Below are 55,116 nucleotides of genomic sequence, written 5' to 3' on the forward strand. Positions count from 1 at the left end.
GGGAGACACTCCCTTCAAGGCGGGTGGCATTTTCGGGAATAATGATACCCTGCGCTATGACACGGTCGATGACGTGGGGAGCACGATGAACCGGGGGAAAATGGTTCGCGATGAGCTGATTGCTGCGCTGGGCGATTCGACGGCCTCACGGGAAATCGCTGGACGCACGCTGGTCGACATCCTGGTGGATGCGGTGGAAGCGGGAAGTGTCGAGTGGACCTCCGACGGACGGCTGCGTCTTCCGGCACGGGTTGAGCACGAGGGATCGGCGGAAATCAACAGCCGAGGCACCGAGAATCCAAGACGCCACTATTATCCGTGTTCATTCCTGAACTTGTTCCTTTTCAGGGAGGTTTATCGACAATCGCTCGTTCCCTTTGGTTGCCGAAATTGTTACAAAGTGAAGGTCGAGGCCAGTTGCGTGGCCGAGTTGGCGGTTATCCGCGAGATCGCTCCGACCATGCCGTGCCCATCCAAATGTGCCTGTACCTTGAAATATCCCTACAGCGTCGGGGTCTGGAGCGCGTTGTTCTATGTTGACGGCCTGGAGATGGCTTTCGATGTTCATCGGCAGCTAAAGGTAGCCATTGCGGCTCACCCGCGGCTCACCAATGCCGCGCTGGACGTTAGCATAAAACGGGGATGCAGCCTGTACGAGGCGCGGCTCGGCCCCTCGGACCAATGGGTGGTCGATGAAACCCTCGAACTGCTGGAGCAGCGGCTCTACTCACTGTTCGATCCGCCGCAGGCGCGCGAGGGGGACAAACTGACAGCCTTCATGGGGTGGATTGTATCCGCCCACTCGATTGGCGACGACAGTTATCTGGAGCTGACCCACGGCAAGCCCATACGGCCGCCGACGCTCGACTATCTGAAAGTGGAACCTCGATTAGAGCGACTGTCGACCAACCCGGGTTGAGGCACCGAAGCGGCGCTCTTGCTGCTCCGCTTGTTGCCTACAGGGGATGCCGCAGGCCGGTGAATGGAAGGGCAATGCCACTCGGCAGGGCGGCGGCATTGACGGGCGGGAGAAGAATATGCCGAATCGGGATAGACTGCGGGGCAGTGATAGACCGTAGAGGGAAGGGAATATCGGTGGCGATTGAAATGTCCAGCATCGTGCGTCAAAGCGGGGGGCAGGTGTCCGCGGAGATCGACGACGAGGTGGTGATGATGAATGTCGAACAGGGTAACTACTACGCACTAGACGAGGTGGGGAGCCGAATCTGGGCCCTGATCGAGCAGCCCATGGAGGTGTCGGCCCTGTGCGATCGGCTAATCGAGGAGTACGAGGTGGAGCGGGCCGCTTGCGAGATCGACGTGTTGAAGTTTCTGGACGAACTCTTGGAACAAGGGGGTGTCGAGGTCGAAGGGCAGGCTGGCTAAGTTCCGCGTGCCGAACTGGATGGCGGGTTTGAGGCGATGGTGCGGTGTCTCCAGACATGCCGGACCAACGCCGGATCGCCTTCACAATCGTATAAGGATGTATGAGGACATCGCCTCGCCAGCCTCGAGGCGTTGGGCCGAACCGTCAAAGACGAGATCGCCAGGGTCGAAAACGGGATCGTCAGGTTCTTGGAACCCATTGTGGAGGCTGCCAGCCCTTCAGTGGCCACGGCCTATGAAAAGCGGTCTTAGGACCTGGAGCGCCGAAAAGCCATGCTCACCGAGCAGGGAGCAAGCCGCCTTCGCCCGAAATACACCTATGAGGAGGCATTGATCCTCCCCCACTGAACTGGTCTACTGGTATGTTTGGGAAACCGGAAGACCGAGGATGGCGAAGAAGCGCTACAAACCCAAGGAGATCGTGTCCATGCCGAGGTCGATCGAGCGTGCACTTGTCACTGCCTCAACGCCTTCGTAATCACTTTCAACATCAATTTGTGCCGTGGCGGTGACACCCGAAAGCCGGTCCGATTTCCACCAGTTCGGGCTTCCGACTCATCCAACGCTCCGGTCGCAGCGATCCATGGGTGCCTCACATCTGACCGATCGTGAGAAACGACAAGTCCGTCCGACCCCAGTTTGGAGCGGTCCCTAAACCGCATCAAAATGACATTCCACAGAACATTTGTTGCTGCTAGAGCTCCAACTTCGAGAGCGGTTAAGGGGCTCTGCTTGCTTGCCGCGTATGCTATGCGAGTAGCGCAGGGCTCGGTTTTGAGGAACCAGTGCTTCGCCTGCTGTTTCTGCAAGAATGTCGGAGAACGGCGTTGGCCCAAACAGTTCTGGTTACTGGCGGCGCCGGATATGTCGGCTCCCATGTGTGCTTAGCCTTGGCAAGGGCGGGGTATGCCCCGATTACCATCGATGACCTTTCAGATGGGCACCGAAAAGCGGTTCAATTTGGCCCGCTTGAGGAACTGGATATTCGGCATCGAGAGATTGCCACAGTAATCGCTCGATACCGGCCTTCAGCCGTCATTCATGCGGCGGCAAAGTCGGAAGTTGTCGCATCATTTCGCGACCCTACCCTGTATTATCAAGTAAATGTGTTGGGAACTTTGAACTTGATCCGAGCCTGCCGTGTAGCTGAGGTGCCTCACTTCGTGATGATCAGTTCAGCCGCAGTCTACGGTCAAGTTAGTCAGCCGTTTATCGCAGAGGCGAACCCCACGCAGCCGATTAATCCCTATGGCATGACAAAACTGTCGGGGGAAATGATCTTAGCGGACCCTTCCGAATATCGCGGCTCTTGGGCTGCCCTGCGACTGTTCAACGTCGCGGGCGCTGCAGCGGCAGCTGGACTTGGGGAGGATCATAAGAATGAGTCCCATCTCATACCGCTAACCCTGCGGGCCGCTTACAGAAATGTGGGCCCCCTATCAATTTTTGGAACCACGCATCCGACTTTCGATGGCTCCGCGGTGCGAGACTACGTGCATGTAATGGACGTCGCCGACGCCGTCCTCCTCACGTTAAGCTATCTCCGAGAGGGTGGAACGAGCCGAGCCTTTAACATCGGATCAGGTGTCGGCATCTCTGTTCTCCAAGTCGTGGAAGCCGTTGAGCGCGCTACCGGATACAAAGTCCCGATTCGGGTCGTGAACCCGCGCGAGGGGGACGCTGCGGCTTTGGTCGCCGACATCAGTCAGGCGCAGCAGTCATTGGGGTTCAGACCTGCTTCATCTTTTCTGGATACAATAGTTGCTGACGCGAAAGCCTGGGAATTGCGCCAGTCAGAGATTGTTGTCGCGCAAGGCGAGCAGACTCAGCCGTTGGCTACTGCATGATAACCGCAGGTCCGTCGTCAGGATAAATGGGACAGACAAGGTCATCTGTGCATTCCGACGCAAACCGGCGGGGTATTCAGAGATGAAGTCGGCCGGTATTCCGATTTGAAGCCGGCCACCTGGCTGACTGTCCCGGCGCGTCTTCCGGGTCAGCGCCTCGGGCATCACGCTTGTCTCGTCCAGTGACGAGGAGGCAGCGGGATGTCAGCGAAGACAGAGCTGAACCATGCGACAGATGCTACAGCTGGCCCGCGACGATGTGAACGCCCGTGAGATCGGGCGGACACTCGGAGCGGCCCGCAGCACGATCCAAGACAACCTGAACCGAACAAAGGCGGCGGGTCTGAGCTGGCTTTTGCCGGGCGTGACCTGAGCCCCGAGTTTCCTCCAGCTATTGGTAGAGCCCGGGCATCGATTGGAGTGCTCCCGAAGCTGCCCCCAGCCGTGGCTAGAGTTTTGGGGCCTTGGTCAGCATCACGGGCTGGCTGCGTGTGCTGATTTCATGAGCGCTGCCGGGACCTTGTTCCCGATCGCGCTGTGTGGCCGCTGTTCGTTGTAGTCTCTACGCCAAGCCTCCAACTTTTCCGCTTCATCGGCAAGGCTCAGGAACCAGTGGGTGTTCAGGCATTCGGCCCGTAGCCGACCGTTGAACGCCTCGATGAACGCGTTGTCGGTGGGCTTTCCAGGACGGGAGAAGTCGAGTGTGACACCTCGCCGGTAGGCCCACAGGTCCATGTCGCGGGAGATGAACTCGGAGCCCTGTGTTGATACCGGAGTGAATCTCCCCAGAACCGCCGTTTGAAAATTCCCCAGTTGGCGTGTCGCCGGTCATCCGGGGCGCGCCCCGGATGACCGGCGGCGGCGAGTTGCCGATGCTCCTCTCGGTCGGCGAGAGGAGTTCGGCGGTGATCAAACTGGGAGAGATGCTCATGATCTTGGAACTGCATCGGCAGGGGCTGTCTATATCGGCGATCGCACGGGAGAGCGGGTTCGACCGCAAGACCGTTCGTCGCTACATCGAGCGCGGCCTGGAGCCACCGAGCTATGGCCCACGCAGGCCACGGTCACGTCTGCTGGATCCGTACACCCCCTATCTGCGCGAACGCGTGATGACGTGGCCTGGCCTGACCGGCGCCCGGCTGCTGCGAGAATTGCGGGACCTCGGCTATAGCGGCGGCTATACGGCGGTGACGGATTATCTGCGTGATATCCGTCCCGCGCCGACACCGGGTTATGAGATCCGCTTCGAGACACCTCCCGGTCAGCAAGGACAGGTCGACTTTGCTCAGTTCCAGGTGGTGTTCACCGATGAGCCGGAACAGCCGCGGATCGTGTGGCTGTTCTCGCTGGTCCTGGGGCATAGCCGCCTGATCTGGGCACGGTTCGTCGCCCATCAGGACCTAGCGACAGTGCTGCGCTGCCACGTCGCCGCCTTCGACGCGATCGGCGGCGTGCCACGCGAGCTTCTCTACGACCGCATGAAGACGGCGGTGATCGGCGAAGCTGCTGACGGGGAGCCGCGCGGCATCGTCTACAACAGGGCCCTTGTGGATCTGGCCCGCCACTATGGCTTCCACCCGCGCGCGTGCCAGCCCTACCGGGCCAAGACCAAGGGCAAGGTCGAGCGGCCGTTCCGATACATCCGCGAGGACTTCTTCTTGGCCCGTTCGTTCCGCAACCTGGACGATCTGAACGAGCAGCTGCGGCGCTGGCTGGACAGTGTCGCCAATCCCAGGGTGCATGCCACAACCCGGCGGGTCGTGAACGAGGCGTTCGCCGAGGAGAAGCCGCACCTGCTGGTTCTGCCTCTGGCGCCGTTCCGCTCCGTACTACGTCTGGAGCGACGGATCTCCCGGGAAGGGATGGTAAGCGTCGGTGGCAACTTCTACAGCGTTCCGGATGCCACCCGGCGGCGCACGGTCGAGGTGCACACGCTCGCCCAGGAGATCAGGATCTTCGAGGACGGCACGTTGATCGCGACCCATCCGGTCCTGGAAGGCCGCCACCAGCGCCGGGTGGCTCCTGGACACCGAAAAGGAGGGGGCTCCACAGGACGAAGACGTGGAGCCGACGGAGATGTGGTCGTCAGCCGAACCGGCGACGTGGTCGCTCAGCGCTCCCTGGAGTTCTACGACGCTGTCGCTCGCCGTCTTGCCCGGGAGTGCCGGTCATGAGCGCTCCAGGTGATCTGACCCCGTCGACCCTGGAGCGGATCCGCCACGATCTGGTCGGTCTGAAAATGCCACGCGCCCTGGAAGCCCTCGATCAGGTCGTGCGCCGCCTCGAGCACGGGGAGATCGGTGCTCTGGAGGCCATCGACATGCTGCTCGCCGAGGAACTGACCCTGCGCGAGAACAGCCGCATCAAGACGGCCCTGCGCATGGGCCGACTGGCGACCATCAAGACGCTCTCAGGGTTCGACTTCTCCTTCCAGCCGTCGCTCGACCGCGATCGTATCCTCACCCTCGCACAACTCGGCTTTATCGGTCGCTGCGAGGTCGTCCACTTCCTCGGCCCGCCCGGCACCGGCAAGAGCCATCTGGCCATCGCCCTCGGCGTCGAGGCGGTGAAGGCAGGGCGCAGTGTCTACTTTTGCACACTCGCCGACCTGCTCGGGCAACTCGCCCGCGCCGAGCGCGAGGGACGGCTGACGGAACGCATACGCTTCTTCTGTCGACCGGCTCTGCTGATCGTTGACGAGATCGGCTACCTGCCCGTCGTTCCTGGGGGTGGCAACCTGTTCTTCCAGCTGGTCAACGCCCGATACGAGCGTGGTGCGATGGTCCTGACCTCCAACCGCGGCTTTGCCGAATGGGGCGAGGTGTTCGGAGACCCGGTCGTCGCCACCGCACTCCTCGACCGCCTGCTGCATCATGCTCTGGTCATCCAGATCGAAGGCTCCAGCTACCGGTTGCGCCAGCACGCCGACCTCATGCCCGAGCACGTCCGCTCCAAGGCTACCATCACACCGCCGACCCCAGCACCGCTACGACGGCCAAGGGGACGGCCGCCCAAAAACGACCACATCACCGCGACAACCTGACCGGCGAAACTGGGGAAATTTACTTCGGCGCTTCTGGGGAAATTACGGGCGGCATTGACAGCCCTGGTCGACCCGGATCGTCTTCGGATAGCCGATCTGACCGCAGACCTGTTCCAGCGTCGCCACCACGTCTTCGCCCCGGTAGCTGAACCGCGGATCGAGCACCGGGACATAGCGCGAGTAGGTATCGACCACCGTCAGCACGGGGAGTTTGCGACCCGTCGCCAACTGGTCGTGCACGAAGTCCATCGCCCACACGTCCCTTGGCCCAACGGTCTCCGCGCGATCGTCACGCAGCTTGGCCTTCACCCGCCGCTTCGGCGTCTTGTTGCGCAGCTGCATGCCCAACTCCCTGTAAACGCGGTAGGTCTTCTTCATATTGATCGTCCAGCCTTCCCGCTTGAGAAGGACATGGACCCGTCGGTAGCCGAAGCGCACCCGGGTCTGACAGATCTCCTTGATCCGCTGTTCCAAAGCGGCTTGGTCGGATCGACGCGAGGTGTATCGGTAGGTCTTGGGATCGAGCAGGATCGCCGCGCAGGCGCGGCGGATCGAGACCGCCCAGTCCGATCGCATCGCATCGCATCGACCAGCGTTCTCTTCCGACCAGGCCTCAGAACTTTCGCTTGATGTCCTGCAACATCTCCTTGTCGAGCGCCAGATCGGCGACGATCTTCTTCAGGCGAGCATTCTCATGCGCGAGCTCTAGCTCGCGCATCCGCCGCATCTCCGACGGCATCATGCCCGCGTACTTCTTCTTCCAATTGAAGTAGGTCGCCTGGCTGATCACTGCCTGACGGCAAAGCTCCGCCACCGGTGTTCCTTCCTCGCCCTCCTTGATGATGAACGCCTTCTGCGCGTCCGTGAACTTGGATGCCTTCATCGTCTTCCGCTCCTCTCCCAGCCAAGGAATCAGACCCGGAAAACTCTAACCAAATTCGAGGGCGTTTCGCGGAGGCACTTCACCGAAAGGCACGCTGGCAGCATAAGAGCACGAGCTCCCAGGTTTCAGGTCCCGCCCCCAGAGAAACAGATAAGGAGTAGTATGCTTCTCCTTCCGCTACCGTGATAGACACTCCGCTGAAGAGCAGTTCTAGGTCATCGCGATGTCTCCACCGCCACCTAATGCCGAGACCGTCAACGATCGCGCCAAGCTGCTGTACCACCGCATCGTCGCCCGCCAGATTGCCACTGACCCCGATCTCATCGACCGCGCACGTCGGGTCATCTCCCAATGGCGCTCTATGGGCCACCAGTACGACGTCTTCGACGAATGGGACCGTCTGCTCAATCTCGATCCCGCCCAGCTTCGGCGCCTGATAACCGAGCGGTCAGAGAACATGACGCGCTTGCGGATTAGCTCACCGCTGGGGATCGCGAGTGGCCTCTTCGTCAACGATGAAGCCTTGCGTCGCCGTATCCGCCGGAAGGCGAAGAATGGGTTGCTGCTCGTCGCCAAACGCCGGGCCGACGCGGTTGTCTGACCGGCTTCCTCAGTCGATCCTGGTCCTCAACAACTTCCGAAACTCCTCGCTCAACCCGGCCCCCAAGCCCCATTCGGCAGCTTGCTGGTCCGACCCAGCCAACCACTTTGGGAGCCAGCCCTGGTCGATTGCCTCCGGCTCAATCGGCTCCAGCCGAACCCGTTCCCGAAGAACCGTCAGAACCGTCTGAAGCCTCTCCTCCGCTTCCGGCTCCGGCGACATCGTCAGCGCTATCTCAGTCAAATATCCAAGTCGTCGGCGCCCGGCTCCGCTGAGGCTATCCGGATCCGGAATGGCCCCGGTCACCAGGAATGCCACCAGGCGATTCAAAGCCCGTCCGTCACCGCCGTTCCAGGCAAGCCTATCGTCCAGAAATGGAGAGAACTGAGTGCCCGTGGCAGACCGGCCGTCGAGGAACTGGTGAAGGGCCTCGTACGAGGCGTCCTCAAGTCCTCGTCCAGCCATCCGGTTGTAGGATGGCCCGCCGTCCACGGCGATGTTGCCGCAGCTGCACTCGACATAATCGTGGGTGTGTTTGCTTTCGATGATGTCGCCACATCGCAGGCATCGAGCAGCGTTCCGCGCAAGCTCCGCCACAGCAGTCTCCTCGGCCTCGAACCCCAACAAGCGACCAGACGACCGGGTCAGATCTCCCGATCCGAGTTCAAACTCTAGTTGACCGAGAGCTTGAGTATCTCCTCCGGCAGGCCACGCTCGTCCATACCCTGGCCGAGCCGGTAGTATCGAGACATGGTGCGAACCCACCCGTGATCCGGCGCCACCACCCACAAGTCCGACGTCCGCCCGGGGCCATTGCCGATGCGAGGATGCCCAAGGATCAAACCAGTCAAGCAGGGAACCGGCACGTAGGTCTTGCTGTAATGGTCGATCAGTGGCGCTGCCGCGAGATCTGCCTCGGTTGGACCTTCACCTGCTCGAATAGCCTTCAGGTCGGCCAACAGGCGCTCGCACCGATCGATGTACAGTTCAATGTGAGGCGACAAACCTCGGGCCGTCAGAAAGATCATCAGATCCTCCGTGATTGGTGTTTGCAGCTGATTTCAGGCTTCTTCACTTCCGGTCTGCGGGAACCCCCAACCGGTAATATCCTGAGCGCGTTCTCGCCCACCCAAGCTTTGGTGCATGCAACATAAGAAGATGCGCACCGGTGCTTTCCGAAGAATCAACCGGCTTTCCGTCAACCTGACCGGCCAGGCTGGGCAACGAGAGAGTGGAAACTTCATAGAGATCCAGGATCGGCGCCGCAGCCAATTCGGTCTCTGTCGGTCCGCCACCTGCCGCGATCGCCTTCAGATCGCCAAGCAGGCGCTCGAACACCTCGATCTCATAGCGGTACCTGTTCTTCTGGCTCGGTTTCACGGTCCGCTGATCCCGTTGCCCGTACTCTCGTACAGGGGGCTGTGTGAACTTCGGACATTCAGGTGCGGCCGGTTCCCGGACGTGAGTTCGATGCACTCGTTGCTGGAATCAAGAAACTCACGGAAAGTTCCTAGATTCATTTGCTTTTTGTTGAACAACGTTAGGCCTGTCACCAACATCAATCCCAGTGCGTGAACTTCGAGCTTTCTAATACCGCTGAGGGTTTCGCTGGATGGAACGATGGCGTCCGCCAATGCGTCATCGAGTGTCAGCGGTGCACGGTCTGGGTACTGGACTTGCCACAGGTCCACATGTTGGGCTCGTAGCAATCCGTACTGCAGTGGCGCTGAAGACCAGGTCAGATCGTCCGTCGATAGACCCCCGGCCCGAAAGCGCGATTGCAGGAACGGAACATCGAACTCCGTGCCTCTCCACGTGATCAGCAATGGCTGATTTGCATTCTGCAGAAACTCGTGCAGCGCCCGCAGCAGGGATTTCTCGTCCTCATGCATCGTGGAGTGCTCTTCGCCGGTACAGAATCCTTTGGTCATGTGCGCAGTGACGTGATCGATCTTGAGACCGACCCCAGTCGATCCGAAGGAAATGCGACCTCCAGCCAGCGCAAACGCACCTAAGTGCAGGCCGTTGGCGCCGCTCTGCCCAGGGACAAGGAATTCGGCGCTCCCGCTTTCCTTCGCGGACTGATCTCGGGCGCCGAGTACCAATGCCAGGGTCGTCCGGGTGCGCCCAGCTTCCGGTGAATCCATCGCACCACCTCACGTCGTTGAAATCACGAGCATTGGGTAGCTCGCCGATCAGGTGTCTGCCCGATTCGTTCAGACCGCCTCATCGTTGGCAGAGACCGTATCACCACGAGTCCCCCAATGAAACCCATAAAAGTTATCTTTGATCACTTTTATGCATCATAGATAACTTCCTATAATATCCCATCGACGCTCTGGACCCAGACGACCGGAACCCAGAGCATGTCGAATGCTTCCGAGTGTGCACATGCTACGGATCGCTCGCCTTACGTTACGGTGGAGCCAAAGACACCTAGCCGAGCGCGCAGGTGTCGCCCAGCCCGTGGTGGCTCGAATGGAAAAACTCAAAAGCAATCCGACTGCCAAAACGATGGCAACGCTCGCCAAAGCCCTGGAAGAAGGTGGTATCGATTTCCTTCCCGCTTCCGATCGGCATTGGGAGACCATTGCGCTCCGCAAGGATTTCCCACGCGAAACGTTAGAGGGTCCGCCCACGTCATCTGCTGGGAAGCCAGAGTCGAAGGAGTAAGTCCCATCGACCGTATGGATTTGAACTTAGTCCACATGTGTTCCATGCGTCGGTGAGATGGACTTACGACTGACGACACTCACTCCGGAATACCCAAGATCGCCACTCCGGGAATCGATTTGATCAACCCAGCCGACTACAAATCCTTAGCCGACGCATTGGAGCGCAGCCCTGACTACCGCGTCCTGCGCCGGGTGGTCAGCCACGATCAGTTCGCAGCACCGATCGGCGAGACCAAGGTCGGTATCATCCTGGACACGGAAACGACCGGCCTGGATCCGCGCACCGATCAGATCATCGAGTTGGCGATGCTCGCGTTCGAATACGACGAGCGCGACCAGGTTTGCCAAGTCCTAGAGCGGTACCAGTCGTTCAACGATCCCGGCCGACCAATCCCTCCCGAAGTGACGCAGCTAACCGGCATCAGCGACGACATGGTTGCCGGTCACTCCATCGACTTGGCTACGGTCGAGCGATTGGCTGAAACGGCCGTCATCGTGATCGCCCACAACGCAGCCTTCGACAGGCGGTTTGCAGAGCGGCTTCATCCGATCTTCGGCAAACGCGGATGGGGTTGCTCGCTATCCGAAGTCCCATGGAGCGACGCCGGGATCCGAAGTGCCAAGCTTGAGTATCTCGGCATGTGCTTCGGCTTGTTCCATGACGGGCACCGGGCGATCGCGGATTGCGAGATGCTGCTCGAGATCCTGGCCATGCCCTTCCCGAAAACCGAGACGCCGACGCTTGAACTGCTTCTTGAAGCCGCCCGGAAGCCGACGTTTCGGATCTGGGCGCTCGATAGTCCGTTCGAACTCAAGGACCTGCTTAAGGCACGGGGGTATCGCTGGAACGACGGAAGCGACGGCAATTCCAAGGCTTGGTATCGGGATGTTCCCGGAACCGACCTAGAAGCCGAGAGGACGTACCTACGGACAGAGATCTACTCAGGGCCGTTTCAACCCTACGTCGTTCGTATGACTGCCATGACCCGGTTCTCGAATAGGATCGGGGAAATCGACCATGCAGACGCAGCCGCCGCATGAGCAGTGCCAGTTGGTTCCTGGCAACCGATATCCGACCACTATGGTCTGGCCTCGATAAACGGCGCTTTCCCGGACCTGACACCCCGAAAGGTGCTTCATGTTTATCGACTGCTCGGCGCTCGAGCAGTCTGTCGGCGTCGAAGAACGCAGAGTGCATTCGCCAGTCCAACCCTGGCGCATCAGGTCATTGCTGGTGTGACCCAAGCCCTGGGCAACAGGCTCATCAGGCGGAAACGGGAGAGACATGCAGATCGTTGACGCGCAGATACATCTCTGGGGAACCGGCCTGCCAAGCAACATGGCTCACTGGCAGGTGACGTCGTTCTGTCCGGCAGAAGCCATTGCATTGATGGACCAAGCCGGTGTCGATGCTGCGGTGATCCACCCACCATCATGGGATTCCGGCTCAACCGACCTCGCGATCGAGGCGGTCAAAGACTACCCCGGCCGTTTCGCCATCATCGGTGCCGTGGACCTGGGGCAACCGGACACCAGCCGAGCCTTAATGGAACGTTGGCGCGAACAACCAGGCATGCTTGGTTTGCGCTGCATGTTCCTTGAGGGCGAGGATCGCCAAAGACTGCACGATGGCGAACTGGGTTGGTTCTGGGACGCCGCCGAGCGTTTCGATATTCCTGTGACCACCTTGGCGACCGGCTCGCTTGAACTCTTGGGAGAAATCGCTGCTGCATACCCTGGTCTGCGTCTGAGCATCGATCATCTCGGCGGCAGGGGAGGCAACACGACGCTCAAAGACGATGCCGCGATGACGCACATGCCCGACCTTCTGAAGCTTGCCAGACTGCCGAATGTCGCCGTCAAGGCAACCGGTGTACCGGGCTACTCCGGCGAGAGCTACCCCTTCCCGGTCATGAGCTCCTATGTCCGACAGGTCTTCGATGCCTTCGGTCCCGACCGGGTGTTCTGGGGGACCGATATTTCCAAGATGCCATGCACCTGGCGCCAGTGCGTGACCATGTTCACCGAGGAGATGCCTTGGCTCACTGGCGATGACTTGTCCCGGGTCATGGGAAGCGCCGTACGCGACTGGTGGGGGTGGCCGTGAAAGCCCGGTTGGGCAGACGAACGCGTGCTGCCTAAGGTTAACTGGCAGAGTAGCCTATCGCCGAGGTACCGCATCTCATCGACTGCGATCTGAGTGCCTCGACATCGTCGATCATGGGGATGTCGGCATCGATAGTCGCACTCGGCACAACTCGAGCAGGTCGGTCGTCAACCCGTGTACATCGGACAGCGACATGAGCCTGCGACCCAAAGCGGTTGCCGCAACCTGGGTGTTCGGGGTCGCGTCCGTCCGCGTGAACGAGAACGTCACTGACTAATCACTGGAAACGCGGTGGATTACCTTGACCTGTAGCCCGTTCGAAACCGCTCTATCAAAGACGATTTCATCACATTGGAGTGCTTCAGAACGCGCACCCCAGAGAAGGCCAAGGCCTCGGGTCATGTTCGGAGTTCTTTGGATCGTATCGACATCTAACGGTAGGGCTTCTCGACGCTCAACCATCTACAGCGGATCGCGGACGGCGAAATCCTCACGCCCGTCCAATTTGGTATTCATCACCACAGACTCGTCACGACACTGTGGATCTCCGATCGCCGCCATAATGCCTGCTCCCCCCGTTACTCAGGAAACTGGTAACCGGATCTGGAAGTTGTGTAACACATTATGGGAATTCGAAAATACGACTCTTTTATTACATTACGGCACTTGCGTAACACATTTCGGCATTTTGGAATCACTTCACGCCATTTGGCATTACGCGTCGGAATTCCTTTCAAAGACACTCCTGGATAGCTTTTGTCACCTAGCTCAAATTCGCAATTTGCGCTGCTGCATCGGGTGACTTCCCAAGACTACGTTCTAACCTCTCCCGCCAGCGCGGGCCGCGGGCGATTGCGTCCTCGTAGGCTTCCAGCAGGTCGGTGGGACGGTCTTGCGAAAGGACCCCGATCATCAGTTCCGCCTGGAGTCGATCCTTACGCGCCTTCAGGCTTTCAGGCCCGTCCCGTCGGCGGTCGGCGACGATGAGTTTGTGGATGGCGAACCGCTCGGGTCGGGGAAGTTGCACGAGAATGCCGTCTCTGTAGACAGCAGCGGCGTGGATCGGTTCGGCGATGAGGAAATTCAGATAGTGGAGCGTCTGGGCGCTGACGCCGAGCGCCGCCAGGTCCCGGAGCCCCTCCTCCGAGTCAAAGCTAGGCGCCAGGAACTCGACCAACGTCTGGCTCCGCGTTTGCCGCCATCGCCAGATCCGGCCGGCCTCTAAAGCCGGTACCGGTTCAAACTTGAAATCGTGAAGCACATCACCGATCGACGGCAGGACGCGTTCACCCAGAGCGAGGGACAATTTTTCAAAACTGGCGATGTCGATGTCGTTGGTCATCGCCGCCTGGTCCAATGTCAAGTTCAGTCCGAGCTCGCCTTCGTAGATCCGAAAGCCGGTGGTCCCAACCAGGACTCCGCCCAGTCGGAACACCCCTGCCCGCTCGAACGCAGCGAGCAGACTACCCGTGGCGCTGTCGATTCCCAGGAAGCGCTCGCTTCGAAGCAGCCGAACAAGCCGTGCGCGTTCCCGACGGCGTTCCTCACGATCGGCCTTCAGCGTCTCATGTTGTTCGATCCGCCGGAGCAGCTCTTCCGATTCTTCGCCGAGATAACGCTCCTTCATCTCGACGCCGACCCGATAGCGATCGTACCAATACGTTCGGGAGCCGCGTACTCTCGGCGTCGGGATCCCTCGGATCTGAGAGACCGCCTCGTCGAGCAGCAACGAAACGAGATCGTGATAAGCCGCAAGCGCGGTGGCCGAGTGACGGCGAAGAACTGGCAAGGGCTTGGCCATTTAATACCACGCAGGAAATGTCCTGCGTGGCAAGATACCCCAAACAAGCGTACCACGCAAAAATTATTTCGCGTGGTACGCCGGCAAACCATTCCGGCGCATAGGCCCTGGAAAAGTCAGAGACAGGCGTTCGCTCAAGTATCTCGGCAGATTAAATCGTTATTATACAATAACTTACGGCGTTCTCTCCAGAGAACCTATTTTACCCACCCCGTAAAATCTCTTCGATGCGTCCCGCCTGATCCGTCGACAGAGGCTGATCCAGCTTGATTGTCCAGGATGACTCAGTCCGCGTCACGACAGCCCGGCGCGCGCCTCCCGCATCGACGATCTCGACCTTTTCCCGCATCGACTTCGGCGCGCCCTGCCCTGCCCCGGCCTTCAGGATGGCCGCAATCTGCTTGCCTGTGTCACCGAGGCTGGCCACCCGATCGAGAATGCCCTCAATCGCCTTGCGGCTGGGTCGGTCGGCCCAGGCATCGACGATCTGCAGAGCAGCCGCCTTGGAAACCTTCCGGGGATCCGCAAGGACCTCTCGAATCTCAACTGGAAACCCAACACCGATCTTCTGAAGCTCGCTGACATACCCTTTTGAAAACCCCGTGACCTTCAGCAAGTCGGTATTTGCCAGCCCGAACCTTTCCTTTACGGCGATCATCCAGACCCCGAGCTCCAGCGGCGTTGGATTGAGCCTGAGGTTGTTCTCACTCCACATCGCCGCGAGAGCGTCGTGATCATCCAAGTCCTGAACGCGTGCGAGAATCGTCCGGCCAAGCTCTCGACATGCCCGCAATCGGCGACGGCCAGCGATGAGCTCATAGCCCTCCCCTCCCCGTCTCGGCCGGACTGTAACCGGCTGATCTTGTCCACGGCTCGCGATAGAGGCTTTGAGGTCCTCAAACTCCTGATCATCACCTCGGACTTCGAGGCGATCCGAAACCAAGCCATCTTCGATGGTCGACGGGTCGAGCTCGAGCAGCATTGAGCCGGAATGCACAGCCTTGTCTCGTTCCGCACGCAGCGCTTCGTTCTCGGCAGCGATCGATTTGACCGACGACGTAAACATCCCAGCAATCGGGGCCTGTGGACCGATATTTCGGGGTTGAGGTGGGTTCCCATCACCCTCCGGTCGACCAAAGGTCCTCGGACGCGACTTCTTCTGATCGGCCATCACACGGCCTCCCGCTTCTCATCCCAGCGGCGGCGCCAAAGAACTGTCCAGATGTCTTTCTCGATTTGCTTCATAGCCCTGGTGATACCTGCCATACCTGTTTTCATCGTCTTCCGCGCGACAGTATCTGGCAAGCTTGCATGCGGAAGCGTCTGGTCCGCAAAGGACGCCGTGATCAATTCTGTCTTCGGTACGACCTCACCATAGACCAGGTCGCGCCCAAACGTGTCGTAGACACTGGCCATGATTGCCTTTTCAGCCGGCGAGTTACCGTCGCATTTGCCCATCAACAGCCGCAGCATTGGGAAATTGAACGCTTCCATGCCAACCGCTTCCTGGATCTGACGGCCGGTCGACGCCACAACAGACAGGAACTGGATTGTCGACCTAAGGTCCAGCATCGTCGGGGTGAAGGGCACAATCAGCCCTCCATCGCTCGCGGCATAAAGCGCCGAAATCGGTAGCAATCCGAGATCCGGCTTACAGTCGATCAACACCACATCATAGTCGGCCGACACGTCACCGATAAAAGCGTCGATCAACGTATAGAACTGGAACGCCGAATCCTCACGGATCCGCGCGATCATCGAGAATTCGAGATCCTGCAGTTCGAATGTGGCCGGCAAGATGTCCACACCGCTCATGTAGGTCTGCCGAATAAGACTCGATGCCTCCGCCCCATGATAGAAGCCTGCCAGACTATGGCCGGGTTCGATGACCTGCTCTGCGGGGAAAACCCGCAACGTATTTGTCGCCGAGCCCTGAGGGTCCGCATCGATGATCAGCACCCGCAGCCCGCCATGCAGAGCCAGATGCGAGGCCGCGAGCAAGGTCGTCGTGGACTTGCCTGATCCGCCCTTATAGTTGGCGACGGCGATAACCGCGCATTCTTCGCCGATTATCGGTTGTCGAGCGGGTAGATACGAGATGTTTCCGGACGCCGCGAAAATGAGCCGCCGCATTTCCGCAATCTCGGCAGGCGAATAGACCATCGCTGGACCGCGCCGCCGACCGGCCGGAAAGTCAGGCAGATTCTCCGCGTAACGGGCAAGCGCCGGGCGTGAGACGTTCAGAAAGCCGGCAACTTCCTGGAAGGTATAGAGCCGAGGCCGCGAATGAGATTCCGGTTGCCCTTCGCTCTCCGCAAGCAAACTCTGCGATCGGGACCAGGCGATATCCAGTGCCTGCTGACCTTGATCAACGAGATGTTCAACGTCCCCGAGCCTATCTGCCATCTTGGCCTCGCATCGAAAATGTTGTGGATACCCGGCAGCTTCCAACACACCTCGTTGTAGCTAGGCACCACGCCCTTTGCATTTTCGACTTGATCTTTCTTCCACGATCCTGTCAACCTTGTTGCACAAAGCGCTGTTTTGGCAGTGTTTTTGTGCAACCTAGTGAGACTGGAACGGAGGGAAACTGCCGAGTCGATGACCGAAAAAGCGAAAGCCCCCGGCGGCGGCAACCGACGAGGGCTCTCCGGCTCTGAACGACGAATCGCTCACAAGCTCAACAGAACTTCAGTGTAGCGAATCGGAAAGCAGGGTCAACGCCAAACCAAGTTTGGCGATGGCTTCGTTCGGCGTTTTTTACGCAAAATGCACAATTCAGCAGCACTGGCGCCTCCGCCCGCGCGATCGCGGCCGAACGCCGACGACCAGATTCGCATCTGGGTCGATCACCCGGATCTCGGTTCCGACGAACTTGCGGTTCTCATCGGACTGAGCAGGTTCGCCCATTTCCACACCGGGGTTGCCTGGCCATCGAGCGAGCGGTTGCGCCAGAGCCTCGGGAAGAATGGACAAGCGTGGTCAAAGAAGCGCTTGCAGGCAGCCATCGACTATCTGGTCGCCCACGGCCACCTGCAGGTCACAACGAGACGTTCTGCGACCGGGCGAAATGGCGGCCGGATCTTCCGTATTGTCGCCGAGCGCTATGATGACGAGGAACTGCCAGAGTTCCGGACCGGAACCCTGGATGCTACCCAGGGTTCCGCTACAGCCCTACCCAGAGTTCCGGATCGGAACCCAGAACTAGACTCAAGAAAACAAACTCTCTCTCAACAGGTGCAAAACTGTGAAGAGGAGAAGACCGGCTCGGTTGTCACGCTGATAACGACCGACTGGAAACCATCTGACGAATCTGTCGACCTCGTGACCGCCTGCCGTCCTGATCTGGACCAAACCGCCTTTCTGGCTCGGTTTCGTCTCAAGAATGTGGGCAAAGGGCTTGTGGACCCGGATAGAACCTATCGGGCTTGGGCCGCTGCCGAGAGACATTGCAAATCCATCTCGAGGGCGAAATCGACTAAGGATCTATGCCAGGCGGCTGCGTTGGTTCCATCACGTCGATCGCTGACAATGCACTCCGATCCTCTGGTCAGAGAGATTGCCGGTCGGCCAGCAACCGATTGGTTGGCTGAAGCGAAGCGTATTGTGGCTGAGATGCAATTGGACATCCGCGCCTTCGACCTCGCGAACGACCCAGTGAGGCTGGCCGGCGAGCTGCGGAAGGCTGGACTGCGATGAAGCAGGCGCTCGGTCATGCCTATTCAATGATTTTAAGAGGTTATCTCGTTCTCTGCGGAGAACTGACCAGGTCCGACCAGGAGCTGAGATCGCTAAGTCAGCGAGGAAGTATTTACCCGATAAGTCGAGTGACCTCAGCAACCCGACCTTTCTCCCTTACACCTTTCCATCGACAACTCCCTTTGCCAACTAGGCGGTCCAGGAACCTGAGGGCGGGTGGGCGGGTCACGCCAGAATCTAGCGCAAGCTGACCAGCCGTTGTGACGGGTCTTGCGCAGAGACAGTCGATCATGGCTGTCCGGGAGCGGTCCCGTGTACCGCCGGCGTCGAACTCGAGTTGATCGAGGGCATGTGCGATCCGGATTACTTCCATGCGTGTAAGCTCGGCGGCGCGAGCGCAGACCCTAGCGATCCAGGCAAGCCCAGCGTCGACCTTATCGCCTTGAGGGTAGGGCAGTATCCGCAGGGCGGCAGCTGTGCAGAGAGCTCGATCGGCGGTCCATCCCAATCTCCATGCAGCCCATGACAGAGCCACTGCGGCGAACATCCGGCGTGGGTCAGTATCATTCAATGCGTCGACCTGACGTAACCACGCCGGATCGTCGCCGGCGAGAGAGTACGTCCGATCGGCAGCCGTGCCGGTAAGGTCGGACCGGGGAAGGGCGGCATCGATGACGCAATGCCATATCTCGTAGAAGCGAATCAGGACGGGGCCGTCGGCGCGGACGATGGCTTCAAGTTCGGTGACCAGCCGACGAATCGCCTGGACACGGGGATCGGTGTCTCGGTTGGCGGGCCATTCGGTGATGTCGCGATCGAGGTGGAGGAGGGCGGTTTCCAGCGACGGTGTGTTTGGGTCGTCGAGGGCCCGCAAGGCTCTCAAGGCACGAAGACCGGTCCCGGTAGGGCCGACGATTCGCGAATGGGTACGTTCTAGGTCGGCCAGGAGCAAGGTGTCCGCGTGAACCAGTTCGCCATGCAGTCGAGTGAGGTTGACCGCTTCGTGGATCCGCAACAGGGAACGCCGTCGCTCGGCCGGGACCCGATGCGATGCGCGCTCCAGTTCGAGCATGGCCCGGGTTGTTCCGTCCGTGGTGGCCACGACCAAGCGGGTTTCGGCAAGTGCATCAAGCCGGGTTTGGAGAGGACCGCGCTCGCTCTCCATTCCGGCGGATAATGCATCTAAGGACGCTATGATCTCAGAGGTATCCATATCAACACGAAAGATAACATGTCTTAACTATACATCTAGGGGATGATGCTAGTGATTAGCGATAACTTTCCTTATCGATAGTTAAGGAAAAGACGGTAGAATCCGGCTCAGACGGCCCGCACGGCCGCAAAACCGGGAGCGCTGACGATGAGTGACGCTGAGGGTGACACTGAGAGAGATGCTGGGCCGACGACGCTTCCCGCCCCGACCGCACCAGGCGTGGTCGAGCTCGACCCGTCACTCGATCGGGCGTTGATCGCGAACCTCGGCGATGCCGGCCGCAACAACGACGCCGCGCTCAGCGAAAACACCCGGCGCGCCTATGAAACCGGCTGGCGGCAGTACTGTGCCTGGTGCCGGGCGCGCTACCTGACCCCGCTCACCGAACACCCGGAGCAGATCGCGACCTACCTGGCGTCGCTGGTGCCGTCGGGGGATGCGGCGGCGCGCAAGAAACTGTCGACGGTCAAACTGCGGCTGGCTGCCCTGAAGCACATGTTCCGGGAGCAGGGGCAGGTGCTCGACTGGAAACACCCGGCGATCCGCAACCAGCTAAAGGGCCTGGCCCGCAACAACCCGGTCCTTGTGCGTCAGGAGGCCGTGCAGGCGCTGGGCATCGAGGATCTGACGACGATCGTGGCGGCCATCGATACGACCTGGCTGCGCGGCCTGCGCGACCGGGCGCTGATCCTGGTCGGCTACGCCGGCGCCCTGCGGCGCAGCGAGCTGGTGGGCATCGAGGTCGACCACCTGCAGGCCGTGGAAGGCGGCTATGAAATATGGCTCGGCACGACGAAGACGGACGAGGGCGATCGCGACAATGTCTGTGTGATCGCCGAGACAGGCACAAACCTGTGTCCGGTGCGGGCGCTGAACGACTGGATGGAGCGGAGCGGCGTGTCCGAAGGCCCGATCTTTAGGGCGTTCGATCCACGCGGAGCAATCAAGCACACGGCACTGACGGCGCAGAGCGTGCGACTGATCCTGAAGGCGCGGGCAGGGGAGGCGGGTTTGGATGTGCGGAGCACCTATCGCGGCGGCAAGACCATCACAGCACCGATCCGCTGGGGCGGCCACAGCCTGCGCCGGGGCATGGCGACGGCCGTGGCGGAGGCGACCGACGGGGATGTCACTGCCGTGCAGCGCGCCGGGCGCTGGAAGACGCCGGTGACGGCTCTGCGGTATGTGGAAGAGACCCGGCGGGTCGATCGAAGTGCCTCGGCGCTGGTGATGGGCGGTAAGCGAAAGACTTCCGACTAGCCGTTTGTAGAGGCGGCGTCGGGATGTGTCCGATAATCCTCTATTATCGCGCACTTGGCAGAACGGCGACACAGCCGCCGAAATACGCCGAAACCAGCTCTGAAACGCCAACCGGTAGGAGGATGGGGCAGGGGAGGGGGCCTAACCGGCCCGACATGGGTTAAGCTCTATTGGGGGGCACCTCAAAGTTTGTTCGCTAAACCTCGCTAACTCGGACAAATCTTGAACGCGAATCATGCCGCGGGCCGTAGCCGTGCACCGGGGTTGTTCAGCGCCCGACAATTGCTCCAGGCGGCAGGCCACGTCCCCTGCCAGGCTCGGAACCGTTCAATTCGATGTCCCCCTTGATAATATCGAGGCTCACCCATATGATCTCGATAAGAGGTTCATATGACCCATATTGAATGCAGCGGAGATCCGCCGTGAAAGTTGCCATCAGCACTCGCGAACCCGCCGATCTCGTCGAAGTGGCGCTCAAGGCCTATGCCCGGATCGCAGATTCTTGGAACCTCAGCCTGAAGGAAGCAGCAGGTCTAGCCGACATGTCTGAAAGCACCTGGAAACGAGCCAGGAGGCCCGGATTTGCTGGTGACCTGACCAAGGATCAATTCCTTCGTCTCAGCGCCGTTATCGGTATCTACAAATCGCTGGAGCTCTACTTCTCTGAACCTCTTGCACAAACGTGGTTCACCCGGCCGAACTCTGGTCCTTTATTTCGTGGTCGTCGTCCAGTCGAAACGGCGATCGAGAATGGCTTGCCCCACATACTCGCCATTCGAACCTATCTCGATTCACTGCGTGGTGGAGCATGAAGCAGTCCGAGATTTCGGATCGCGGTCTCGTTCGTCTCTTGCCCGCCACCTACCACAAACCACCCGCACTTCGTGGCATTGTCGATACCGACGATGAGCTTGAGATCCTGGCCGAGATTGAGGGCCTAACCAGTGGCCGCCTTCTTGCTGAGCGAGGCGAAAACCCACACCTGGATCCCCGGGAACTAGCTTGGCAGCGCAGACGCCACGATCTGCGCATGTATGGTGACAGTCATGTCAACGCGGCCTTCACCTACACCCGGGTTGGCGGAAACCGCTTCAACTCAGAGAGCCGCGGTGCTTGGTACTGTGCATGGGACACCATGATCTCCATCAGCGAAGTGGCCTGGCACCGGACCCGGGAGCTGCAGTTCACCGGCTGTTTGGTCGATAATGCCCGCTACGTCGAATTGCTCTCCGATTTCATCGGCGTGTTCGACGACATAACCGATGAACCCACCCACCCAGCACTCAACCCTGACACCCATATCGGATATCCCGAGGGCCAACTCTTGGCCCAGCACTTGCGTCAGAATGGCTCTCGTGGACTGATCTACCCGTCTGTTAGGGCGCCTGCGCCGGGCGGAAACTGCCTCGTGTGCTTCGATCCTCGAGCCATCCAGAACGTACGACCAGGCGCCTCCTGGGACATCTTGTGGCAGGGCACCCCGGAATACTCCGTCAACGCGGTGGCTTGAAAGGGTCACGACGACACGAAAGTGATCACCATCGGAGCGCAGGAAGCAGCACTTCAGGGTCCTGGATTGTTCTTCCTTAGCGTTGTTTAGCGTACTTTCAGCGCCCTGCCCTCAAGATTGCCGTTACAATCGCGCCGGAAGCCGCCGATGTGGTTCTGGAGCCGGCCGCGGACGCGGTGACAGTCCCGTCAACACATATCGGGGTTTCCGTACCAGATTTCCCCAAAGTAGCGGTAAGCCGTTGCAGTGTTTTCAATGGCTTAAGCGGGGTGTCAGAATCATGTTTTTAGTGTTTCCAACAGCTTAACGGTCATTTCTGTTCTTGCGCCCTCCAGCGTGGGCCAACCGGCCATATTCCTCGATCGCAAACCTGATCCGGCCGTTCATATTGATGTGTCGATGGGCGACCGGCGCGATATGCGTGAGGTGCGGCTCGGGCAGGGTACCGGCCGGCAACCTGTCGATGACCGTTTGCATCGCGCGGGTGTTCCACGCCATGACGATGTTTGTGAGCAGCGTAAGTGCGCCGGAGATTGCCGTCGCCTGGGCAAGCGTGCGCCCATGCTTGGCCTCGATCCGTCCAGCCATCAGTGCCCGCTGCAGCAAATGGATCGACTCACCCTGTGACAATAGCCGATGCACCTCACGCCGGAAGTCCGGCTTGATCAGATAATCGAGCAGGAACAGGCTGCGCAGCACCTTGCCGAGATACGTACCGCACTCATAGACAGGTGTGCCTTGGGCGGCACTTCCGTGACGTTCGATGACTGTCGCCGGCGAACCGTAGCCAGCCTCGAGCGAGGCAACCATATGCAGGAGACCATCCCAGCCCTTGCGCGCCAAGCGGCTCGGCGTGATTTGCTCAACCCGGGGCACGAGTTGTTCGGGAACCCGGACGGAGGCCGGCAGATACAGTTTCCGACTTGCGAGATCGGCAAGCCGCGGCGATAGGTCAAAGCCCAGCAGTTTGGCCGTCGCCAGGGCGAAGTGCGTAAATCCGTGAGTGTCGACGGCCAATCGCTGCAGATCAGCCACCTTCTGTTTCAGCGCGCCCTCGAGGGCGGCACCGGCCTGCCGTCGATTAAGGACGATCGGTTGGTCATAGGCGATCGCCCACCGATCCAGCACATGGGTGTAGGTGCCGATCGCCGGCGTACGTCGCCGCGGCTCGATGCGAGCGGTCCACAGGTGTCGCGTTGCATCCAAGCTCATCATGTCTGCCGATGCCGCAACGCCAGTCCCCCACATTCCAGCCACAGGCTGGGACACCATATCGGCGGCGACCTGGTCGCATGCCGCGCGCAGCCGGCCGCTCTCCTCGATCCCGCGTATGGCGAGTTCGATGCGGTCGTCGCTGATCCCGTCCACCATCCGTGCCATGTCGGAGGCGGACTTGTCGGTCCCGAGTGCCAACAGGCCGGCATAGAGAGCCCCCAGTTCGTCCGGGCTCCGTGCTGGCCGTCCCAGTAGGGTGGTCGAGAAGCCGACCTGGGCATCGGTCTCTACGATGACATCCGGCAATTGCGCGCTGCCGATCTCCTGGAACAACCGCACTCGTGTCTCGTCGACCGCCGGGTCCTTAGGCACCGCTTGGAGCCTGGGGACCTGGAACCGATCGCCGGTGATACCGATCTCACCTGCGGCAATCGCTTCCTGCAGCATCTCCATTCGCAGACTGAGTGGTTCTTCGAACCGTCGAAGATATGCGTCCAGGGACACCGGCCATCCGTGCCGACGCGTTGTCGTACCCCTGGCCGCCGCCCAGATCTCGGCGGGCATCAATTGATCGTCGATGCTTCGGTGATGGATGCTGTGCGGTGCACTTACCGAGCCGTTGCGCAGGCTGCGCTTGAGCAGCATGGCGGTCGCGACTTCATAGGCCGCCAGCCTCGCCTCGTCACTGCTCGCAGCTGTGACCGTGCGTGCCGACGTCGGTGGGAACGGGTTGCTCTGCCATCGAGCCAGTTCTGAGGATCCAGCCCGGTAAACGTCCGCCAGAGTGCCGAGAGCGTCTCGCAGCGGATGTTCATCTGGAACCGCCAAGTCGAGCTCTCCGACCTGTCGCAGCAGCGTCCGCAGCCGCTTCGGCGCGGCGGCCATCTCAGCGCGGATCGCCTGCACCCTGCCTCCCGACGGCGACATCGACCGGAACGGCCCAACTGCCCGCTCTATCGCCGTGCGCAAGCCGTTCTCCGGCAGGCACGGATCGTCAAGCGCACCGATGATGGTGGCGACCCCGACACGATAGCGGTTTAGCTCTTCCAGAGCGCGCTCTTCGACCGTCCGGCGGGCCTGACTCCATAGCTGGCCGATCCGGCGGTTTGCCTGTTCAAGCACCGTGTCGGTCAACTCCAACAACTGGAGGCGGAGCCAACAGCCGATCTCGACAGTCCGCCGCGGCTCCCGCAATCGGGATAGAGTTGCCGCCTTGCGCCGTGCAATGCGCCCGCTGTGCTGTCGTATCCGATCGATTGTCAGGTCTGGAACGACAATGCGGTCCGCGCCGAGCCGGTGCAGCACGGCGATACGATCCTGGAGATCAGCGATGTCCTTGCGGCCATAGCCAGCGGGCGGAGCTCGCAACCAGTCGAGCAAGGCCTCCCCCGATCGCGGCCCACCATCCGAGAGTTGGGCTGCCCACGCTCCCGTCGCCTCCGAACCAACCACGATGCGTATGCTCCTGGCCAGTGCCTCGAGTGCATGGAGCTGCGCTGCGGCTGCCATCTCCTCCAATGGCCTGGTGCCGGGCAGAACGTACCGGCGGTCGTACAGCCAGATCCGCACATCCTGCACCAGATCGGCACGCTCGAGCTGAGTGGTGGCCTGGCGCCGGAGGTGCGCTGTCAGTTTGCGTGCTGCGTGCTCGCCGAGCACTCGGAAGCCGACCGCGTCTGCAGCGATGCGTTGGTGCTGGAACAGGGTCATCCGTCGCCGGTAGATCGACCGCAACGTCGCGATCCGCGGCGCCGGCATTCCGGCGTGAGCCGCAGCGCAAGCCAGCACCGCCACGGGCAACCGTTCGAACAGAGCGAGCGGTCGCCCGGTCATCCGCAGAAAGCCGATCTGCAGGATCAAGCCCAATCGGGTTAGCGGTCGGCGCCGAGTGCCGATGAAAGTGCGTTCCTGCTCGCTGGGCTCGAAGAAGAACTCGATCTCGGCCGAGGTCAGCGATGCCGGGACGGTCTCCAGGCCCAGGTATTGCCTCCGCCAACTTTCCATCGATCACCCCGCACCGTGTCTGCGAAGAAGCGTAGGATGAATCTGTCTGCCGAGTCCCCAAGAACAGAAACAGCCTCTAACTTATTGAAATCACGAAAAGTACGATTCCGCCCACGATTGTAAGTCATTGAAAAATCTCAAAAGCTATACCGCTACTTTGGGGAAATCTGGTACGGAAACCCCGAATCCCGCCCATTGCTCGGGTGAAAGCAGCCGTCGTCGTGCCATCTCGCCCTCCTTCCAGCTTGGCGGGAAAGATAGCGGCCCGGCAGCGCCGCCGGAACGGCTGGGTCACTACGGCTGGTCGGCCAATAGGGCGGCTCGATGCGCGGCGACGATACGGGACACCGTCGGCTGGCTGATATCATAGAGCCGGGCCATCTCGGCGCCGGTCTTGCGGCCGGACAAGACGCTCTCGGCAATCTCCCGGCGCTTGGCGGCGTCGAGCGACTTGCGCCGGCCGCCGATCCGGCCCTCGGCGCGCGCCGCTGCTAGGCCGGCGTTGGTGCGCTGCTGGATCATTGCGCGCTCGAACTCGGCAAAGGCGCCGACCATGTGCAGCAGCATCCGGCCGGCCGGGCTTGTCGTTTCGATGGCCTCGGTGAGGCTGCGGAAGCCGGCGCCGGCCTTGCCGATCCGCTCCATCAGATGGATCACGTCCTTCATGGACCGCGACAGCCGGTCCAGCTTCCAGACCACCACCTCGTCTCCTGGACGCAGGTGGTCGAGGAGCCGAAGCAGCTCGGGGCGGTCCCACCGGCCGCCGGAAGCCGCCTCGGTGAAGACCCGCTCGCAGCCGGCCTCCCCGAGCGCGCGGAGCTGTAGCGCATCGCTCTGGTCGTCTCCTTTCGAGACCCGGGCATAGCCGATCAGCACGCCGGCACCACGTTGGTCGCGGCGAAGTCGTCGCCCTTGAACAGCAGCGGTTCGCCGGTGTCGGATGCCAGTGCATAGGAGAAACAGTCGCCATAGTTCAGACCGGCCGGGTGACCGCTCCCCTTACCAAACTGGTCGTAGGCGTCGAGTGCGATGCGTGCCTGCTGCTCGGTGACGGGATCGATCTGGATCGCGTAGTCGACGACCATTTGCTCCAGCGCGTGCCGCCAGGCGCCCGTCGGATCACGGCGCGCCACCAGTCCCGCTTCGACGAAGCTGGCGGCCGAGATCCGGCAGACGCTCGCGCCGGCGAGGGTAATAGCGAACGTCTGCGCTTCTGGCTCAGCATTCAGGATGGCGATGATCGCTGAGGTATCGACGACCATGGTTCAGCGCGGCAGGCCGCGGTCGTCGTAAAGGAAGGCGGTCGGATCGCCGCCGTCGTTCGGGAGCCGCGGCAGGGCCGCGACCATGGCCATTGTCCGCTCGACCTTGGCCTGCTGGGTCGGCGTCAGCGCCGCCTCAGCCGGGCGCTCGGTGCGGGCGAGTTCAGCGTGCACGGCGGCGCTCACCGCCTGCTCGACTGTCACGCCGCGCAGTTTTGCCAAACGGTGCGCCTCGCGCTCGGTCTCCGCGTCCACCATGATTCCCATGGCCAACCTGCTTTCTCAAACGGCCGTTTGTGAACGGCCTTCGCCCGCACCCAAATAGCTTAGAGCCGAGCCTTTCAAAATCCTATTGCAGAACGAGCGTCAAAGGCAATGGGTTTGTGCATGAATTGCTATCCCCGTCGGACAGCTCGAACTTGGATGGTCACGCTTCGTTCTCACGAGCGGTACATGATGATCACTTTCGTGTCGTGACCCCAAACAGGAAAAACTTCGCTAAGCTGGGCGCCTAGATTCCCCCTACCCCTTCAGCAACCCAAAGAACCGTCTGGGCGGCTCTGCCGTATGTTGCGGGCGTTGGTCCGTGATTGCCGCCAGTGCCTGCCTGTGATCGGCGCTCTGGCGTTCGATCTGGCCGCGCAAGCTCTCGATCTGCTCGCTTGCCTGTTCCCTTTCACGCTCTCGTTCAAGGTTGGCATCCTCGATCTTCTCACGAAGCATCTTAACTTCGACTTCCAAAGCACTGTTTTGGCTGTTTTTTGATGGTTCTTCGTGAGAGGTAGTCTTCGGTTCTGTGTGTTCGGTAGAACCAGTTCTGGGGAACACCCTAAAAAGTTCCGATGTTTCGATTTCCCAATGCCCTTTTTCGTTCTTTTCTGCACTCATACGCTTTGAATTTAAGGATTGTAAGAGTGTAGACTTAGCAACGCCCGCCTCTTTAGCCGCCTTGTTCAGAGATAGTTTTGCCATAGTTTTTCCTGCCTATTATCGGTGGTCTGGTTCGGTTCTGCATGTTCGGTAGAACCAGTTTACATGAAAACCACTACGGCAGGGAAGGGAAGGGACAAAAGGTTCAAAATCCTTCAACAACCGCTTTGATTTTGAACGGGGTTTGTGGTGGCGGAAAACGGGGCAGGCCCAGCTTGCAGAACCACCCGTAGGCCAGGTTGAGATGAACATCCTCGACGAGCCGCCGTTCCGACCGAATGCCATACCACGTCTGTGACGAAACATCGAAATTCGGCAGCCCCCACGCCCAAGACAACGAAAGCGGGCATGGAGAAGCTACCGGATGATCGTCTTGCACTTCCTGGATTGGAGATATGACGTAGTTTAGAAGATAGGTCCTTCGGTGTGCCTCGGCTAAGATGTTGGCTGCGCACCATGCCTATGGACCGTTTCGACAAGCGAATGATGCCCACCTTGTCTGGGTGCAAACCAGCGGTGCAGGGCGGGCATGACCAGTAGGGTCAGCACGGTTGACGAAACAAGCCCCCCGGTTACCACAGTGGCAAGCGGGCGTTGGACCTCGGCACCGACGCCGGTGGCGAAGAGCAATGGTGCCAGCCCAAGTGCCGTCGTCATGGCGGTCATCAGTACCGGACGCGCGCGCAGCCCTGCGGCCTCAATGGCCAAAGCCTCCAGATTGCGACCGGCGCGCGCAAAATCATCCATGAAACTGACCAATACCATACCGTTGCCCAACGCGATGCCGAACAATGCGATAAACCCGACGGTAGCAGGCACCGACACCGGTAACCCTGTCAGCCAGAGCGCCATCGCACCACCTGTCAGCGCCAAGGGGATATTCAACAGGATGAGGATCGCTGATTTCAGGCGACCAAAGGTTACCAGAAGGATCAGCAGAACGATGCCCAACGTAATCGGAATAACCACTTTGAAACGGGCATTCGCCTGTTGCTGAAGCTCGAATTGGCCGCCCCAAACCAAACGATACCCGGGCGGTAGATCCAACTGAGCGTCCGTCAACGTCTGCGCTTCGGCAACGAAAGAGCCGATATCGCGACCGCGCACGTTGGACTGGACCGTGATGAAGCGTTCGCCATCTTCGCGTGTGATCTGGCGTGGACCGATTACAGTTTCGATATTGGCCACTGTGTCCAGCGGCACCCGTGCGCCCGAAGGCGATTCCAGCACGATGCGTCTGATCGCCTCCGGTGTGTCGCGGCTTTCTTCGTCAAAACGCACCATTATCGGAAACTGTCGCACGCCCTCGAACAGTGATCCGGCCTCGGCCCCGCCGACGGCTGCACGCAGCCCATCCAACGCTTCCTCAACATCAAGCCCGTAGCGACCAAGGACTGACCGATCCACGGTTACCACAAGTTGCGGCGCACCGGTGATCTGGTCGGCCTGTACCTCGGCAGCCCCCTCAACCTGTTGCAGGAGTGATTGCAGGACTTGTGATCGCTCCAACAGAATTTCGGAATCCGGTCCAAAGATTTTGACGGCCAGTTCGGCGCGTGTGCCGGTCAGCAATTCATCAACAGCCATCGCGATGGGTTGGCCGATATTCACCACAATCCCCGGAAAGCTTTCCAGATCTTCCGAAATCGCCGTGCGCAAACCTTCGGCAGACAAGCCGGGCCGCCACTGATCGACCGGGTTCAACTCGATGAAGGCTTCGGCGCTGTTGGTCGGGTCAGCATGCGCGCCAACCTCACCACGCCCAATACGGGTCACGATGGACTTGATTTCAGGAAAATTCTTTAACAGCCGCTTTTCCACAAGCGTCGTCGTCTTCGTCCCTTCGGTAAGCGAAATCGAGGGTGCCATGGTGACGCGCATCAGAATATCGCCTTCCTCCAACGACGGCGTAAATTCGGAACCAAGTCGCGATCCTGCAAAACCGCCCACCGCCAAAAATATGCCGCACAGGACAATGGCGAAAAAACGGTTACGGACAAAGAACCCGGCCGCACCACTGACCATCGCGACAGTCCGCCCCGGCTTGTCAGGGGCCTTCTTGCCGGATCGGCGCATCACCGAAAAGGCCATGGAAGGCGCAATCAGGGCCGCATAGAACAGCGATCCGGTCATGGCGAGTGCAGCCGATGCCGCCAAGGGCCGGAAGGTTTTGCCCTCAACCCCTTGCAGCGAGAAAAGCGGCAGGAAAACAACGATAACCACGGCAACCGCCGCCACCAGAGGTGCGATTACCTCGGCGGTAGATCGGGCAACCAACATACGCGGCTCTTCAGAGCCGTCGTCTTCCTCAAAGCTGCGATCCACGTTTTCAGAGATAACAATCGCCCCGTCGACCATCATCCCGATGGCGATGGCGACCCCCCCTAATGACATCAGATTGGCGCTGATGCCGAGCACGTACATTGCGATAAACGCAAAACCTACGGAAAACGGGATCGACAGGACCACAACCAGACTGGGACGCCAGCCGCCCAGGAAGACAAACACCACCAACGCTACGAGTACAGCCCCCTGCCACAACGCCGTCGTGACGGTTGCGGAGGCCTTGTTTACCAGCGTTCCCTGATCATAGTAGGGGACCGCCAGTACACCATCCGGCAGGCTTGCGTTGATTTCCTCAAAGCGCTTCTGGACCCGCGCGATGACATCGGATGTGTTGGTGCCATAAAGTTTCAGAACCAACCCTGCGACAACTTCGCCTTCACCATTGGCGGTTGCAAGACCTTGCCGAACGCCACCGCCAACGATGATGTGGCCCAGATCGCGCACGCGCACGGTGCGCCCGTCCTCCACGTTGACGACAATCTCTGCGAGATCAGAGATTGTCTTGGCAAGTCCAACGCCGCGCACCGTGTATTGTTCGGATCCGATTTCGAGGAATTGCGCCCCTTCGGTTTTGTTTCCGCGCTCTAATGCGCTGATCACATCGGCGATTTGAATATCATAGGCAAGCAGCGCATCGGGATCGAGCCTGACCTGATATTGCTTTTCATAGCCACCAAGGGACAAAACCTCGGTGACACCCGCCACGGTCTGCAACTGATACTTGACGATCCAGTCCTGAATTTCGCGCATCTCGACAAGGTTGCGTGCGCCGGTCTGATCTTCCAGACGGAAATACAGGATGAGGCCAAGCCCGGTTGAAATCGGACCCATTTGCGGGTCGCCAAACCCGTCGGGGATGTTGCCACGCGCTTCGGCGAGCCGCTCGCCCACGACCTGACGGGCGAAATAGACATCCGTCCCGTCCTCGAAATAGATGTTCACCACCGACAGCCCAAAATTCGATACCGACCGCATATTTTTGAGTTTGGGCAGGCCCGACATTGCCGTTTCGATTGGATAGGTCACATAGCGTTCAACCTCTTCGGGGGCGAGCCCTTCGGTTTCGGTGAAAACCTGAACCAGCGCGGGTGTCACGTCCGGAAAGGCATCAACAGGCAAGGCGCGAAACGCAAAAAGCCCGCCAAGCGTCATCGCAAAAGCCGCAATGGCCGCCAAAAGCCAGCCGCCTGCGATGCGGTGCATAAAATCAGTCATAATCAGCTATCCTAATGTCCGTGGCCGTCGCCAAAGGCGTCTTTTTCAAGTTGGGCTTTGAGTGTGAAGGCCCCGTCAGAGACAAAGAGGTCGTCTTCCTCAAGGCCGCTGCGGATTTCCACATAGCCGCCAGCGGTTGTGCCGACCATGACGGCGCGCGGTGCGAACCCGCCGTCAACAGGGACAAAAACAGACGGACGGTTCTCTACCAGTTGCACGGCGGATTGTGGCACGCGCAAAACCTCCGCGGCATTGCCGACGCTGAGATCTGCAATCACAAACTGGCCGGGGGTCAGGGTCCTGTCAGAGTTGTCGATGATGACACGCGCCGTCGCCGTGCGCGACACCTCATCAATAACGGGCAGGACAAATGCCACTGTTGATTGCGCAATGACATCGCCCGCGTCTGATTTCAGGGCAACCGGCGCGCCAACGCGAACGCGGCTGATGTCTTGCTTGTAAACCGCGATATCGGCCCAAACCACGCTGTCATCGACAATCGTGAACAGCACCTTGGCGCTGGAATCCCCGGCTGTTACCGTTTCTCCCAGCGTCGCCGCACGTTGTACAATTGTTCCCGCAAGTGGTGCAGTCAGATAGGCATTGGCATTGTTGCCATCCGGAGCAGTGGCTATTTTTTCGAGAGCGGCGTGGTCAATTCCGACGGCATGCAGTTCGGTTTCCGCAGCTTCACTTTCGGTCTTTGCCGATTCATGCTCTGCGCGGGCCGTTTGGACATTTACCTCAGATGTGATCTTTTGCGCCCACAGCACTTCCAGGCGCGTCAACGACTGTGCCGCAAGGGCTTCGTTCGTTTTTGAAATCATCCATTTCGCTTTCAACCCTGCAAGCTCGCGGCTTGTGATCAGTGCCAGCGTATCTCCATAGGCAACGGTGTCGCCTTCACCAACCAAAAGCCGGTCGATGACTCCGCTCACCTTGGGCGTGACATTTGCCATCCGGTCTGCGTCAAAGCGGATTTCTGCTGGCAGGCTGAGGGACTCGCCCAAGGCTCCCAACTCAGCTTGCTCTAGTAAGATTCCGGCCTCTTTCGCGACTTCGGGGGCCAGTTTGACAACATCGCCACCGCCTTCATCGCCGTGTGCGCCCTCAGCTTCACCAGCGTGGTCGTCATCGCCATGCGCATCCTTGGCTTCACCGGCGTGGTCGTCATCGCCATGCGCGTCTTTGGCTTCACCGGCGTGGTCGTCATCGCCATGCGCGTCTTTGGCTTCACCGGCGTGGTCGTCATCGCCATGCGCGTCTTTGGCTTCACCGGCGTGGTCGTCATCGCCGTGCGCGTCTTTGGCTTCACCGGCGTGGTCGTCATCGCCGTGCGCGTCTTTGGCTTCATCGGCGTGGTCGTCATCACCGTGTGCATCTGCAGCTTCTCCGGCATGATCGTCATCTTGCGGCGCTGCTGCAGCTACTGCAGTCATTGGCAATGGCGTTTCCGCATTTCCAGTCGCGCCAGTGATCGGGACCAAGGCAAATACGCCCACCGTCAGCGCAGCCATGGTCATCGTTGTCAGTTTCATAATCGTACTCCAGGAATTGAATAGGTCACTGAAAACACGTCCAGGCACCTGTTGGAACTTCGTCTGCCATGATCAAACCGATGAAATGGCCCTGAAACAGATTCGGCTCAAACGGTTTGGTCTGCTGTGATATCTATGAGTTTCTACAAAGCCCGCTGCGACGCGGGATATGTAAAATACCACTCTGCAATGGGGGCAGATCAGCCTCGCGGAGGACGGTAAAAACCTTGGAGCGTGGCAAGGACCACAGAGGCGTCAGCCCAGTGTCGCGATCGGTCTGCTGACGACTGATCGCATGCCAACTGCGCCTGCTTTGGTCCAATAATGTGGATATGGCAATCGTCAAAGCCATGGAATGCCTCACCATTTTCGCTAAATCTTTGATCATGAGTAGCTAAATCAAGATCACCCGTATCGGTAGCAAAAATAACTTTTTCAAAGACTGCTTCACTTGCCTCAAACACATGGGCATCGGCTTTTGCAATGCTGAAATTCAGAGCAGCCGAAAGCAATATGGCCAACCCGATTTTAGCAATACGAATGGCGGACAAATACTTCATATTGGTTAGTTTACTGGGCATGTCGCCTATGATCCACCGGTTTTTAGTATCCACCCATTAGTCCAACCCACCCAATCAGACCCCTTGATAGCGATCCTTGGGGCGCATGCAGCGAAAGCTAACTTTGTCCCGCACTGTGTGAATTCAGGCGCAGTGCAGCGAAGGTCGGTTACTGCTCTTCAAAACCTGACTGACATCGCCAGCCATAAGGCAGGGGAAGGGAGGTTTTGCTTGGTGCGCAGCACCAACCCTACCGCTCGATCCCATGCCCTCGGTCGCGATGGGCTTCGCGCTCAATCTCCTGCTGGCGTTCCAGCTCTTTCACCCGTTCCTGTTCTCGCGCGGCCTCCTGCGCGATGTGCCGTTCCTCGGCCTCACGGCCCTCGCGCAACGCGGCTGCACGCGCAGCAAGCTCGTCCGGATCTATTCCCGCCGCTGCCTCGCGCAGACGCGCCGCCAAATCCGGCGAAGCCTCCCGCTCCTGCACATCAACGTCCCGTTCCTTTTCACGGCCCTGCCGCGCCTCCCATGCGTCCCGCAACCGCGTGGCAAGGTCAGGCTCCTCCTCTCGGCCATCACGCCCCCCCGCAAGCGCCAGCTCGGACTGTCCCGATCCTAGACGCGCTCTGCTGCGCGGTCCAGCCAATTACGAACCTGTCCGGTCAGCTCCTGCACCACCTGCCTGACCTCGGCGGCACGGTCCTTGACCTCGTGCCAGACGCGCACGGCGGCAACCTCGACCCCGCGCTCCTTGAGCTGCCATGCGCCAAGGGAAAGCTGGGGCAGGGGCGGGCGATCCAGAGACATGGCTCGCACGGTCTCGTGCAGCTCCGCGCCCTCGTCGCCGCGCTCCCGCGCCGCCGATGCCAGCTCAAGCGCCTCGTCGCGCTGCGCTACGAGCGTTCGATGATCTACGCGGTCCTCGATGCCGGCGCGTTCAAGGGCCGCGTTGCTGTCCCGCGCCCACGCCTCCCGCCAGCCCTCAAGAACCTCGACCTTGTTCCAGTCGCGGTTCTTGGTGGTAAAGCCCTCTGTATCCACCTCACGGGTGGTCAGCAGAATGTGGGCGTGATGATTGCGCTCGTCCCCCTCGCGCCCCGGCGCGTGCAGGGCGATATCAGCCACCATGCCACGGTCCACGAACTGCGTCTGTGCGTAGTCGCGGACCAGGGCGACCCGCTGCGCATGGGTCAGCTCGTCGGGAAGGGCCACACGAACCTCGCGGGCGACCTGGCTGTTCTTGCGGGTCTCGGCTTCCTCGACGCGGTTCCACAGCTCGGATCGGTCACGGACCCAATCCGGCGCATGATCCGGTGCGAGGATTTCGGTGTAATCGACACCACCCCGCGCCGCGTAATCGAAGGTAAGTCCGGTGCGGCGGTCTTCGATACGCTCCGCCACACGGTAGGCGGAAGCCGCCGTGGCGCTGCGGCCCTGACTGCGGGAAATCATCGTTGCGCGTAAATGATAGATTGCCATTCGGGGGCTGCACTTTGCTTAGGGGTTAAGGGGAAACGCTAGTCTCCCCTACCCACACAAACGCGCAGCGTTTGTATAAGTGGGCACTTCGTGTCTTGTTCTCTACATAAGCCGTAGCCTAAAAGCAACTTAGGGCAGTAGCAAAGGGGACCAGAATGGCGCGGACAATAGATCAGCAGATTGCATCAACGCAGGCTAAGCTCGCCCGCCTCAAAACCCGCCAGAAGGCCAGCGAGACCCGCCGAAAAATTATCGTCGGGGCCATCGTAACCAATGCCGCTTTGAAAGACCCCAAGATTGCCCAATGGATGGCAGCAACCCTGCGCAAGAACGCTACCCGTGAAGTCGATCAGAAAGAACTAGTTGGGCTGCTGGAAGATCTCGATCAGGTCGCGGCGAAGGCGGATCAGACATGAGCAAGGATCCGTTCCAGATACTCGCCGATGAGCTGACCTTGATCCGCAAAGACATGGACCAGCTCCAACGCACCAGCCTCGACAAGGACGAGGCGAAAAAGCTGAACCAGATCGTGACGGCAGCAGTCCTGAAAATGGCGAAGGCGGCGGAGGATGCGCCGGGGAGCGCCGGGGAGGCCGGCTCATGAATCAGGCGACACTTGCATGGGCCGCGTTCAAAAACATGCTGCGCGCTGCCGCCCGCGATCCGGTATGGGCGTTGATTAGCGTCATTCTCTCGCCGCTCCGGGGCGGGCGCTATCTGCTGCAAGTCGGCGCTTTCATTCTGTTCATTACGCTCGTTCTCGCCGCCATCGCCAACGGCATCCCGCAAGAATGGTGGATCGCCAGAACGATTGCCGGCCTGTTCGTCATTGCCGTCTTTCTCATCCTCGTCTTCCGCGTCCTCACCAATCCCATGATTGAGCATTTCGGGGACATGGAAGGCGAAACCCACGGCTCGGCCCGCTTCGCCACCAACAAGGAAGTGGCTCCCTTCACCCGCGCCGATACCGGCCTGCTGATCGGCCGGGACGCCAAAACGAAAAAGCCGCTGCGCTATGACGGCCCGGCCCATCTTCTGACCATGGCACCGACGCGCACCGGCAAGGGCGTCGGAACCATCATCCCCAATCTGCTCACCGCCGACCGCTCCGTGATCTGCATCGACCCCAAGGGCGAGAATGCGAAAATCGCAGGCCGCGCCCGTGAAAAGTTCGGGCCGGTCCATGTCCTCGATCCTTTCGGCGTTACCGGCCTGCCCTCGGCCGCCTTCAATCCGCTCGACCAACTCGACCTGGCCGGCCTCGATGTGGCCGAAGACGCAAGCACCCTGGCCGACGCCCTCGTGTTCGATGAACCGGGCATGGCCGGCGAAGCCCATTGGAACGAGGAAGCCAAGGCGCTGATTGCTGGCCTCATCCTCCATATAGCCGCCCAGGAGCCGCGTGAGCGCCGAAACCTCGCCACCCTGCGCGACTATCTCACACTCGCCCCGGAAGCCTTCTCCACGCTCCTGAAGGACATGCAGGCATCCCCTGAAGCGGCCGGCCTGGTCGCCCGCGCCGCAAACCGACACCTCGGCAAATCCGACCGGGAAGCGGCCGGCGTCCTCTCGGCCGCGCAACGCCATACCCATTTCCTCGACAGCCCGCGCATGGTCGCCGTCCTCGGCCGCGCCGATTTCCGCTTTGCCGATCTCAAGCGCCGCAACGTCTCCGTCTTCCTCGTCCTGCCGCCCGATCGCCTGTCCACCTATTCGCGCTGGCTGCGCCTGCTCGTCGCCCAAAGCCTCACCGACATGGCCCGCGATCCCGCCAAGCCGGCCGTGCCGGTCCTCTATCTGCTCGATGAGTTCGCCGCCCTCGGCCACCTCGCCCCCGTCGAGCGCGCCATGGGCCTCATGGCCGGCTACGGCGTCCAGCTCTGGCCGATCCTGCAAGACGTTCACCAGCTCCGCGCCACCTACGGCCAGCGCGCCGGCACATTCCTGTCGAACGCTGGCGTCCTACAGGTCTTCGGCGTCAACGATCACGATAGCGCCCGCCTCGTCTCCGATCTGCTCGGGCAAGAGACGGTCGTGTTCCAGACCATGAGCCGCGCCCTCGATGCCGAAAAGACCGGCATCACCTACGGCGAGCAACACACCGCCCGCCCGCTGCTGACCCCGGATGAGGTCCGCAACCTGCCGCAAAATCTCGAATTGCTGTTCCTCGCCGGGCAACGGCCCATCGTCGCCGGCAAGCTCGCCTATTACGCCGATTCCGAGTTCCGGGGGCTGTTCGACCAGGCATGAAAGATGAAACCATGACCGACAGCGATGCGCCCGAATGGCCCGATCCCGCCGACAGGACCCATGCCGTCGAACAAGCCAAGCGGCTCCGCAACCAGGTCAACGAGGGCGGGTTGCGGTTTGAAGCCTATTTGCCGCCGTCTCTGGCCCTGTGGCTGCTCGACCTGATCGAACAGGGCAAGTTCCTTGATCCGTCCGAAGCCGTGTTCGTGATCCTGGGCGAACATAAGGAGCTGGAACCCCATGCCGATCTGCGCCAGGAACTGCTCAAGCGCAGCATACAGGCGGCGGCCGATGATCCCCGGCCGGGTATTTCGGGCGAGGAAATAAAAGCACGGTTGCGCGAGAAGTTCAAAAACCCCCTGCCCGAGCCGGCCAGATGGGAAAAGCGGTCCCGGCGCTGACGCACCGGGGCTTTGTCACTGGCGGCCCTCCGGCTCACTACAGCGCGACGTGGGGGCGCGTTCGCCTCCGGGCCGGTCGCGGCTTCCGCCGCTCGGCACGACGCTAGCCCCCGGCCGGCCAGCTCTCATCATCTAGGGCCGTAGGGACGGCCGGGGGCGGGTTGCTTACACGCTTACATGCAAGCATGATCGCGCCCCTATTAATGCAGCGCCTCAATGCCTCGCCGGCGAATGACGTTCAACAAGGCCAGCGCCGGCCCCTTGGCCTGCGCCTCGCCGCGCTCAAGCTGCGACACATAGCCGGGCGTCACGTTGAGATAACGGCCGAAGGCGGCTTGGCTAAGGTGCGCCCGCTCGCGCACGGCCCGCACGTCCGCGCCCGTCATCGGCGCTTCGGTCGGCAGGGCCTTCTCTCCAAGATGCCGCGCCGTGATCTTCTCATAGGTCGCCTCGTCCATGATCCCGAGGCGGCGCTGCGCGCCGGCCATTTCCGCGATTTCGCGGGAAAGGCGGCTAGGCTTCGTCGTCGTCATGCTCGATCTCCTTCAAATCTCCGTCCTCAATGGCTTGCCCGACCAACTCGGCCGACGCGGCAAGCCAATTAGCGCCGATCGTGCGCAGGGCTTCCAGCTCGTCAGCGTCGATGTTGTCACGGTCGCTCTTGGCGAACGCATACAGAAACACCGCGCGACCAGCGGCCCGATAGGCGACGATCATCCGAAACCCGCCGGAGCGTCCCTGACCGGGCCGCGCCACGCGTTGCTTGATGAGGCCGCCACCAAGATCGGCGTCGATCGTGCCGCGCTCGGCCCGCTCTATCGCCTCGCCCAAGCTGGCGTCAGCAATCCGTTGCCTGCGAGCGAACCGCACAACGCCTCTGGTCAAGAAAATCCGCACGGAGCCTCCGCTATAACACTCTAAACTATAGTGCATATTGTTATAGTTTCAATCCCCATCCTCACGGACAACCGGATAATTGTGTTTGGCGAAAAGCAGGTTCAGCGCCTCGGCAACAAGCCGCTCCTTCGGAATCTTCTTGCCCTTCTCGTCCCTGCTGCGAAAGCTGATTTCGTCCAGCGTCTCCCAATAGACCGGCGGCAGGAAATGCGTTCTGCCGAGCTTGTTCGCACGCGAGGGCGCAACATAGCTCCCGGCCGGCTGCGCGGCTGGCACGCTACCTTTCGGCTCTGGCGGGGCCTCCGGAGCAGATGCGGACTGCTCTGCGGTCTTGATCGCCGTGGCGAGAAGCGAAGGCTTGCGGCTCATGCTTTCATCCTTTCATGCTTTCCTGTAATCATGCTTGCCTGCTCTGAAAGGAACGTGAACAGGCCGGCGACTTCCTGGGCCGCACGTCCCTGCGGTTCCAGCTCTTGCGGCGTCTGCCCCAAGGCCGGGGCGTCCTCATAGGTTTTCAGCCGCGACACATGGATGGGGGCGACCTTCACGTCAAAGCTCGCGGCAATCGCAGCGGCATCGTCAACCGCCCTGCCCCCAGCGTTCGGATGCACCAGATTGAGCACAACGAACGTTGGCGGACTGCCGGCGATATCCAGCAGCCGCTTTAGCGGCTCCAAAGTTTCGATCGAAAATATCTGCGCCTGCGACGGAACCAGCACTATATCGGCGTGCTTGGCCGCTTCGGTGGAGGCGCTGTCCATCTTGCCCGGCGTGTCGATGAACACCCAATCCATACCAAGGCCGCGATAGGCGTCCAACGAGCGCCGGATAGCGCCGGCCTGGATCGAGGCAACGTCCGGGCCGTCGCCCTCGCGTCGGTCGAACCAGTTGACGGCGTTTGTCTGTGGGTCGAGGTCGAGCAGGGCTGCTTTTTTCCCGGCCAGGTGAGCCGCGACCGCAAGCGCCGTCGCGATCGTGGTCTTGCCGGTCCCGCCCTTCTGCGTGCAGAACGCCACTGTAATCATGATTGCATCCTTTCATGAAATAAAGGCTACATGCTTTTTCCCCTACATGACAACATGCTTTCATGTAAGAACGGTTAACTACTCCACTCCCTCGGCGGCGGCCAGCGGCTCGTCGCACTCGCCACAAATCAAGCGGACATCAGGTTTCGCCCAGGCGTTCAACTCGCATGACGGGCAGGTGTAACGGGTCTTGCTGGCGGACTTCGCCTTGCGCGCCTTCCGGGCGTCGGCGTCGTCCCAAAGCTCGACATAGAGGGCGGTAAAGTCGGCCAGCGCCGACAACTCGGCAAAGACACGGGCATAGCGGCCGCCCTCGACAATGTAGTGGCTGCATGACTGCCCGGTTTCCTTGCCGCCAGGCTGTCCGGTATCCGAAGGCTGCAAGCCGATCTCGTGCATTTTCGCGGCCCATTCCTTGTTGTGGTAGCCGGCGCGCGACGGCTTGCCGAAATGGTGCTGCCAAAGGTGCGCCATCTCATGGGCGAGAGTGGAAAGGCTCTGCTCGTCGGTTCGGCTTTTGAAATGCGACGGATTCAGCGCGATCTCGTCGGTGATCTCCGCGCCGTCCTTCGATCCGAACCGGCCGCCCGCGAAATAGCCATAGGCTTTGTTCTTGCGCTGCAACGTCACGAGGCAGCCCGGCAGCTCGCCGCCGAACAGACGATCATTGAAAAAGGCGAATGCCCGATTCAGCGCGGCGTAGGTTTTTGCAGTCGGATTGGCGGGGGACATAGCGGCCTCTTTGTATCGTACGAAACAACAATCGCACATTTCAAGCCAATATGCACACATGATTACATGGTTACATGTTCTTGCGCCGCCTTTGCCGCCTCTTTCTCTCGAAAGCCCATGCGACGTTGGCCGCAGGCGAGGCGGTTGGTGATTTTGCTCTGAGGGTGCCGGGCCGGACCGCCTATCACGCGGTCCGGAACCGCCGCAGGGCCGCATAAGCGGCCCGAACAGCGGCGTCCGCTTATGTTTTCCCTCTTAGATAAAGATCAGATGGGGATTCAGTCTGCTTGGCGGACTCACGTTTCTGCACAGCTTTTCCAAGAGCCGCGAGCGCCCGTCCTAGTGCGTTATCGCCAGCCTCGAACAGCGCTAGAGCATCAAGGGGCAGGGCCTTCCTGTAGGCGTCCATCTCGGCCGTGCGGGCGGCCTGGCTGGCAACATGATCGTCAGGTGGGGGAGGGGCCTTGCCGAACCGGCCGAGAAGCCGCAGCGCCTTTTCCGGCAGCGACAGCCGATAGGGGGTTTCCGTACCAGATTTCCCCAAAGTAGCGGTATAGCTTTTGAGATTTTTCAATGACTTACAATCGTGGGCGGAATCGTACTTTTCGTGATTTCAATAAGTTAGAGGCTGTTTCTGTTCTTGGGGACTCGGCAGACAGATTCATCCTACGCTTCTTCGCAGACACGGTGCGGGGTGATCGATGGAAAGTTGGCGGAGGCAATACCTGGGCCTGGAGACCGTCCCGGCATCGCTGACCTCGGCCGAGATCGAGTTCTTCTTCGAGCCCAGCGAGCAGGAACGCACTTTCATCGGCACTCGGCGCCGACCGCTAACCCGATTGGGCTTGATCCTGCAGATCGGCTTTCTGCGGATGACCGGGCGACCGCTCGCTCTGTTCGAACGGTTGCCCGTGGCGGTGCTGGCTTGCGCTGCGGCTCACGCCGGAATGCCGGCGCCGCGGATCGCGACGTTGCGGTCGATCTACCGGCGACGGATGACCCTGTTCCAGCACCAACGCATCGCTGCAGACGCGGTCGGCTTCCGAGTGCTCGGCGAGCACGCAGCACGCAAACTGACAGCGCACCTCCGGCGCCAGGCCACCACTCAGCTCGAGCGTGCCGATCTGGTGCAGGATGTGCGGATCTGGCTGTACGACCGCCGGTACGTTCTGCCCGGCACCAGGCCATTGGAGGAGATGGCAGCCGCAGCGCAGCTCCATGCACTCGAGGCACTGGCCAGGAGCATACGCATCGTGGTTGGTTCGGAGGCGACGGGAGCGTGGGCAGCCCAACTCTCGGATGGTGGGCCGCGATCGGGGGAGGCCTTGCTCGACTGGTTGCGAGCTCCGCCCGCTGGCTATGGCCGCAAGGACATCGCTGATCTCCAGGATCGTATCGCCGTGCTGCACCGGCTCGGCGCGGACCGCATTGTCGTTCCAGACCTGACAATCGATCGGATACGACAGCACAGCGGGCGCATTGCACGGCGCAAGGCGGCAACTCTATCCCGATTGCGGGAGCCGCGGCGGACTGTCGAGATCGGCTGTTGGCTCCGCCTCCAGTTGTTGGAGTTGACCGACACGGTGCTTGAACAGGCAAACCGCCGGATCGGCCAGCTATGGAGTCAGGCCCGCCGGACGGTCGAAGAGCGCGCTCTGGAAGAGCTAAACCGCTATCGTGTCGGGGTCGCCACCATCATCGGTGCGCTTGACGATCCGTGCCTGCCGGAGAACGGCTTGCGCACGGCGATAGAGCGGGCAGTTGGGCCGTTCCGGTCGATGTCGCCGTCGGGAGGCAGGGTGCAGGCGATCCGCGCTGAGATGGCCGCCGCGCCGAAGCGGCTGCGGACGCTGCTGCGACAGGTCGGAGAGCTCGACTTGGCGGTTCCAGATGAACATCCGCTGCGAGACGCTCTCGGCACTCTGGCGGACGTTTACCGGGCTGGATCCTCAGAACTGGCTCGATGGCAGAGCAACCCGTTCCCACCGACGTCGGCACGCACGGTCACAGCTGCGAGCAGTGACGAGGCGAGGCTGGCGGCCTATGAAGTCGCGACCGCCATGCTGCTCAAGCGCAGCCTGCGCAACGGCTCGGTAAGTGCACCGCACAGCATCCATCACCGAAGCATCGACGATCAATTGATGCCCGCCGAGATCTGGGCGGCGGCCAGGGGTACGACAACGCGTCGGCACGGATGGCCGGTGTCCCTGGACGCATATCTTCGACGGTTCGAAGAACCACTCAGTCTGCGAATGGAGATGCTGCAGGAAGCGATTGCCGCAGGTGAGATCGGTATCACCGGCGATCGGTTCCAGGTCCCCAGGCTCCAAGCGGTGCCTAAGGACCCGGCGGTCGACGAGACACGAGTGCGGTTGTTCCAGGAGATCGGCAGCGCGCAATTGCCGGATGTCATCGTAGAGACCGATGCCCAGGTCGGCTTCTCGACCACCCTACTGGGACGGCCAGCACGGAGCCCGGACGAACTGGGGGCTCTCTATGCCGGCCTGTTGGCACTCGGGACCGACAAGTCCGCCTCCGACATGGCACGGATGGTGGACGGGATCAGCGACGACCGCATCGAACTCGCCATACGCGGGATCGAGGAGAGCGGCCGGCTGCGCGCGGCATGCGACCAGGTCGCCGCCGATATGGTGTCCCAGCCTGTGGCTGGAATGTGGGGGACTGGCGTTGCGGCATCGGCAGACATGATGAGCTTGGATGCAACGCGACACCTGTGGACCGCTCGCATCGAGCCGCGGCGACGTACGCCGGCGATCGGCACCTACACCCATGTGCTGGATCGGTGGGCGATCGCCTATGACCAACCGATCGTCCTTAATCGACGGCAGGCCGGTGCCGCCCTCGAGGGCGCGCTGAAACAGAAGGTGGCTGATCTGCAGCGATTGGCCGTCGACACTCACGGATTTACGCACTTCGCCCTGGCGACGGCCAAACTGCTGGGCTTTGACCTATCGCCGCGGCTTGCCGATCTCGCAAGTCGGAAACTGTATCTGCCGGCCTCCGTCCGGGTTCCCGAACAACTCGTGCCCCGGGTTGAGCAAATCACGCCGAGCCGCTTGGCGCGCAAGGGCTGGGATGGTCTCCTGCATATGGTTGCCTCGCTCGAGGCTGGCTACGGTTCGCCGGCGACAGTCATCGAACGTCACGGAAGTGCCGCCCAAGGCACACCTGTCTATGAGTGCGGTACGTATCTCGGCAAGGTGCTGCGCAGCCTGTTCCTGCTCGATTATCTGATCAAGCCGGACTTCCGGCGTGAGGTGCATCGGCTATTGTCACAGGGTGAGTCGATCCATTTGCTGCAGCGGGCACTGATGGCTGGACGGATCGAGGCCAAGCATGGGCGCACGCTTGCCCAGGCGACGGCAATCTCCGGCGCACTTACGCTGCTCACAAACATCGTCATGGCGTGGAACACCCGCGCGATGCAAACGGTCATCGACAGGTTGCCGGCCGGTACCCTGCCCGAGCCGCACCTCACGCATATCGCGCCGGTCGCCCATCGACACATCAATATGAACGGCCGGATCAGGTTTGCGATCGAGGAATATGGCCGGTTGGCCCACGCTGGAGGGCGCAAGAACAGAAATGACCGTTAAGCTGTTGGAAACACTAAAAACATGATTCTGACACCCCGCTTAAGCCATTGAAAACACTGCAACGGCTTACCGCTACTTTGGGGAAATCTGGTACGGAAACCCCTAGAAGGGCAGGGGAGGGGGCGTGCCATCCTCGACACGCAACCGTCGGAACCCATCCGACGAGACCCTAAAGGGGTTTCCGTACCATTTTCCCTGAAAGTACCGGGGACTGCTTGAAACGTGGGGGTCAGGCGGCTTTCCAGTTTGTCGTTGCCATCTTGTACGAGGCTTGGTTCATGAAGTTCGCGCGTACGGTGACGACGGCGTGTGCGCCGGCGGTTGACCAGCGCATCTGCTGCAGTTTGTTCATGCGCCGGTTCACCAAGGCATTCGCCAAGCCCTCCGAGGTCGATGTACCGACCGGCTGCGCGGCCCGCTGGCGCCGGGCGTAATCGACCAGATAGGAGCTCTGGCCATTGATGTAGTCTGCGAAATTGCCGATGGCTGTGCGCAGTCGCCGGGCTGGCGCTGCCGTTCGGCCGGACCGTGCCCGACCGGCATCGAAGGCGCGCAGTCGGCGCTCGATCTGCACAAGCGCATCGCGGGCCCTGTCTGTTTGGCCGTTCCAAAGCCGCCAGTGCAGGCTGTCGAGCAGACGCCCGATCGCTGGCCGAGCGCGGTACTCTCGTTCGGTGAGGACGCGCAGTCCCTTGGCCGTGGTCTTCGCGACCTGCACGCGCCGCGCCAGGTGCGGCCAGTCGAGAACGGGCCGCTCCTCGATGTTCGCCCTCAGAAGGTATCGGCGCAGCATCTTGTCGCCGTCCGTAAAGGCGGTGACCGCCGTCGCATCGTGCCGGCCGAGCTGACGAAGAGCGTCGACGATCAGGTCCGCCGGCATCTCGAGCGCCGCGATCGCCCCGCCGATCCGGTGGCTCCGCCCGTTGTCGGCGACACCGATGCCGATCAGCACCTCGTGATGGCGGGGTCCGCGGGTCGCACAACTGCGCACGAAGGTGGTGTCGACCCCAAGGTCGATCGACCGCGCCGGCGTCTCGGTCCTGGCTTTCCCTAGCGGTCGCGCCGAGATCCGCTCCGCCTCGTCGAATATCCGCCGTCGCACGGTGTCCGCACATCCACCCGATGCCTGCGGGAACAACTCTTCGACCAACCCGGCGGCCGCGCGGAAGCTCATCCAGGCACCGAGGCGAGCCAGCAGCAGCCGGTACTCTGCGGTCGAGCGTGCCGATCCGGCCAGCAGTGGCGGCACTGGTTCCACTCTCCCGGTGCGCATGAGGCGTGGGACACGGATCGTCAGCGTGCCGTGGAGGCTCTGGATCCTGCGAAGCCGGTAGTCCTTCAGCCGCACCGTCGGATCGAGCCGGCGCCGCAGGTCGGCCTTCGCCCGTAGAGCATCCTCCTGGAGCGCCACGACAGCGCGCTGAATGTCACCGAGTATCCGCTGCGCAGTGCCGTGGTTGAGACCGATGTCCTCGACGCTTGCCGGAGCGACGATCTCATCGAGCCGCGCAACCGCGATGCGCCGTGAGGCTGTGCCCCGGCCCGTCTCAACCAGTTCCAGCTTCCAACCCATTTAATGCTCCCGACGCCGTCGATCCCTCGATCTTCTCAACCGACCGTCTGCGACGAAGGGCCTGTCAGGAGCAACCCCCACGTTCCAATCGGTCCCGGCACTTTTTGCAAGAATGGTACGGCAACCCCCACACGAGAGTACTGCCGCTGGTAGACGCTCGAACGCGGAGAGTGGCCGCCCGGTCAACCGGAGAAAGCCGATCTGCAGGATCAGACCGAGGCGGGTCAGCGGCCGTCGGCGGTTACCGACGAACGCTTGGTCCTGCTCGGTTGGCGCGAAGAAGAACTCGATCTCGGCCAACGTCAACGATGCCGGCACCGCATCCAAACCAAGGAACTGCTGGCGCCAGCTCTCCATCGTCTACCCCGCATCATATGGACGACGAGCGTAGGGTGATTCGGTCGGATGAGTCTCAGAGAACAGAAATGGCGTCTAAGTTATTGAAAAAGCGCATAATCCAATTTGGCCGAATTCTCTAACACATTGATTAATAAAGGCAATCCCTACCGGTACTTTCAGGGAAAATGGTACGGAAACCCCCGACGGCACCAGGCGTGGTCGAGCTCGACCCGTCACTCGATCGGGCGTTGATCGCGAACCTCGGCGATGCCGGCCGCAACAACGACGCGGCCTTGAGCGAAAACACCCGGCGCGCCTATGAAACCGGCTGGCGGCAATACTGCGCCTGGTGCCGGCCGCGCTACCTGACCCCGCTCACCGAACACCCCGAGCAGATCGCGACATTTTTAGCGTCGCTGGTGCCGTCGGGGGATGCGGCGGCGCGCAAGAAGCTGTCGACGGTCAAACTGCGGTTGGCGGCGCTGAAGCACTTCTTCCGCGAGGCGGGGCAGGGGCTCGACTGGAAACACCCGGCGATCCGCAACCAGCTGAAGGGCCTGGCCCGCAACAACCCGGTCCTGGTGCGTCAGGAGCCCGTGCAGGCGCTGGGCATCGAGGATCTGACGACGATCGTGGCGGCCATTGTTACGACTTGGCTGCGCGGCCTGCGCGACCGGGCGCTGATCCTGGTCGGTTATGCCGGGGCGCTGCGCCGAAGCGAACTGGTCGCGATAGACGCGGATCACCTGCAGGCGGTCGACGGCGGATATGAGATCTGGTTGGGAACCACGAAGACGGACGAGGGCGATCGCGACAACGTCTGTGTGATCGCAGAGACGGGTACGAGCCTGTGTCCGGTTCGGGCGGTGAACGACTGGATGGAGCGGGCCGGCGTATCGGAGGGTCCGGTCTTCCGGGCGTTCGATCCGCTGGGCGGCCTCAAACATACGGCCCTGACAGCGCAGAGTGTACGGCTGATCCTGAAGGAGCGGGCAGGGGAGGTGGGTCTCGATGTCCGGAGCACCTACCGGGGCGGCAAGACCATCACAGCACCAATACGCTGGGGCGGCCACAGCCTGCGCCGGGGCATGGCGACGGCCGTGGCGGAGGCGACCGACGGGGATGTCACTGCCGTGCAGCGCGCCGGGCGCTGGAAGACGCCGGTGACGGCTCTGCGGTATGTGGAAGAGACCCGGCGGGTCGATCGAAGCGCCTCCGCCCTGGTGATGGGCGGTAAGCGAAAGACATCTGACTAGCCGTTTGTATGGGTGATGGCGGAGAGAGGGCACCGGCGTTGGTCCGACGAGGGGTTTCCGTACCGGAATCCCAGGGCTGGGTCGTCATGGTGTTTCACGAAGTCAGTGCCTCCAGCACGGGACAATCGGACAGCTCGTCGCCGGAACATTGTGCTGCTGTGTCGGCCAGCACTCGCTCGATGCGCTTGAGATCAGCGATCTTCTCACGCACATCAGCAAGATGCCGTTCCGTGCGCTCCTTCACTTCGGCGCAAGTCTGCGTACCGCGATCGACGAGGGAGAGCAGCCCGCGGATATCGTCGAGCGAGAAGCCCAACTCACGCGCCCGCAAAATGAACCGCAACCGCTCCACATGGCGGTCATCATAGACGCGATAACCCGCTTCCGTGCGCGGCGGCTCCGGCATCATGCCGATCTTCTCGTAGTAGCGGATGGTCTCCAGGTTGCAGCCGGTCCGGCGCGCCAGCGCGGCCCTGCGCAATCCCTTCCCTGACGTGTCGTTTCTCATCTTTTCTGCAATAGCCCCTTGAGCCTGTAGTTACTACAGACCCTATCTTGAATGAACAAGAAGATCGAGGACAGAACGACATGCATGAGGTGCAGACCGGCTCCGAGGTCCACCAAACCCCGGAAAATGCCGGTGACAACAGAAAGCGCCGGTATGCCGCCGGCGGGCTGATCGGCGCGGTGCTGGCATCGTCCTGCTGCATCGCGCCGCTGGTGTTGCTGACGCTTGGCGTCTCGGGCGCGTGGATCGGCAATCTGACCGCGCTGGAGCCTTACAAGCCCTACTTCGCTGCGATGACCCTCGTCTTCATCGGGCTCGGCTTCTACCAAATGTATGTGAAGCCGAAAAAGGCGTGTGCGGACGGCGGTTACTGCGCGCGGCCGCAGGCCTCAATCATCACCCAAACGGCCCTCTGGATCGGGACGGTGCTGCTCGTTCTGGCGCTGACGATCAACTGGTGGGCGCCGCTGTTTTACTAGGAGACGAACATATGAAACGACCCCTCATCACAGCCGCGGCGGCAGCCATCCTGCCCATTGGCGCCGCGCTTTTCCTGGTGCCGCAGTCGCAGGTAAACGCGCAGTCGACAACCGCAGCGACGGAAACCGCCACGGAAACCTTCACCATAGAGAAAATGACCTGCGCCATGTGCCCGATCACCGTGCGCAAGGCCATGGAAGGGGTCGAGGGGGTGCGCTCCGTCGAAGTGGACTTCGAAGCCAAGACGGCCACGGCCGTGTTCGACCCGAGCACCACGTCCACGGCGGATATCGCCGCTGCGTCGACGAATGCGGGATATCCCGCCCAGCCGAAATCGTGAGGGCGGGCATATGAAAGACGCCACGCTCATCAAGACCGGTGTCATCGGCACCGTCATCGCCGCTATCTGCTGCTTCACGCCGGTGCTGGTCATCGGGCTGGGCGTGGTCGGGCTGTCGGCTTGGCTCGGCTGGCTCGACTATGTGCTGCTGCCCGCGCTGGCGGTTTTTGTCGGCATCACGGCCTACGGCCTTTGGCGGCGGCAACGGGCTGCCGCCTGCTGCACGACTGATACCAATGCAATACAGGAGAACACCTGACATGACTGACTGCCGCACGCCGCCGTCAGACGGACGCTACGACCTCGCCGTTGTGGGTGCTGGCTCCGCGGGATTCTCCGCCGCCATCACCGCGGCCGAACAGGGAGCGAATGTGGCGCTGATCGGCCACGGCACCATCGGCGGCACCTGCGTCAATGTCGGCTGCGTCCCATCGAAGACAATGATCCGCGCCGCCGAGGCGCTGCATGGCGCGCGCGCTGCGAGCCGCTTTCCCGGCCTCGCCGGAGAGGCCCAGGTGGCGGACTGGCAAGCTCTTGTGAGCGCCAAGGATGAACTGGTGACGAGCCTCCGTCAGGGCAAGTACATCGACCTGCTGTCCGCCTGGCCGGGCATTTCCTATCTCGACGGTGCCGCACGCCTGACCACAGACGGCATCGCCGTGAACGGACAGGTGATGCCGGTAGGCAAGGCCATCATCACGACCGGCGCCGCGCCGGCAACGCCGGACATCCCCGGCATCGACGACGTGCCGTGGCTGTCCAGCACCACCGCACTGGAACTGACCGAGCTTCCCCGCTCTCTGATCGTGGTCGGCGGCGGCTACATCGGCTGCGAGCTTGCCCAGATGTTCGCACGGATGGGCGCAGAGGTGACGCTGGTGACCCGATCGCGTCTGCTGCCCGAGGCCGAGCCGGGAGTCTCGGACGCCCTGACCGGGTACCTGCGCGACGAGGGCCTGGCCGTGCGTGATAGCCTCGCCTATCGGCGGATCGTGCAAGCAAATGGCGCGGTTGCCCTGACCGTGGAAGTCGACGGCCGGGAGGAAACGCTGACGGCAGACCGGGTGCTCGTAACGACCGGGCGGTCGCCCAACACGCGCGGGCTCGACCTTCCGGAAAACGGCATCCAGCTCGCCAACAACGGTGGCATCGCGATCGATGAGCGGATGCGCACCTCCAAGGCCGGTCTCTATGCCGCCGGCGACGTGACCGGTCGCGACCAGTTCGTCTACATGGCCGCCTACGGCGCCAAGCTCGCCGCACTCAACGCGCTGAACGGCGACAGCCTCGTCTACGACAACACCGCCATGCCCTGGGTGGTGTTCACCGACCCGCAGGTGGCGGGCGTGGGTCTGAGCGAAGCCGCTGCCAATGCAGAGGGCTTCGCCGTCAAGACCTCGATCCTGCCGCTCGACCAGGTGCCCCGGGCGCTTGCGGCGCGCGATACGCGCGGGCTCGTCAAGCTGATCGCGGACGCGGGCACCGACCGGCTGTTGGGCGGCCAGATCCTCGCGCCTGAAGGCGCCGACAGCATCCAGACGCTGGCCCTCGCCCTCAAGACCGGCATGACGGCGAAGGCGCTCGGTGAGACGATATTCCCCTATCTGACGACCGTCGAAGCGCTGAAACTTGCCGCCCAGACTTTCGACAAGGACGTCGCGATGCTGTCCTGCTGTGCGGGATAGACCCATCTCGGAGACCGCGACACCTTGCGCCTCGACAGTCCACAGCCCGCACCGTATAAAGATCCATGCTCGTGCGAACCCGCATTTTTATCCTCGCTTTGCTCACCCTCTTTGCGGTGGGCATCGTCGAGCATTCTGCGGGCGCGACATCCATGTCGCTCAAGATGGCCCTGGGCGATGCCGGCATAACCGATATGGCGGACTGTGAGGGCTGCGGCACCGACACTGACGGCGAGGACAACGGACCGACCTGCGACATCGTCTGTACGGTCTCGTTCGCTGCGAGCCTGGGCCAGGTCAACCCGTTCAGCCCCCACTTTGCGCACGTGGCCAGGCCACTGCTGGTTCAACGCTTGGCGGGCCGGACTGGTCTGCCGGAGCCTTACCCTCCCCGAACCCTCATCTGATCGGACGCGGGTCGAGGTACGCCTTGATCGCTGCGTCGGAACACGATTGCCGGGCGTTCGCGCCGGCTGTCGCGCTGACTCCATGCACGGATTGAGATCCGTGCGGGTGCTGCAATCCCGACATCAGATGAGACCACGACAATGTCCCCCATCCACGACCTGCCGCTGTCACGGCGACGCCTGCTGACGGCGCTTGCCACCGCCACCGGCACCGCGAGCCTGGCGATGCCGGGCTTCATGACAGATCCCGCGGGCGCGGCCACGACGAGAGAAATCTCGCTGCGCGCCGCACCCGGTCGGACACGTCTCGTGCCTGAGCCGCACGGCAAAACGCCGGCCTGGTGCTACAACGGCACCGTTCCCGGTCCGGAAATCCGCGTGCGGCAGGGCGAGCGTCTGCGCGTCACGGTAGAGAACGCCCTGGCCGAGAAGACCACCGTCCACTGGCACGGGCTGCGCGTGCCGAACGCGATGGACGGCGTGCCGCATCTTACCCAGCGGCCGATCGGCGTTGGGGAGACCTTCCATTACGAGTTCGACGCGGTCGATGCCGGGACGTTCTGGTATCACCCGCACCAGCGCAGCTTTGAGCAGGTCGGGCGCGGTCTCTACGGGCCTTTGATCATCGAGGAGGCCGAGCCACTTCGTGTGGACCGCGAGGTGACCTGGGTGCTGGACGACTGGCGGCTGACGCAGTCCGCCGAGATCAGCGAGGATTTCGGCAACCGCCACGATATGAGCCACGGTGGCCGGGTCGGCAATACAGCCACAATAAATGGCCGGGCGCCGGACGAATTCGCGGTGCGGCGCGGCGAGCGGGTTAGGTTGCGGCTCGTCAACGCCGCGAACGCTCGCATTTTCGGTCTCGATTTCCAGGATCACGCGCCCACGGTCATTGCCCTCGACGGCCAGCCGGTCACCCCGCACGAACCGGCAGGCGGTCTTGTCGTTCTCGGACCGGCGATGCGCGCCGATCTTATCCTCGACATGACTGCAGAGCCGGGCAGCCGGGCGCAGGTCATCGACAGATTCTATCAGGACCTCGAATACCGGCTAATCGACCTCGCCTATGACGACGCGCCGCTCAGGGACAGCGCACCCAATTGGTCCGTCGCCCTGCCGGCCAACCCCCTGCCGGAGCCCGATCCCGCAACGGTCCGCCGGCATGAGATCGTTTTCAACGGCGGCATGATGGGCGACATGGTGATGCGCGAGATGGGCGGCAGCATGGGAGAAGGCGGTTCGAGCGGCATGATGGGCATGATGCACGGCGACGGCATCTGGTTCATCAACGGCAAGGCCGCAGAGGGGCACGTCCTCGACCCGATGCTGACGCTCGAACGCGACAGAAGCCACGTGATCGCGATGACCAACGCGACCGCCTGGCATCATCCGATCCATCTGCATGGTCATTCGTTCCGTGTCATTTCGCGCAACGGCGCGCCGACGATACACCGCGAATGGCAGGACACCGTCCTGATGGCGCCGCGCGAGCGGGTCGAGATCACCTTCGTCGCAGACAACCCAGGCGACTGGATGTTCCATTGCCACATTCTCGAACACCAGGCGGGCGGAATGATGGGCGTCATCCGCGTCGCCTGACACGACTTGGAAGGAATAAACCATGCGCAAGTCCATCATCGCCGTTTTGGCCGCCTCTGTATTGGGCGTCGCCGGCTATCTCACGCTCGGCACCGCCGTGCAGGCCGAAGAGGTGACCCTCTACAAGAACCCGCAGTGCGGCTGCTGCGAAGGCTATGCCGACTACCTTCGGGAAAACGGCTTCGACGTCACCGTCGAGCCGACCCACGAACTCGTGCCCATGAGCCGCTCGTCCGGGATTCCAGACGGCTTCCAGGGCTGCCATCTCGCCTTCATCGACGACTATGTGGTCAGCGGCCACGTGCCTGTTGCGACTATTGACCGCCTGCTCGCCGAGCGGCCGGGTATCAAGGGAATCACGCTACCCGGCATGCCGCAGGGCTCGCCCGGCATGAGCGGGGTCAAGACCGGCGCCTTCGAGATCTACGCCATCGGCGACGGCGCCCCGCACCTTTACGCGACCGAGTAAGGAAAAGACATGAACAACGCACCGACCGGTATGGGCATGGGCGGCCAGATGATGGACGCTATGGGCGGAATGATGATGTGGGGCATGGGCCTTGTGTGGCTGCTCGTGATCGTCTTACTCGTCCTCGGAGTCGCAGCTCTTATAAAATACCTCTTCCGAGGCGAACGTTGAAGGCGCGGATCGCTTTCGGCGTTGTGTCGCTGCTCGGCGGAGGCGCTGCGGCCAGCCTGCTCTGGGTCGAACTTGACCGGAACGGTTCGACGGGGCCGTCCGCAGAACGCCTGGAACGCGGACAAGCAATTTACGCAGAGAACTGTGCCTCCTGCCATGGCGCAGAACTGGAAGGTCAGCCGAACTGGCGGCGCCGCCTGCCGACCGGTCGCATGCCGGCACCGCCCCATGATGCATCCGGGCACACGTGGCATCACCCCGACGACGTGCTGTTCCGCATCACCAAGGAAGGGCCTGCCGCTGTTGTCGGCGGCAGCTATGAGAGCGACATGCCGGGCTTCGGCGGCGTGCTCTCCGACGACGAGATTCTCGCTGTCCTGGCCTTCATCGAGAGTACTTGGCCCGAGCGCGAGCGAACGCATCAGGCCGAGATCAGCCGTCGGGAAAAGGAGGGCAATCGATGAAGGTCGCGATTGCACTCGGATTTGTACTCGGGCTCATTTTCCCATCGGTAACGGCAGCGTCCGAACCGACTGCCGTCCCACTCCACGACACGCCGCGGCCTCTCTCTCAAATTTCGTTCACTAACGAACGCGGCGATATGCTCACGCTCGACCGTTGGCAGGGAAAGATCGTCCTTCTGAACGTCTGGGCGACGTGGTGCGGTCCTTGCCGTGAAGAGATGCCAACACTGGACCGGCTCCAGGAGACGCTCGGAGGGGAGCATTTCGATGTCGTGGCGCTGTCGATAGACCGCGCCGGTGCCGGCGTCGTGCGCCGGTTCTTCGACGAGATCGGTATCACCCATCTGGACATCTTCATCGACGAGACGATGAAGGCATCGCGCGATCTGAAGATTCTCGGCCTTCCAGGGACACTTCTCATCGGACCGAATCGCCAGGAGCTCGGTCGGCTGATCGGGCCAGCAGAATGGGACACACCGGCGATGATCGCCTTATTCAAAGCTGTGATCGCCAAATACACCGAAAAGGAACCCAACCAATGATCACAGACCGAAATGCCGCAGAACCTGCCCCACGTCTGCCTTTATCACTCTGGCTGCCTTGGCTATCAAGACGGCGGATTGTCCTTTTTCTGGCCCTCGGGACCGTGGGCGCGGGATTGGCACTCAACTGGGACTGGCTGACTGCCGTGGGTGCCGCACCAATTTTACTCAGCCTTGCGCCTTGTGCCGCGATGTGCGCCCTCGGCCTGTGCATGCGTGGCGGCGGTGCAAGGTCCTGCGCCACCCACGGCAAGGCGGACGCAGCGTCACAATCGCTTCATCGACAAGAGTGACGCGGCCAATAGGTATCACCGGCCGGCCAGATATTCCGGAGAGACAACATGTATTTCGCACGATTTGCCGCATTGGCAATTGCAACGGTCACCTTCGCCGTGCCGGCAATGGCGCATCATCCCGGTGCCGATCTCGACAAGTTCATGGGCAGCAAGGAGCAGTTCTTTCAGGCCATCGACAGCCCGGCACCACCGTTCAAACTGGCCGATGCCGATGGAAATACCGTCCGTCTGTCAGACTTCGCCGACAAGATCGTCGTGCTCAACTTCGTCTTCGCCAGCTGCACCGATGTCTGCCCGCTCCATTCCGCACTAATCGCGGATGTCCAGTCCAAAATCAACGGCACACCAATGGAGGACATGGTCCAATTCATAACCGTGACGACCGATCCTGAAGTCGACACGCCGGACATTCTGCGGCGCTATGGCGAGGCACATGGCCTCGATCCCCGCAACTGGATGTTTCTTACCCGACGCCCCGGCGATCCCGAGGATGCGACGCGCGCTCTATCGGAGACCTATAACGTCAAGTTCGAGCCGCTCGATGACGGGCAGCAGATGCACGGGGTGGCCACCCACGTGATCGACAGAGGCGGGCGGTTCGCAGCAAAATTCCACGGGCTGCGGTTCGAGCCGTTGAACCTCGTGCTTTACATCAACGGGCTCACCAATGCCCCCGACCGCCCCGCGAAGCCGGGGGCGCCTGACTGGTGGGAGAACCTCAAGGGGTTGTTTCAATGACAGGCGCCCATCGGGACATGGACCCTATGCGCGGTGAAGGCGCGGTCGGATGGCTTTCGGCGCTGCGCCGCTATATCACCTTTGTCGCCTTCGCGAACCTGATCTGGGAATTCGCACATATGCCACTCTATACGCTGTGGGAAACAGGGTCGGCAGGGGAGATCATCTTCGCAGCCATCCATTGCACTGGTGGCGATATCCTCATCGCGCTCAGCGTCGTCATGCTGTCCCTGTTCCTTTTCGGCGACGGAGCGTGGCCCACGGAACGCAAGGTTCCTGTATTTGCGGGCACCGTCGTCTTTGGGCTTGCTTATACGATTTTCAGCGAATGGCTGAACATCGAGATACGGGAAGCCTGGGCCTATCGCGAACTGATGCCCGCAATCCCGATTCTGGACGTCGGACTCAGCCCGGTCCTGCAATGGATCATCGTCCCGCTCGCCGGTTTCAGTCTTGCCAGGGCGCTCCCAACGGTGCGTCGAAAGCCAGTGATCGTCGATGCTTGATCTGTCTGGGATCGGCCTGATCGCCGCGTTTCTGGCTGGCGCCGTATCGTTCGTCTCGCCCTGCGTGCTGCCGTTGGTGCCGGGCTACGTCTCCTATGTCGCCGGGCATACGACGAGCACCGTGTACATCGAGCCGTCCGACCATCGACGGCAGGCAATCAGCATGGGCCTCTACTTCGTCGTCGGGTTCTCCACAATCTTCATGGCTCTGGGCGCAAGCGCGACTGCGCTCGGCCAGATGCTG

At 61.3% G+C, this 55,116-nt stretch carries 60 protein-coding genes and 3 pseudogenes (1 of these 63 cut by a window edge); 34 read left to right on the top strand and 29 right to left on the bottom strand.

Annotation, left to right across the window (positions count from 1 at the left end; translation table 11 throughout):
• Positions 1–85 precede the first annotated feature (85 nt).
• The 4 genes from T8K17_RS25585 to T8K17_RS25600 all read left to right on the top strand — a co-directional run bounded on the left by T8K17_RS25585 (position 86) and on the right by T8K17_RS25600 (position 3,606).
• Positions 86–919, top strand: coding sequence for a hypothetical protein (locus T8K17_RS25585; RefSeq protein ID WP_322335124.1), 834 nt, complete (start codon positions 86–88; stop codon positions 917–919).
• Between the two features lie 188 nt (positions 920–1,107).
• Positions 1,108–1,386: a lasso peptide biosynthesis PqqD family chaperone gene (locus T8K17_RS25590; protein ID WP_322335125.1), complete on the top strand. Its 279-nt coding sequence runs from the start codon at positions 1,108–1,110 to the stop codon at positions 1,384–1,386.
• An 827-nt stretch (positions 1,387–2,213) separates the two neighbouring features.
• Positions 2,214–3,233 (top strand): UDP-glucose 4-epimerase GalE, encoded by a 1,020-nt coding sequence (gene galE, locus T8K17_RS25595; RefSeq protein ID WP_322335126.1) that lies wholly within the window; start codon positions 2,214–2,216, stop codon positions 3,231–3,233.
• Between the two features lie 226 nt (positions 3,234–3,459).
• Positions 3,460–3,606: a hypothetical protein gene (locus tag T8K17_RS25600; RefSeq protein WP_322335127.1), complete on the top strand. Its 147-nt coding sequence runs from the start codon at positions 3,460–3,462 to the stop codon at positions 3,604–3,606.
• Between the two features lie 101 nt (positions 3,607–3,707).
• Here the strand turns inward: T8K17_RS25600 and T8K17_RS25605 are convergent.
• Positions 3,708–3,995: pseudogene (locus T8K17_RS25605) on the bottom strand (integrase core domain-containing protein); the annotation flags it as partial.
• Positions 3,996–4,138: 143 nt separating this feature from the next.
• Between T8K17_RS25605 and istA the strand changes: the two are divergent.
• Together istA and istB are read left to right on the top strand one after the other, a co-directional pair.
• On the top strand, positions 4,139–5,407 hold the full coding sequence (gene istA, locus T8K17_RS25610) for an IS21 family transposase (protein WP_028793183.1): 1,269 nt from the start codon (positions 4,139–4,141) through the stop codon (positions 5,405–5,407).
• On the top strand, positions 5,404–6,276 hold the full coding sequence (gene istB / locus T8K17_RS25615) for an IS21-like element helper ATPase IstB (protein WP_028793182.1): 873 nt from the start codon (positions 5,404–5,406) through the stop codon (positions 6,274–6,276). Before istA ends, istB begins: the two co-directional genes overlap by 4 nt.
• Positions 6,277–6,330: 54 nt before the next feature.
• Here the strand turns inward: istB and T8K17_RS25620 are convergent.
• Positions 6,331–7,159: pseudogene (locus T8K17_RS25620) on the bottom strand (IS3 family transposase); the annotation flags it as partial.
• Positions 7,160–7,382: 223 nt separating this feature from the next.
• On the opposite strand from T8K17_RS25620, the gene T8K17_RS25625 reads away from it, so the two are divergent.
• A complete protein-coding gene (locus T8K17_RS25625; RefSeq protein WP_322335128.1) occupies positions 7,383–7,760 on the top strand; it encodes a hypothetical protein in 378 nt (125 codons plus the stop codon).
• A gap of 9 nt (positions 7,761–7,769) precedes the next feature.
• On the opposite strand, the gene T8K17_RS25630 is transcribed toward T8K17_RS25625, so the two are convergent.
• The 4 genes from T8K17_RS25630 to T8K17_RS25645 form a co-directional block, all read right to left on the bottom strand.
• Positions 7,770–8,357, bottom strand: coding sequence for a hypothetical protein (locus T8K17_RS25630; protein WP_322335129.1), 588 nt, complete (start codon positions 8,355–8,357; stop codon positions 7,770–7,772).
• Positions 8,358–8,431: 74 nt separating this feature from the next.
• Entirely contained in the window at positions 8,432–8,788 is a 357-nt protein-coding gene (locus T8K17_RS25635) for a DUF6634 family protein (protein WP_322335130.1), read from the bottom strand.
• Positions 8,789–8,831: 43 nt separating this feature from the next.
• Positions 8,832–9,140, bottom strand: coding sequence for a DUF6634 family protein (locus T8K17_RS25640; RefSeq protein ID WP_322335131.1), 309 nt, complete (start codon positions 9,138–9,140; stop codon positions 8,832–8,834).
• Entirely contained in the window at positions 9,137–9,907 is a 771-nt protein-coding gene (locus T8K17_RS25645) for a ribonuclease H-like domain-containing protein (RefSeq protein WP_322335132.1), read from the bottom strand. The genes T8K17_RS25640 and T8K17_RS25645 overlap by 4 nt, the downstream gene beginning before the upstream one ends.
• A gap of 244 nt (positions 9,908–10,151) precedes the next feature.
• Here T8K17_RS25645 and T8K17_RS25650 point away from each other — a divergent pair, with 244 nt between their 5' ends.
• The 3 genes from T8K17_RS25650 to T8K17_RS25660 all read left to right on the top strand — a co-directional run bounded on the left by T8K17_RS25650 (position 10,152) and on the right by T8K17_RS25660 (position 12,542).
• Positions 10,152–10,433 (top strand): helix-turn-helix transcriptional regulator, encoded by a 282-nt coding sequence (locus T8K17_RS25650; protein ID WP_322335133.1) that lies wholly within the window; start codon positions 10,152–10,154, stop codon positions 10,431–10,433.
• 119 nt (positions 10,434–10,552) lie between these two features.
• A complete protein-coding gene (locus T8K17_RS25655) occupies positions 10,553–11,476 on the top strand; it encodes a 3'-5' exonuclease (RefSeq protein ID WP_322335134.1) in 924 nt (307 codons plus the stop codon).
• Positions 11,477–11,720: 244 nt separating this feature from the next.
• Positions 11,721–12,542, top strand: coding sequence for an amidohydrolase family protein (locus T8K17_RS25660; protein WP_322335135.1), 822 nt, complete (start codon positions 11,721–11,723; stop codon positions 12,540–12,542).
• A 763-nt stretch (positions 12,543–13,305) separates the two neighbouring features.
• On the opposite strand, the gene T8K17_RS25665 is transcribed toward T8K17_RS25660, so the two are convergent.
• From T8K17_RS25665 to T8K17_RS25675, 3 genes are all read right to left on the bottom strand, one after another.
• A complete protein-coding gene (locus T8K17_RS25665) occupies positions 13,306–14,343 on the bottom strand; it encodes a GSU2403 family nucleotidyltransferase fold protein (RefSeq protein ID WP_322335136.1) in 1,038 nt (345 codons plus the stop codon).
• Between the two features lie 202 nt (positions 14,344–14,545).
• Complete coding sequence (locus tag T8K17_RS25670; RefSeq protein WP_322335137.1) at positions 14,546–15,514, bottom strand: ParB/RepB/Spo0J family partition protein; 969 nt, start codon at positions 15,512–15,514, stop codon at positions 14,546–14,548.
• Entirely contained in the window at positions 15,514–16,749 is a 1,236-nt protein-coding gene (locus T8K17_RS25675; RefSeq protein WP_322335138.1) for an AAA family ATPase, read from the bottom strand. Before T8K17_RS25675 ends, T8K17_RS25670 begins: the two co-directional genes overlap by 1 nt.
• A 363-nt stretch (positions 16,750–17,112) precedes the next feature.
• On the opposite strand from T8K17_RS25675, the gene T8K17_RS25680 reads away from it, so the two are divergent.
• Positions 17,113–18,042, top strand: a complete 930-nt coding sequence (locus T8K17_RS25680) for a hypothetical protein (RefSeq protein ID WP_322335139.1) — start codon at positions 17,113–17,115, stop codon at positions 18,040–18,042.
• A gap of 112 nt (positions 18,043–18,154) precedes the next feature.
• Here T8K17_RS25680 and T8K17_RS25685 read toward each other — a convergent pair whose 3' ends face one another.
• A complete protein-coding gene (locus tag T8K17_RS25685; protein ID WP_322335140.1) occupies positions 18,155–19,255 on the bottom strand; it encodes a hypothetical protein in 1,101 nt (366 codons plus the stop codon).
• A 147-nt stretch (positions 19,256–19,402) separates the two neighbouring features.
• Between T8K17_RS25685 and T8K17_RS25690 the strand changes: the two genes are divergently transcribed.
• From T8K17_RS25690 to T8K17_RS25700, 3 genes are all read left to right on the top strand, one after another.
• Positions 19,403–20,515: a tyrosine-type recombinase/integrase gene (locus T8K17_RS25690; protein WP_322335141.1), complete on the top strand. Its 1,113-nt coding sequence runs from the start codon at positions 19,403–19,405 to the stop codon at positions 20,513–20,515.
• A 422-nt stretch (positions 20,516–20,937) separates the two neighbouring features.
• Positions 20,938–21,327 (top strand): MbcA/ParS/Xre antitoxin family protein, encoded by a 390-nt coding sequence (locus T8K17_RS25695; protein WP_416153207.1) that lies wholly within the window; start codon positions 20,938–20,940, stop codon positions 21,325–21,327.
• A complete protein-coding gene (locus T8K17_RS25700; protein WP_322335143.1) occupies positions 21,324–22,025 on the top strand; it encodes an RES family NAD+ phosphorylase in 702 nt (233 codons plus the stop codon). The genes T8K17_RS25695 and T8K17_RS25700 overlap by 4 nt, the downstream gene beginning before the upstream one ends.
• Positions 22,026–22,328: 303 nt before the next feature.
• Here the strand turns inward: T8K17_RS25700 and T8K17_RS25705 are convergent, their stop codons facing one another.
• The 9 genes and pseudogenes from T8K17_RS25705 to T8K17_RS25745 form a co-directional block, all read right to left on the bottom strand.
• Entirely contained in the window at positions 22,329–25,244 is a 2,916-nt protein-coding gene (locus tag T8K17_RS25705) for a Tn3 family transposase (RefSeq protein WP_322335020.1), read from the bottom strand.
• A 294-nt stretch (positions 25,245–25,538) separates the two neighbouring features.
• Complete coding sequence (locus T8K17_RS25710; protein ID WP_322335144.1) at positions 25,539–26,120, bottom strand: recombinase family protein; 582 nt, start codon at positions 26,118–26,120, stop codon at positions 25,539–25,541.
• A complete protein-coding gene (locus tag T8K17_RS25715; protein WP_322335145.1) occupies positions 26,114–26,506 on the bottom strand; it encodes a type II toxin-antitoxin system VapC family toxin in 393 nt (130 codons plus the stop codon). The genes T8K17_RS25710 and T8K17_RS25715 overlap by 7 nt, the downstream gene beginning before the upstream one ends.
• A 3-nt stretch (positions 26,507–26,509) precedes the next feature.
• Entirely contained in the window at positions 26,510–26,773 is a 264-nt protein-coding gene (locus tag T8K17_RS25720) for a type II toxin-antitoxin system VapB family antitoxin (protein WP_322335146.1), read from the bottom strand.
• A 255-nt stretch (positions 26,774–27,028) separates the two neighbouring features.
• Entirely contained in the window at positions 27,029–27,478 is a 450-nt protein-coding gene (locus tag T8K17_RS25725) for a hypothetical protein (RefSeq protein WP_289083020.1), read from the bottom strand.
• Between the two features lie 133 nt (positions 27,479–27,611).
• Positions 27,612–27,722 (bottom strand): annotated as a pseudogene (locus tag T8K17_RS25730) (transposase); the annotation flags it as partial.
• Positions 27,723–27,871: 149 nt separating this feature from the next.
• The gene (locus tag T8K17_RS25735) at positions 27,872–30,997 is read right to left on the bottom strand and encodes a CusA/CzcA family heavy metal efflux RND transporter (RefSeq protein WP_322335005.1); all 3,126 of its coding nucleotides are present in this window, start codon (positions 30,995–30,997) and stop codon (positions 27,872–27,874) included.
• 11 nt (positions 30,998–31,008) lie between these two features.
• Positions 31,009–32,535 (bottom strand): efflux RND transporter periplasmic adaptor subunit, encoded by a 1,527-nt coding sequence (locus T8K17_RS25740; RefSeq protein WP_322335006.1) that lies wholly within the window; start codon positions 32,533–32,535, stop codon positions 31,009–31,011.
• A 200-nt stretch (positions 32,536–32,735) separates the two neighbouring features.
• Entirely contained in the window at positions 32,736–33,116 is a 381-nt protein-coding gene (locus T8K17_RS25745) for a hypothetical protein (protein ID WP_322335007.1), read from the bottom strand.
• Positions 33,117–33,360: 244 nt separating this feature from the next.
• Between T8K17_RS25745 and T8K17_RS25750 the strand changes: the two genes are divergently transcribed.
• Positions 33,361–33,714 (top strand): hypothetical protein, encoded by a 354-nt coding sequence (locus tag T8K17_RS25750; RefSeq protein ID WP_322335008.1) that lies wholly within the window; start codon positions 33,361–33,363, stop codon positions 33,712–33,714.
• Here the strand turns inward: T8K17_RS25750 and mobQ are convergent.
• Positions 33,711–34,574, bottom strand: coding sequence for a MobQ family relaxase (gene mobQ, locus T8K17_RS25755; RefSeq protein WP_322335009.1), 864 nt, complete (start codon positions 34,572–34,574; stop codon positions 33,711–33,713). The genes T8K17_RS25750 and mobQ overlap by 4 nt on opposite strands.
• Positions 34,575–34,729: 155 nt before the next feature.
• Between mobQ and T8K17_RS25760 the strand changes: the two genes are divergently transcribed.
• The 4 genes from T8K17_RS25760 to T8K17_RS25775 are packed head-to-tail and all read left to right on the top strand — an operon-like array spanning position 34,730 to position 37,225.
• Positions 34,730–34,990, top strand: coding sequence for a hypothetical protein (locus tag T8K17_RS25760; protein ID WP_322335010.1), 261 nt, complete (start codon positions 34,730–34,732; stop codon positions 34,988–34,990).
• Entirely contained in the window at positions 34,987–35,178 is a 192-nt protein-coding gene (locus tag T8K17_RS25765; protein WP_322335011.1) for a hypothetical protein, read from the top strand. The genes T8K17_RS25760 and T8K17_RS25765 overlap by 4 nt, the downstream gene beginning before the upstream one ends.
• Positions 35,175–36,824: a type IV secretory system conjugative DNA transfer family protein gene (locus tag T8K17_RS25770; protein ID WP_322335012.1), complete on the top strand. Its 1,650-nt coding sequence runs from the start codon at positions 35,175–35,177 to the stop codon at positions 36,822–36,824. The genes T8K17_RS25765 and T8K17_RS25770 overlap by 4 nt, the downstream gene beginning before the upstream one ends.
• Positions 36,825–36,835: 11 nt before the next feature.
• Complete coding sequence (locus T8K17_RS25775; protein ID WP_322335013.1) at positions 36,836–37,225, top strand: CopG family transcriptional regulator; 390 nt, start codon at positions 36,836–36,838, stop codon at positions 37,223–37,225.
• Between the two features lie 200 nt (positions 37,226–37,425).
• Here T8K17_RS25775 and T8K17_RS25780 read toward each other — a convergent pair whose 3' ends face one another.
• The 6 genes from T8K17_RS25780 to T8K17_RS25805 form a co-directional block, all read right to left on the bottom strand.
• Positions 37,426–37,758, bottom strand: a complete 333-nt coding sequence (locus T8K17_RS25780) for a helix-turn-helix domain-containing protein (RefSeq protein ID WP_322335014.1) — start codon at positions 37,756–37,758, stop codon at positions 37,426–37,428.
• Positions 37,739–38,158, bottom strand: a complete 420-nt coding sequence (locus T8K17_RS25785; protein WP_322335015.1) for a type II toxin-antitoxin system RelE/ParE family toxin — start codon at positions 38,156–38,158, stop codon at positions 37,739–37,741. The genes T8K17_RS25780 and T8K17_RS25785 overlap by 20 nt, the downstream gene beginning before the upstream one ends.
• 12 nt (positions 38,159–38,170) lie before the next feature.
• Complete coding sequence (locus T8K17_RS25790) at positions 38,171–38,491, bottom strand: chromosome partitioning protein ParB (protein WP_322335016.1); 321 nt, start codon at positions 38,489–38,491, stop codon at positions 38,171–38,173.
• Complete coding sequence (locus T8K17_RS25795; RefSeq protein WP_322335017.1) at positions 38,488–39,147, bottom strand: ParA family protein; 660 nt, start codon at positions 39,145–39,147, stop codon at positions 38,488–38,490. The genes T8K17_RS25790 and T8K17_RS25795 overlap by 4 nt, the downstream gene beginning before the upstream one ends.
• Before the next feature lie 78 nt (positions 39,148–39,225).
• A complete protein-coding gene (locus T8K17_RS25800; protein ID WP_322335018.1) occupies positions 39,226–39,879 on the bottom strand; it encodes a SprT-like domain-containing protein in 654 nt (217 codons plus the stop codon).
• 241 nt (positions 39,880–40,120) lie between these two features.
• Entirely contained in the window at positions 40,121–40,453 is a 333-nt protein-coding gene (locus T8K17_RS25805; RefSeq protein WP_322335019.1) for a hypothetical protein, read from the bottom strand.
• 127 nt (positions 40,454–40,580) lie between these two features.
• Here T8K17_RS25805 and T8K17_RS25810 point away from each other — a divergent pair, with 127 nt between their 5' ends.
• Positions 40,581–43,496, top strand: a complete 2,916-nt coding sequence (locus tag T8K17_RS25810) for a Tn3 family transposase (protein ID WP_322335020.1) — start codon at positions 40,581–40,583, stop codon at positions 43,494–43,496.
• Between the two features lie 229 nt (positions 43,497–43,725).
• On the opposite strand, the gene T8K17_RS25815 is transcribed toward T8K17_RS25810, so the two are convergent.
• Positions 43,726–45,069 (bottom strand): hypothetical protein, encoded by a 1,344-nt coding sequence (locus T8K17_RS25815; protein ID WP_322335021.1) that lies wholly within the window; start codon positions 45,067–45,069, stop codon positions 43,726–43,728.
• Positions 45,070–45,426 (bottom strand): DUF4158 domain-containing protein, encoded by a 357-nt coding sequence (locus tag T8K17_RS26345; protein ID WP_416153205.1) that lies wholly within the window; start codon positions 45,424–45,426, stop codon positions 45,070–45,072.
• A 197-nt stretch (positions 45,427–45,623) separates the two neighbouring features.
• On the opposite strand from T8K17_RS26345, the gene T8K17_RS25820 reads away from it, so the two are divergent.
• Positions 45,624–46,664 (top strand): tyrosine-type recombinase/integrase, encoded by a 1,041-nt coding sequence (locus T8K17_RS25820; RefSeq protein WP_322335022.1) that lies wholly within the window; start codon positions 45,624–45,626, stop codon positions 46,662–46,664.
• A gap of 94 nt (positions 46,665–46,758) precedes the next feature.
• Here the strand turns inward: T8K17_RS25820 and T8K17_RS25825 are convergent, their stop codons facing one another.
• Positions 46,759–47,172 (bottom strand): helix-turn-helix domain-containing protein, encoded by a 414-nt coding sequence (locus T8K17_RS25825; protein ID WP_322335023.1) that lies wholly within the window; start codon positions 47,170–47,172, stop codon positions 46,759–46,761.
• Positions 47,173–47,252: 80 nt separating this feature from the next.
• Between T8K17_RS25825 and T8K17_RS25830 the strand changes: the two genes are divergently transcribed.
• From T8K17_RS25830 to T8K17_RS25895, 13 genes are all read left to right on the top strand, one after another.
• Complete coding sequence (locus T8K17_RS25830; protein ID WP_322335024.1) at positions 47,253–47,651, top strand: mercuric transporter MerT family protein; 399 nt, start codon at positions 47,253–47,255, stop codon at positions 47,649–47,651.
• 11 nt (positions 47,652–47,662) lie between these two features.
• A complete protein-coding gene (locus T8K17_RS25835; protein WP_028793071.1) occupies positions 47,663–47,992 on the top strand; it encodes a heavy-metal-associated domain-containing protein in 330 nt (109 codons plus the stop codon).
• A gap of 10 nt (positions 47,993–48,002) precedes the next feature.
• Positions 48,003–48,251, top strand: a complete 249-nt coding sequence (gene merF / locus T8K17_RS25840; protein ID WP_028793070.1) for a mercury resistance system transport protein MerF — start codon at positions 48,003–48,005, stop codon at positions 48,249–48,251.
• Position 48,252: 1 nt separating this feature from the next.
• Entirely contained in the window at positions 48,253–49,677 is a 1,425-nt protein-coding gene (merA, locus tag T8K17_RS25845; RefSeq protein WP_322335025.1) for a mercury(II) reductase, read from the top strand.
• A 65-nt stretch (positions 49,678–49,742) separates the two neighbouring features.
• Positions 49,743–50,084 carry a hypothetical protein gene (locus T8K17_RS25850; protein ID WP_322335026.1) on the top strand — a complete coding sequence of 114 codons (342 nt, stop codon included), beginning with the start codon at positions 49,743–49,745 and terminating at the stop codon, positions 50,082–50,084.
• Between the two features lie 141 nt (positions 50,085–50,225).
• On the top strand, positions 50,226–51,686 hold the full coding sequence (locus T8K17_RS25855) for a multicopper oxidase family protein (protein ID WP_322335027.1): 1,461 nt from the start codon (positions 50,226–50,228) through the stop codon (positions 51,684–51,686).
• Between the two features lie 22 nt (positions 51,687–51,708).
• Entirely contained in the window at positions 51,709–52,155 is a 447-nt protein-coding gene (locus T8K17_RS25860) for a DUF411 domain-containing protein (RefSeq protein ID WP_322335028.1), read from the top strand.
• Positions 52,156–52,164: 9 nt separating this feature from the next.
• Positions 52,165–52,326 (top strand): hypothetical protein, encoded by a 162-nt coding sequence (locus T8K17_RS25865; RefSeq protein ID WP_322335152.1) that lies wholly within the window; start codon positions 52,165–52,167, stop codon positions 52,324–52,326.
• Positions 52,323–52,790 carry a c-type cytochrome gene (locus T8K17_RS25870; RefSeq protein WP_322335029.1) on the top strand — a complete coding sequence of 156 codons (468 nt, stop codon included), beginning with the start codon at positions 52,323–52,325 and terminating at the stop codon, positions 52,788–52,790. Before T8K17_RS25865 ends, T8K17_RS25870 begins: the two co-directional genes overlap by 4 nt.
• Complete coding sequence (locus T8K17_RS25875) at positions 52,787–53,332, top strand: TlpA disulfide reductase family protein (RefSeq protein WP_322335030.1); 546 nt, start codon at positions 52,787–52,789, stop codon at positions 53,330–53,332. The genes T8K17_RS25870 and T8K17_RS25875 overlap by 4 nt, the downstream gene beginning before the upstream one ends.
• A 341-nt stretch (positions 53,333–53,673) precedes the next feature.
• Complete coding sequence (locus T8K17_RS25885; protein WP_322335032.1) at positions 53,674–54,366, top strand: SCO family protein; 693 nt, start codon at positions 53,674–53,676, stop codon at positions 54,364–54,366.
• A gap of 26 nt (positions 54,367–54,392) precedes the next feature.
• A complete protein-coding gene (locus T8K17_RS25890; protein ID WP_322335033.1) occupies positions 54,393–54,872 on the top strand; it encodes a hypothetical protein in 480 nt (159 codons plus the stop codon).
• On the top strand, positions 54,865–55,116 hold the 5' portion of the coding sequence (locus T8K17_RS25895) for a cytochrome c biogenesis CcdA family protein (RefSeq protein ID WP_322335034.1). It continues 486 nt past the right edge of the window; the window shows 252 of its 738 coding nt (coding positions 1–252); its start codon is at positions 54,865–54,867; its stop codon lies beyond the right edge, outside the window. The genes T8K17_RS25890 and T8K17_RS25895 overlap by 8 nt, the downstream gene beginning before the upstream one ends.

It is taken from the genome of Thalassobaculum sp. OXR-137 (assembly GCF_034377285.1).
Classification (GTDB): Bacteria; Pseudomonadota; Alphaproteobacteria; order Thalassobaculales; family Thalassobaculaceae; genus Thalassobaculum.

What these genes read in the sequence shown, in the direction of transcription:
- T8K17_RS25585 (WP_322335124.1), top strand. Translation starts at nt 86, where the DNA reads ATGAACCGGGGGAAAATGGTTCGCGATGAGCTGATTGCTGCGCTGGGC.
- T8K17_RS25590 (WP_322335125.1), top strand. Translation starts at nt 1,108, where the DNA reads ATGTCCAGCATCGTGCGTCAAAGCGGGGGGCAGGTGTCCGCGGAGATC.
- T8K17_RS25600 (WP_322335127.1), top strand. Translation starts at nt 3,460, where the DNA reads ATGCGACAGATGCTACAGCTGGCCCGCGACGATGTGAACGCCCGTGAG.
- istB (WP_028793182.1), top strand. Translation starts at nt 5,404, where the DNA reads ATGAGCGCTCCAGGTGATCTGACCCCGTCGACCCTGGAGCGGATCCGC.
- T8K17_RS25625 (WP_322335128.1), top strand. Translation starts at nt 7,383, where the DNA reads ATGTCTCCACCGCCACCTAATGCCGAGACCGTCAACGATCGCGCCAAG.
- T8K17_RS25635 (WP_322335130.1), bottom strand. Translation starts at nt 8,788, where the DNA reads ATGATCTTTCTGACGGCCCGAGGTTTGTCGCCTCACATTGAACTGTAC.
- T8K17_RS25645 (WP_322335132.1), bottom strand. Translation starts at nt 9,907, where the DNA reads ATGGATTCACCGGAAGCTGGGCGCACCCGGACGACCCTGGCATTGGTA.
- T8K17_RS25650 (WP_322335133.1), top strand. Translation starts at nt 10,152, where the DNA reads ATGCTACGGATCGCTCGCCTTACGTTACGGTGGAGCCAAAGACACCTA.
- T8K17_RS25660 (WP_322335135.1), top strand. Translation starts at nt 11,721, where the DNA reads ATGCAGATCGTTGACGCGCAGATACATCTCTGGGGAACCGGCCTGCCA.
- T8K17_RS25665 (WP_322335136.1), bottom strand. Translation starts at nt 14,343, where the DNA reads ATGGCCAAGCCCTTGCCAGTTCTTCGCCGTCACTCGGCCACCGCGCTT.
- T8K17_RS25670 (WP_322335137.1), bottom strand. Translation starts at nt 15,514, where the DNA reads ATGGCCGATCAGAAGAAGTCGCGTCCGAGGACCTTTGGTCGACCGGAG.
- T8K17_RS25675 (WP_322335138.1), bottom strand. Translation starts at nt 16,749, where the DNA reads ATGGCAGATAGGCTCGGGGACGTTGAACATCTCGTTGATCAAGGTCAG.
- T8K17_RS25680 (WP_322335139.1), top strand. Translation starts at nt 17,113, where the DNA reads ATGCACAATTCAGCAGCACTGGCGCCTCCGCCCGCGCGATCGCGGCCG.
- T8K17_RS25685 (WP_322335140.1), bottom strand. Translation starts at nt 19,255, where the DNA reads ATGGATACCTCTGAGATCATAGCGTCCTTAGATGCATTATCCGCCGGA.
- T8K17_RS25690 (WP_322335141.1), top strand. Translation starts at nt 19,403, where the DNA reads ATGAGTGACGCTGAGGGTGACACTGAGAGAGATGCTGGGCCGACGACG.
- T8K17_RS25700 (WP_322335143.1), top strand. Translation starts at nt 21,324, where the DNA reads ATGAAGCAGTCCGAGATTTCGGATCGCGGTCTCGTTCGTCTCTTGCCC.
- T8K17_RS25705 (WP_322335020.1), bottom strand. Translation starts at nt 25,244, where the DNA reads ATGGAAAGTTGGCGGAGGCAATACCTGGGCCTGGAGACCGTCCCGGCA.
- T8K17_RS25715 (WP_322335145.1), bottom strand. Translation starts at nt 26,506, where the DNA reads ATGGTCGTCGATACCTCAGCGATCATCGCCATCCTGAATGCTGAGCCA.
- T8K17_RS25720 (WP_322335146.1), bottom strand. Translation starts at nt 26,773, where the DNA reads ATGGGAATCATGGTGGACGCGGAGACCGAGCGCGAGGCGCACCGTTTG.
- T8K17_RS25725 (WP_289083020.1), bottom strand. Translation starts at nt 27,478, where the DNA reads ATGGCAAAACTATCTCTGAACAAGGCGGCTAAAGAGGCGGGCGTTGCT.
- T8K17_RS25735 (WP_322335005.1), bottom strand. Translation starts at nt 30,997, where the DNA reads ATGACTGATTTTATGCACCGCATCGCAGGCGGCTGGCTTTTGGCGGCC.
- T8K17_RS25740 (WP_322335006.1), bottom strand. Translation starts at nt 32,535, where the DNA reads ATGAAACTGACAACGATGACCATGGCTGCGCTGACGGTGGGCGTATTT.
- T8K17_RS25745 (WP_322335007.1), bottom strand. Translation starts at nt 33,116, where the DNA reads ATGCCCAGTAAACTAACCAATATGAAGTATTTGTCCGCCATTCGTATT.
- T8K17_RS25750 (WP_322335008.1), top strand. Translation starts at nt 33,361, where the DNA reads ATGCCCTCGGTCGCGATGGGCTTCGCGCTCAATCTCCTGCTGGCGTTC.
- mobQ (WP_322335009.1), bottom strand. Translation starts at nt 34,574, where the DNA reads ATGGCAATCTATCATTTACGCGCAACGATGATTTCCCGCAGTCAGGGC.
- T8K17_RS25760 (WP_322335010.1), top strand. Translation starts at nt 34,730, where the DNA reads ATGGCGCGGACAATAGATCAGCAGATTGCATCAACGCAGGCTAAGCTC.
- T8K17_RS25765 (WP_322335011.1), top strand. Translation starts at nt 34,987, where the DNA reads ATGAGCAAGGATCCGTTCCAGATACTCGCCGATGAGCTGACCTTGATC.
- T8K17_RS25770 (WP_322335012.1), top strand. Translation starts at nt 35,175, where the DNA reads ATGAATCAGGCGACACTTGCATGGGCCGCGTTCAAAAACATGCTGCGC.
- T8K17_RS25775 (WP_322335013.1), top strand. Translation starts at nt 36,836, where the DNA reads ATGACCGACAGCGATGCGCCCGAATGGCCCGATCCCGCCGACAGGACC.
- T8K17_RS25780 (WP_322335014.1), bottom strand. Translation starts at nt 37,758, where the DNA reads ATGACGACGACGAAGCCTAGCCGCCTTTCCCGCGAAATCGCGGAAATG.
- T8K17_RS25785 (WP_322335015.1), bottom strand. Translation starts at nt 38,158, where the DNA reads ATGCACTATAGTTTAGAGTGTTATAGCGGAGGCTCCGTGCGGATTTTC.
- T8K17_RS25790 (WP_322335016.1), bottom strand. Translation starts at nt 38,491, where the DNA reads ATGAGCCGCAAGCCTTCGCTTCTCGCCACGGCGATCAAGACCGCAGAG.
- T8K17_RS25795 (WP_322335017.1), bottom strand. Translation starts at nt 39,147, where the DNA reads ATGATTACAGTGGCGTTCTGCACGCAGAAGGGCGGGACCGGCAAGACC.
- T8K17_RS25800 (WP_322335018.1), bottom strand. Translation starts at nt 39,879, where the DNA reads ATGTCCCCCGCCAATCCGACTGCAAAAACCTACGCCGCGCTGAATCGG.
- T8K17_RS25810 (WP_322335020.1), top strand. Translation starts at nt 40,581, where the DNA reads ATGGAAAGTTGGCGGAGGCAATACCTGGGCCTGGAGACCGTCCCGGCA.
- T8K17_RS25815 (WP_322335021.1), bottom strand. Translation starts at nt 45,069, where the DNA reads ATGGGTTGGAAGCTGGAACTGGTTGAGACGGGCCGGGGCACAGCCTCA.
- T8K17_RS26345 (WP_416153205.1), bottom strand. Translation starts at nt 45,426, where the DNA reads ATGGAGAGCTGGCGCCAGCAGTTCCTTGGTTTGGATGCGGTGCCGGCA.
- T8K17_RS25825 (WP_322335023.1), bottom strand. Translation starts at nt 47,172, where the DNA reads ATGAGAAACGACACGTCAGGGAAGGGATTGCGCAGGGCCGCGCTGGCG.
- T8K17_RS25830 (WP_322335024.1), top strand. Translation starts at nt 47,253, where the DNA reads ATGCATGAGGTGCAGACCGGCTCCGAGGTCCACCAAACCCCGGAAAAT.
- T8K17_RS25835 (WP_028793071.1), top strand. Translation starts at nt 47,663, where the DNA reads ATGAAACGACCCCTCATCACAGCCGCGGCGGCAGCCATCCTGCCCATT.
- merF (WP_028793070.1), top strand. Translation starts at nt 48,003, where the DNA reads ATGAAAGACGCCACGCTCATCAAGACCGGTGTCATCGGCACCGTCATC.
- merA (WP_322335025.1), top strand. Translation starts at nt 48,253, where the DNA reads ATGACTGACTGCCGCACGCCGCCGTCAGACGGACGCTACGACCTCGCC.
- T8K17_RS25850 (WP_322335026.1), top strand. Translation starts at nt 49,743, where the DNA reads ATGCTCGTGCGAACCCGCATTTTTATCCTCGCTTTGCTCACCCTCTTT.
- T8K17_RS25855 (WP_322335027.1), top strand. Translation starts at nt 50,226, where the DNA reads ATGTCCCCCATCCACGACCTGCCGCTGTCACGGCGACGCCTGCTGACG.
- T8K17_RS25860 (WP_322335028.1), top strand. Translation starts at nt 51,709, where the DNA reads ATGCGCAAGTCCATCATCGCCGTTTTGGCCGCCTCTGTATTGGGCGTC.
- T8K17_RS25865 (WP_322335152.1), top strand. Translation starts at nt 52,165, where the DNA reads ATGAACAACGCACCGACCGGTATGGGCATGGGCGGCCAGATGATGGAC.
- T8K17_RS25875 (WP_322335030.1), top strand. Translation starts at nt 52,787, where the DNA reads ATGAAGGTCGCGATTGCACTCGGATTTGTACTCGGGCTCATTTTCCCA.
- T8K17_RS25885 (WP_322335032.1), top strand. Translation starts at nt 53,674, where the DNA reads ATGTATTTCGCACGATTTGCCGCATTGGCAATTGCAACGGTCACCTTC.
- T8K17_RS25890 (WP_322335033.1), top strand. Translation starts at nt 54,393, where the DNA reads ATGCGCGGTGAAGGCGCGGTCGGATGGCTTTCGGCGCTGCGCCGCTAT.